This is a genomic window from Roseobacter sp. AzwK-3b, from assembly GCF_000170875.1.
GTDB classification, from domain to species: domain Bacteria; phylum Pseudomonadota; class Alphaproteobacteria; order Rhodobacterales; family Rhodobacteraceae; genus Roseovarius; species Roseovarius litoreus.
Map to the genome: position 1 here is coordinate 166,431 of NZ_ABCR01000005.1, position 55,384 is coordinate 221,814.

The 55,384-nt window shown below is 63.0% G+C and carries 54 protein-coding genes and 1 tRNA gene (2 of these 55 only partly in view); 30 read left to right on the forward strand and 25 right to left on the reverse strand.

What is annotated here, in order from left to right; genetic code table 11:
- On the forward strand, positions 1–344 hold the 3' end of the coding sequence (prmC, locus tag RAZWK3B_RS10750; RefSeq protein WP_007815006.1) for a peptide chain release factor N(5)-glutamine methyltransferase. 493 nt of this gene lie to the left of the window's left edge; the window shows 344 of its 837 coding nt (coding positions 494–837); its start codon lies off the left edge, out of view; the stop codon is at positions 342–344.
- 229 nt (positions 345–573) lie between these two features.
- The gene (locus tag RAZWK3B_RS10755) at positions 574–1,185 is read left to right on the forward strand and encodes a DUF4167 domain-containing protein (RefSeq protein WP_037295595.1); all 612 of its coding nucleotides are present in this window, start codon (positions 574–576) and stop codon (positions 1,183–1,185) included.
- A 187-nt stretch (positions 1,186–1,372) separates the two neighbouring features.
- Here RAZWK3B_RS10755 and rsmA read toward each other — a convergent pair whose 3' ends face one another.
- The 6 genes from rsmA to lptF are packed head-to-tail and all read right to left on the reverse strand — an operon-like array spanning position 1,373 to position 8,852.
- Complete coding sequence (gene rsmA, locus RAZWK3B_RS10760) at positions 1,373–2,212, reverse strand: 16S rRNA (adenine(1518)-N(6)/adenine(1519)-N(6))-dimethyltransferase RsmA (protein ID WP_007815010.1); 840 nt, start codon at positions 2,210–2,212, stop codon at positions 1,373–1,375.
- Positions 2,209–3,189, reverse strand: coding sequence for a 4-hydroxythreonine-4-phosphate dehydrogenase PdxA (gene pdxA, locus RAZWK3B_RS10765; RefSeq protein WP_007815013.1), 981 nt, complete (start codon positions 3,187–3,189; stop codon positions 2,209–2,211). Before pdxA ends, rsmA begins: the two co-directional genes overlap by 4 nt.
- Positions 3,186–4,433, reverse strand: a complete 1,248-nt coding sequence (locus RAZWK3B_RS10770; RefSeq protein WP_037295596.1) for a peptidylprolyl isomerase — start codon at positions 4,431–4,433, stop codon at positions 3,186–3,188. The genes pdxA and RAZWK3B_RS10770 overlap by 4 nt, the downstream gene beginning before the upstream one ends.
- A gap of 5 nt (positions 4,434–4,438) precedes the next feature.
- Complete coding sequence (locus RAZWK3B_RS10775) at positions 4,439–6,625, reverse strand: LPS-assembly protein LptD (RefSeq protein ID WP_007815017.1); 2,187 nt, start codon at positions 6,623–6,625, stop codon at positions 4,439–4,441.
- Entirely contained in the window at positions 6,622–7,713 is a 1,092-nt protein-coding gene (gene lptG, locus RAZWK3B_RS10780; protein WP_007815019.1) for an LPS export ABC transporter permease LptG, read from the reverse strand. Before lptG ends, RAZWK3B_RS10775 begins: the two co-directional genes overlap by 4 nt.
- Entirely contained in the window at positions 7,710–8,852 is a 1,143-nt protein-coding gene (lptF, locus tag RAZWK3B_RS10785) for an LPS export ABC transporter permease LptF (RefSeq protein ID WP_007815020.1), read from the reverse strand. Before lptF ends, lptG begins: the two co-directional genes overlap by 4 nt.
- A 147-nt stretch (positions 8,853–8,999) precedes the next feature.
- On the opposite strand from lptF, the gene RAZWK3B_RS10790 reads away from it, so the two are divergent.
- Complete coding sequence (locus RAZWK3B_RS10790; RefSeq protein WP_007815021.1) at positions 9,000–10,475, forward strand: leucyl aminopeptidase; 1,476 nt, start codon at positions 9,000–9,002, stop codon at positions 10,473–10,475.
- A complete protein-coding gene (locus RAZWK3B_RS10795) occupies positions 10,475–10,933 on the forward strand; it encodes a DNA polymerase III subunit chi (protein ID WP_007815022.1) in 459 nt (152 codons plus the stop codon). The genes RAZWK3B_RS10790 and RAZWK3B_RS10795 overlap by 1 nt, the downstream gene beginning before the upstream one ends.
- An 82-nt stretch (positions 10,934–11,015) precedes the next feature.
- On the opposite strand, the gene RAZWK3B_RS10800 is transcribed toward RAZWK3B_RS10795, so the two are convergent.
- The 3 genes from RAZWK3B_RS10800 to RAZWK3B_RS10810 form a co-directional block, all read right to left on the reverse strand.
- Positions 11,016–11,597: a retropepsin-like aspartic protease family protein gene (locus RAZWK3B_RS10800; RefSeq protein ID WP_037295653.1), complete on the reverse strand. Its 582-nt coding sequence runs from the start codon at positions 11,595–11,597 to the stop codon at positions 11,016–11,018.
- Between the two features lie 37 nt (positions 11,598–11,634).
- The gene (locus RAZWK3B_RS10805) at positions 11,635–12,264 is read right to left on the reverse strand and encodes a MarC family protein (protein WP_007815024.1); all 630 of its coding nucleotides are present in this window, start codon (positions 12,262–12,264) and stop codon (positions 11,635–11,637) included.
- Positions 12,265–12,332: 68 nt separating this feature from the next.
- Positions 12,333–14,186, reverse strand: a complete 1,854-nt coding sequence (locus tag RAZWK3B_RS10810; RefSeq protein WP_007815026.1) for an ABC-F family ATP-binding cassette domain-containing protein — start codon at positions 14,184–14,186, stop codon at positions 12,333–12,335.
- Positions 14,187–14,321: 135 nt separating this feature from the next.
- Here RAZWK3B_RS10810 and ndk point away from each other — a divergent pair, with 135 nt between their 5' ends.
- Positions 14,322–14,744, forward strand: a complete 423-nt coding sequence (gene ndk, locus RAZWK3B_RS10815) for a nucleoside-diphosphate kinase (protein ID WP_007815029.1) — start codon at positions 14,322–14,324, stop codon at positions 14,742–14,744.
- Positions 14,745–14,848: 104 nt separating this feature from the next.
- Here ndk and RAZWK3B_RS21835 read toward each other — a convergent pair whose 3' ends face one another.
- Positions 14,849–14,971 (reverse strand): hypothetical protein, encoded by a 123-nt coding sequence (locus RAZWK3B_RS21835; RefSeq protein ID WP_286131804.1) that lies wholly within the window; start codon positions 14,969–14,971, stop codon positions 14,849–14,851.
- Positions 14,972–15,451: 480 nt separating this feature from the next.
- Here RAZWK3B_RS21835 and RAZWK3B_RS10820 point away from each other — a divergent pair, with 480 nt between their 5' ends.
- From RAZWK3B_RS10820 to glnT, 5 genes are all read left to right on the forward strand, one after another.
- The gene (locus RAZWK3B_RS10820) at positions 15,452–16,084 is read left to right on the forward strand and encodes a helix-turn-helix domain-containing protein (protein WP_007815031.1); all 633 of its coding nucleotides are present in this window, start codon (positions 15,452–15,454) and stop codon (positions 16,082–16,084) included.
- A gap of 146 nt (positions 16,085–16,230) precedes the next feature.
- Positions 16,231–17,124, forward strand: coding sequence for a class II glutamine amidotransferase (locus RAZWK3B_RS10825; protein ID WP_037295654.1), 894 nt, complete (start codon positions 16,231–16,233; stop codon positions 17,122–17,124).
- A gap of 1 nt (position 17,125) precedes the next feature.
- Positions 17,126–17,803: a GltB/FmdC/FwdC-like GXGXG domain-containing protein gene (locus RAZWK3B_RS10830; RefSeq protein ID WP_007815034.1), complete on the forward strand. Its 678-nt coding sequence runs from the start codon at positions 17,126–17,128 to the stop codon at positions 17,801–17,803.
- 11 nt (positions 17,804–17,814) lie between these two features.
- Positions 17,815–19,158: an FMN-binding glutamate synthase family protein gene (locus tag RAZWK3B_RS10835; protein ID WP_007815036.1), complete on the forward strand. Its 1,344-nt coding sequence runs from the start codon at positions 17,815–17,817 to the stop codon at positions 19,156–19,158.
- Positions 19,159–19,227: 69 nt separating this feature from the next.
- Positions 19,228–20,544: a type III glutamate--ammonia ligase gene (gene glnT / locus RAZWK3B_RS10840; protein ID WP_007815039.1), complete on the forward strand. Its 1,317-nt coding sequence runs from the start codon at positions 19,228–19,230 to the stop codon at positions 20,542–20,544.
- 262 nt (positions 20,545–20,806) lie between these two features.
- Here the strand turns inward: glnT and sucD are convergent, their stop codons facing one another.
- The 5 genes from sucD to RAZWK3B_RS10865 all read right to left on the reverse strand — a co-directional run bounded on the left by sucD (position 20,807) and on the right by RAZWK3B_RS10865 (position 26,274).
- Positions 20,807–21,688: a succinate--CoA ligase subunit alpha gene (sucD, locus tag RAZWK3B_RS10845; protein WP_007815041.1), complete on the reverse strand. Its 882-nt coding sequence runs from the start codon at positions 21,686–21,688 to the stop codon at positions 20,807–20,809.
- Positions 21,688–22,872 carry a malate--CoA ligase subunit beta gene (locus RAZWK3B_RS10850; RefSeq protein WP_007815042.1) on the reverse strand — a complete coding sequence of 395 codons (1,185 nt, stop codon included), beginning with the start codon at positions 22,870–22,872 and terminating at the stop codon, positions 21,688–21,690. Before RAZWK3B_RS10850 ends, sucD begins: the two co-directional genes overlap by 1 nt.
- Before the next feature lie 20 nt (positions 22,873–22,892).
- Positions 22,893–23,837: an HpcH/HpaI aldolase/citrate lyase family protein gene (locus RAZWK3B_RS10855; RefSeq protein ID WP_007815043.1), complete on the reverse strand. Its 945-nt coding sequence runs from the start codon at positions 23,835–23,837 to the stop codon at positions 22,893–22,895.
- Positions 23,838–24,089: 252 nt separating this feature from the next.
- Complete coding sequence (locus RAZWK3B_RS10860) at positions 24,090–25,064, reverse strand: 2-hydroxyacid dehydrogenase (RefSeq protein WP_007815044.1); 975 nt, start codon at positions 25,062–25,064, stop codon at positions 24,090–24,092.
- Positions 25,065–25,068: 4 nt separating this feature from the next.
- Entirely contained in the window at positions 25,069–26,274 is a 1,206-nt protein-coding gene (locus tag RAZWK3B_RS10865) for an aminotransferase class V-fold PLP-dependent enzyme (protein ID WP_007815045.1), read from the reverse strand.
- Between the two features lie 264 nt (positions 26,275–26,538).
- Between RAZWK3B_RS10865 and RAZWK3B_RS10870 the strand changes: the two genes are divergently transcribed.
- The 7 genes from RAZWK3B_RS10870 (at position 26,539) to RAZWK3B_RS10900 (ending at position 33,426) form a co-directional block, all read left to right on the forward strand.
- Complete coding sequence (locus tag RAZWK3B_RS10870) at positions 26,539–27,213, forward strand: helix-turn-helix transcriptional regulator (protein ID WP_007815046.1); 675 nt, start codon at positions 26,539–26,541, stop codon at positions 27,211–27,213.
- 280 nt (positions 27,214–27,493) lie between these two features.
- Entirely contained in the window at positions 27,494–30,361 is a 2,868-nt protein-coding gene (locus tag RAZWK3B_RS10875; protein ID WP_007815047.1) for a monovalent cation/H+ antiporter subunit A, read from the forward strand.
- A gap of 1 nt (position 30,362) precedes the next feature.
- Entirely contained in the window at positions 30,363–30,737 is a 375-nt protein-coding gene (locus RAZWK3B_RS10880) for a Na+/H+ antiporter subunit C (protein WP_007815048.1), read from the forward strand.
- A complete protein-coding gene (locus tag RAZWK3B_RS10885) occupies positions 30,734–32,275 on the forward strand; it encodes a monovalent cation/H+ antiporter subunit D (RefSeq protein ID WP_007815049.1) in 1,542 nt (513 codons plus the stop codon). Before RAZWK3B_RS10880 ends, RAZWK3B_RS10885 begins: the two co-directional genes overlap by 4 nt.
- Positions 32,272–32,763, forward strand: coding sequence for a Na+/H+ antiporter subunit E (locus RAZWK3B_RS10890; RefSeq protein WP_007815050.1), 492 nt, complete (start codon positions 32,272–32,274; stop codon positions 32,761–32,763). The genes RAZWK3B_RS10885 and RAZWK3B_RS10890 overlap by 4 nt, the downstream gene beginning before the upstream one ends.
- Positions 32,760–33,029, forward strand: a complete 270-nt coding sequence (locus tag RAZWK3B_RS10895; RefSeq protein ID WP_007815051.1) for a K+/H+ antiporter subunit F — start codon at positions 32,760–32,762, stop codon at positions 33,027–33,029. Before RAZWK3B_RS10890 ends, RAZWK3B_RS10895 begins: the two co-directional genes overlap by 4 nt.
- Before the next feature lie 13 nt (positions 33,030–33,042).
- Positions 33,043–33,426, forward strand: coding sequence for a Na+/H+ antiporter subunit G (locus tag RAZWK3B_RS10900; RefSeq protein WP_007815052.1), 384 nt, complete (start codon positions 33,043–33,045; stop codon positions 33,424–33,426).
- Positions 33,427–33,447: 21 nt separating this feature from the next.
- Here the strand turns inward: RAZWK3B_RS10900 and RAZWK3B_RS10905 are convergent, their stop codons facing one another.
- Both RAZWK3B_RS10905 and RAZWK3B_RS10910 read right to left on the reverse strand, forming a co-directional pair.
- Positions 33,448–35,067, reverse strand: a complete 1,620-nt coding sequence (locus RAZWK3B_RS10905; RefSeq protein WP_037295656.1) for a GMC family oxidoreductase — start codon at positions 35,065–35,067, stop codon at positions 33,448–33,450.
- 249 nt (positions 35,068–35,316) lie between these two features.
- Complete coding sequence (locus RAZWK3B_RS10910; protein ID WP_007815054.1) at positions 35,317–36,159, reverse strand: LysR family transcriptional regulator; 843 nt, start codon at positions 36,157–36,159, stop codon at positions 35,317–35,319.
- A gap of 121 nt (positions 36,160–36,280) precedes the next feature.
- Here RAZWK3B_RS10910 and RAZWK3B_RS10915 point away from each other — a divergent pair, with 121 nt between their 5' ends.
- The 5 genes from RAZWK3B_RS10915 to RAZWK3B_RS10935 are packed head-to-tail and all read left to right on the forward strand — an operon-like array spanning position 36,281 to position 40,759.
- Complete coding sequence (locus RAZWK3B_RS10915; protein WP_007815056.1) at positions 36,281–36,814, forward strand: flavin reductase family protein; 534 nt, start codon at positions 36,281–36,283, stop codon at positions 36,812–36,814.
- A gap of 13 nt (positions 36,815–36,827) precedes the next feature.
- Positions 36,828–38,303 carry an aldehyde dehydrogenase gene (locus tag RAZWK3B_RS10920; RefSeq protein WP_007815058.1) on the forward strand — a complete coding sequence of 492 codons (1,476 nt, stop codon included), beginning with the start codon at positions 36,828–36,830 and terminating at the stop codon, positions 38,301–38,303.
- A gap of 13 nt (positions 38,304–38,316) precedes the next feature.
- Entirely contained in the window at positions 38,317–39,375 is a 1,059-nt protein-coding gene (locus tag RAZWK3B_RS10925; RefSeq protein WP_007815060.1) for an LLM class flavin-dependent oxidoreductase, read from the forward strand.
- Positions 39,365–39,961: an amino acid synthesis family protein gene (locus RAZWK3B_RS10930; protein WP_007815061.1), complete on the forward strand. Its 597-nt coding sequence runs from the start codon at positions 39,365–39,367 to the stop codon at positions 39,959–39,961. The genes RAZWK3B_RS10925 and RAZWK3B_RS10930 overlap by 11 nt, the downstream gene beginning before the upstream one ends.
- A complete protein-coding gene (locus RAZWK3B_RS10935) occupies positions 39,962–40,759 on the forward strand; it encodes an alpha/beta fold hydrolase (protein WP_007815064.1) in 798 nt (265 codons plus the stop codon).
- Between the two features lie 36 nt (positions 40,760–40,795).
- Here RAZWK3B_RS10935 and RAZWK3B_RS20220 read toward each other — a convergent pair whose 3' ends face one another.
- Positions 40,796–41,626 (reverse strand): cobalamin B12-binding domain-containing protein, encoded by an 831-nt coding sequence (locus tag RAZWK3B_RS20220; RefSeq protein WP_007815066.1) that lies wholly within the window; start codon positions 41,624–41,626, stop codon positions 40,796–40,798.
- 211 nt (positions 41,627–41,837) lie between these two features.
- Between RAZWK3B_RS20220 and RAZWK3B_RS10945 the strand changes: the two genes are divergently transcribed.
- From RAZWK3B_RS10945 to RAZWK3B_RS10965, 5 genes are all read left to right on the forward strand, one after another.
- Positions 41,838–43,232, forward strand: coding sequence for an ABC1 kinase family protein (locus RAZWK3B_RS10945; RefSeq protein ID WP_007815067.1), 1,395 nt, complete (start codon positions 41,838–41,840; stop codon positions 43,230–43,232).
- 322 nt (positions 43,233–43,554) lie between these two features.
- Positions 43,555–44,805: a VanZ family protein gene (locus RAZWK3B_RS10950; RefSeq protein ID WP_007815070.1), complete on the forward strand. Its 1,251-nt coding sequence runs from the start codon at positions 43,555–43,557 to the stop codon at positions 44,803–44,805.
- Between the two features lie 8 nt (positions 44,806–44,813).
- Positions 44,814–45,743: a metallophosphoesterase family protein gene (locus RAZWK3B_RS10955; RefSeq protein ID WP_157132226.1), complete on the forward strand. Its 930-nt coding sequence runs from the start codon at positions 44,814–44,816 to the stop codon at positions 45,741–45,743.
- A 273-nt stretch (positions 45,744–46,016) separates the two neighbouring features.
- On the forward strand, positions 46,017–47,282 hold the full coding sequence (locus tag RAZWK3B_RS10960) for a PQQ-dependent sugar dehydrogenase (RefSeq protein WP_007815073.1): 1,266 nt from the start codon (positions 46,017–46,019) through the stop codon (positions 47,280–47,282).
- Positions 47,279–47,854 carry a c-type cytochrome gene (locus tag RAZWK3B_RS10965; RefSeq protein ID WP_037295598.1) on the forward strand — a complete coding sequence of 192 codons (576 nt, stop codon included), beginning with the start codon at positions 47,279–47,281 and terminating at the stop codon, positions 47,852–47,854. The genes RAZWK3B_RS10960 and RAZWK3B_RS10965 overlap by 4 nt, the downstream gene beginning before the upstream one ends.
- Positions 47,855–47,945: 91 nt before the next feature.
- On the opposite strand, the gene pqqE is transcribed toward RAZWK3B_RS10965, so the two are convergent.
- The 5 genes from pqqE to pqqA are packed head-to-tail and all read right to left on the reverse strand — an operon-like array spanning position 47,946 to position 51,051.
- Positions 47,946–49,025, reverse strand: a complete 1,080-nt coding sequence (pqqE, locus tag RAZWK3B_RS10970; RefSeq protein ID WP_007815077.1) for a pyrroloquinoline quinone biosynthesis protein PqqE — start codon at positions 49,023–49,025, stop codon at positions 47,946–47,948.
- Positions 49,022–49,309 (reverse strand): pyrroloquinoline quinone biosynthesis peptide chaperone PqqD, encoded by a 288-nt coding sequence (pqqD, locus tag RAZWK3B_RS10975; protein WP_007815078.1) that lies wholly within the window; start codon positions 49,307–49,309, stop codon positions 49,022–49,024. The genes pqqE and pqqD overlap by 4 nt, the downstream gene beginning before the upstream one ends.
- Complete coding sequence (gene pqqC, locus RAZWK3B_RS10980; protein WP_007815080.1) at positions 49,306–50,034, reverse strand: pyrroloquinoline-quinone synthase PqqC; 729 nt, start codon at positions 50,032–50,034, stop codon at positions 49,306–49,308. The genes pqqD and pqqC overlap by 4 nt, the downstream gene beginning before the upstream one ends.
- Positions 50,031–50,918, reverse strand: a complete 888-nt coding sequence (gene pqqB / locus RAZWK3B_RS10985) for a pyrroloquinoline quinone biosynthesis protein PqqB (protein ID WP_037295599.1) — start codon at positions 50,916–50,918, stop codon at positions 50,031–50,033. Before pqqB ends, pqqC begins: the two co-directional genes overlap by 4 nt.
- A 25-nt stretch (positions 50,919–50,943) precedes the next feature.
- Positions 50,944–51,051 (reverse strand): pyrroloquinoline quinone precursor peptide PqqA, encoded by a 108-nt coding sequence (gene pqqA / locus RAZWK3B_RS20590; RefSeq protein WP_007815084.1) that lies wholly within the window; start codon positions 51,049–51,051, stop codon positions 50,944–50,946.
- A gap of 370 nt (positions 51,052–51,421) precedes the next feature.
- Between pqqA and RAZWK3B_RS10990 the strand changes: the two genes are divergently transcribed.
- Positions 51,422–52,141 (forward strand): lanthanide ABC transporter ATP-binding protein PedB/LutE, encoded by a 720-nt coding sequence (locus tag RAZWK3B_RS10990; RefSeq protein WP_007815085.1) that lies wholly within the window; start codon positions 51,422–51,424, stop codon positions 52,139–52,141.
- The gene (locus RAZWK3B_RS10995) at positions 52,138–52,917 is read left to right on the forward strand and encodes a lanthanide ABC transporter permease protein PedC (RefSeq protein ID WP_007815087.1); all 780 of its coding nucleotides are present in this window, start codon (positions 52,138–52,140) and stop codon (positions 52,915–52,917) included. The genes RAZWK3B_RS10990 and RAZWK3B_RS10995 overlap by 4 nt, the downstream gene beginning before the upstream one ends.
- Before the next feature lie 206 nt (positions 52,918–53,123).
- Here RAZWK3B_RS10995 and RAZWK3B_RS11000 read toward each other — a convergent pair.
- Positions 53,124–53,198, reverse strand: a tRNA-Asn gene (locus tag RAZWK3B_RS11000).
- Between the two features lie 81 nt (positions 53,199–53,279).
- On the reverse strand, positions 53,280–54,191 hold the full coding sequence (locus RAZWK3B_RS11005) for an MBL fold metallo-hydrolase (protein WP_007815089.1): 912 nt from the start codon (positions 54,189–54,191) through the stop codon (positions 53,280–53,282).
- 39 nt (positions 54,192–54,230) lie between these two features.
- On the opposite strand from RAZWK3B_RS11005, the gene RAZWK3B_RS11010 reads away from it, so the two are divergent.
- Positions 54,231–55,384, forward strand: partial view of an ATP-binding protein gene (locus tag RAZWK3B_RS11010; protein WP_007815091.1) — the 5' portion only. It continues 157 nt past the right edge of the window; the window shows 1,154 of its 1,311 coding nt (coding positions 1–1,154); it begins with the start codon at positions 54,231–54,233; its stop codon lies beyond the right edge, outside the window.

Below are 55,384 nucleotides of genomic sequence, written 5' to 3' on the forward strand. Positions count from 1 at the left end.
TCCTTGTCTCGGACTGGTTTGCCGCGGTGCGTGGCACCTTCGATCTGATCGTGTCGAACCCGCCTTACATCGCGGCGGATGAAATGGCTGGTCTGGCGCGAGAGCTGCAGTACGAGCCGCGCATGGCCCTGACCGATGAGGGCTGCGGGCTGAGCGCCTATCGCGCAATCGTGGCGGAGGCCGGGGCGTGCCTTGTCGAGGGCGGACGGCTGATTGTGGAAATCGGCTGGCGGCAGGGGGCGGATGTGGCTGATCTGATGCGGGCGGGGGGATTCGCCGAGGTATGTGTTCGGCCCGATCTGGATGGGCGCGACCGGGTCGTGGAGGCTGTCTGGCCTGGTTGAGCCCTGAAAACACGGGAAAATCCGCTCAATTGCAGATAATTTTCCCGATAGCCCTTGTAACGTGCGCCGCAGCGTGTTTAGTGGAGAGCAGTCAAGATGTATGACACGCTACGAGTGGCGTTGCGCTTGACCCAAGCCAATACATGTCGGATCCGGGCGAATAATATGGCGCACAGGGCGCCAATCGGATCGAGCGACACTTTGAGCACAGGGCTGAACAGCTAAACCAATGAGATCATCCAAGTCACGTTCGCGGAACAAAACCGGCCGCAACCGCTCGATGGGGAACATCGTCAATCGGGTCTTCGAAAGTTCGGGGCCCGAGGGCAAGGTGCGCGGCACCCCGCAACAGATCATCGACAAGTACAACCAGCTGGCACGCGATGCCCAACTGGGAAATGACCGCGTCGCGGCCGAGAATTTCCAGCAGCATGCGGAACATTACCTGAGGATGCTGGGCGCGGCCCAGAAGGATCAGGATTCTCGCCGCGAGCAGCAGGAGCGCGAAAACCGCGACCGTCAGGCTGAGCGCGACCGGGCGGAGCGTCCCGACCGGGCAGAGCGTCCCGACCGGGCAGAGCGTCCTGACCGGCCGAAGCGCCCGGATCACGAGCCAGCCGAGGCGGTCGACATGGCCAACGCGCCGCAGCCCGATCTGGAGCCGGCACAGGACAGCGACGAAAGCAGTCTTGTGGAGACCCCCGAAAGCCAGAAGGCCGAAAAGCCGAAACGGCCCCGCAAGCCCCGGGCCAAGAAAGTCCAGCCCGAGGCCGGTGACGATGGCCAGAAAGCGAGCGCCGCAGCCGAAGGTGGATCGGATGCTGCCGAGGCCGCTGAATAAAGCGTTTCGCGAAAAAACCTGACGCACAGAGTTTCGCGAAATGCAGGGCTCTGTTCAATCCTTGCGCGCGTTTCGCCTTTAGCTGATGCCTCAGGTTAAAGACGAAACGCTTTAGGATCGCGGCAGGATATCGAGTATTTATGGAACGATGAAACGGGGGCTTCGGCCCCTGTTTGTCTGTTTGCGCCTATGATTTGAGGCTGCGGGCCAGCGCGCAGAATTGCTCCAGCCCGACGGTCTCGGCGCGGTCGGTGGGCTGGATGCCGGCGGCGAGCAGCCGGTCTTCGAGATCGGGGGCGAGGCCCTTGAGGGCGGAGCGCAGCATCTTGCGGCGCTGGTTGAAGGCCTTTGCCACCAGCCGCTCGAGAAGGACGGGATCGGCGGGGTAGCGAGGTTCGGGCAGGGCGGTGATATGGACCACGGCGCTCGACACTTTGGGCGGCGGGGTGAAGGCCGAGGGGGGCAGGTGCATCACGATCCGAGCCTCGCAGCGCCATTGTGCCAGAAGGGCGAGCCTGCCATAGGCTTTCGATCCGGGCGTCGCCACGATGCGTTCGGCCACTTCGCGCTGGAACATCAAAGTCAGGCTGTCCCAGACAGGGGGCCAATCTGCGGGGGTGAGCCAGCGGATCAATAGCTCGGTTCCGACATTGTAGGGCAGGTTGGCCACCACCTTGATGGGGGGTGTCAGATGGGCGAGGGGATCGACCTGCAGCGCATCGGCGTTGAGCACGGTCAGCCGCCCGGGATAGGCCTGGGCGATTTCGTCGAGGGCGGGCAGGCAGCGCGCGTCCTTTTCGATGGCGAGCACGTGGCGCGCCCCTTCGGCCAGCAGGCCGCGTGTCAGCCCGCCGGGTCCGGGGCCGATTTCCAGCACGTCGGAGCCTGTCAGATCGCCTGCTGCGCGCGCGATCTTGGAGGTCAGGTTGAGATCGAGCAGGAAGTTCTGGCCAAGCGCCTTGCGCGCACTGAGACCATGCTGGGCGATGACGTCGCGCAGGGGGGGCAGGGTGTCGATGGCGCTCATGGCGTGGCCGCCGCGCGCGCCGCGCCCATGGTATGGGCCATCTTCAGCGCCTCGATCATCGAGGAGGGATTGGCCAGGTCGCGCCCGGCGATGTCCATGGCGGTGCCGTGATCGGGCGAGGTGCGGATGAAGGGCAGTCCGAGGGTGATATTCACGCCGCGGTCGAAATCCAGTGTCTTGATCGGGATCAGCGCCTGATCGTGATACATGCAGACAGCGGCATCATAGGTCGCGCGCGCGCGCTCGTGAAACATCGTGTCCGCCGACATCGGGCCTTGAAGGTCGATGCCCTCGGCGCGCATCCGCTCGAGCAGGGGCGCGATCAGGTCGATCTCTTCGCGGCCCATCGCGCCGCCTTCGCCGGCATGCGGGTTGAGGCCCGCCACGGCGATGCGGGGGTGTGGAATGCCGAAATCGCGGATCAGGGCCTCGTGGGTGATGCGCAGCGTGTCCTGCAGAAGCTCGGCGGTCAGCGCGCGCGGCACCTGAGCCAGCGGGATATGGATGGTCGTTGGCACCACGCGAAGCGCCGGCGAGGCGAGCATCATCACGACACGGGCGGTGCCGGCAAGCGCGGCCAGATATTCGGTATGGCCCGGATAGCGAAAGCCCGCGCCGTCCAGCAATGCCTTCTTGTGAATGGGGGCGGTGCAGAGCGCGCGCGCCTGGCCGGAGCGCACCAGATCGACGCCGCGCGCGATGACGTCGATCACCGCCTGCGCATGGCGCGGCTCGGGGGTGCCGGGTGTGGCCGGGCCGGGAAAGTCGTGGCGCAGCACGGGAACGCCGCGGCGCGCCGCATCCGCGGCGAGGGCCGGGTCGGTGATTTCGGCCACGGGCGTGCCGGGCGGCAGATGCGAGGGGTCGCCGATCAGCACGAAGGGCAGGTCAGGTCCAAGCGCGCGCCAGGCCTTGGCCGCGAGTTCGGGGCCGATCCCGGCCGGCTCGCCGCAGCACAGCGCGACAGGGCCGGTCATTCCAGCTCGATGATGCGCGCTTCGGCGCGCAGCTGCGCGAGATAGCCGTCGGCGAAGGAGTCGATCCGGCGGTTCCGGATCAGGTTGGTCAGTTGCTCTGCCGAGGGCCCTTCGCCTTCGAGGGCGGGGGTCCGGCCGCAGAGCATCAGGAAGACGAGGGTTTGCCCGTTCGAGCGGGTCAGGTTCGTCGAGACCTCGCCGGGATCGAGCTTGGCCAGTTCGATCGCGATGTCCTGAGGCAGCTCGTCGGGGGCGTAGGAGCCACGATCCAGAACCTCGGCGGGTTCGCCCTTGGCGATGCCGTAAAGATCGTCGCAGGTGTCGATATCCGCACGCACCCGCGCGGCACGCGCCAGTGCCTGTTCGCTGCGGCCGCCGGCGATGTAATAGGTCGCGTATTCGATGGCGGCGTAGTCAGGTTCCGGGGTGTCTGTTTCTTCGATGTCACGCAGCTGGAACAGGGCCACGGCTCCTTCGATGGGCAGCGGATCGCTGACATCGCCGGGTCCGAGGGCGAGGATCACGGGACGCAGTTGCGGGGGCAGGTTGGTGATTGACATCCAGTCCAGCCGCCCGCCACGCGCCGCGGTAGCGGATGCGGAATATCGCTCCGCTTCGGCCGAGAACGCGGGGATCGAGTCGAGCTCGGATATGCGGGCGGCGCGATCCTGTACCTCTTCGGCGTCCTGCGGTGTGATTGGCATGATGATCTCGGACAGCAGCACACGCACGCCGCTGTCCTCGGTCAGGGCGGCGCGGGCGCGTTCGAGATCCGCATCGCTGACCGAAACGCGCGGTGCAAAACGGGCGCGCACCAATTCGCGCCATGTCATGCCGGCGCGCACGAATTCACGGTAGCTTTGTTCCGAAACCCCGGCGCCTTCGAGGGCGCCGATGAATTCTTCGGCCGTCATGTTGGCGCGGCTCGCGAATTCCTCCATGCCGACACGAATATCGGCATCTTCGAGGACAAGCCCCGCGGCGCGCGCGGCATCCACCTTGAGGCGTTCTTCGATCAGCTGCTCGCGGGCCAGCTCCACGGGGTTACCGGGCGACCGGAACAGGGTGAGCATGCGTGCGCGTTGCTGGATTTCATAGCCGGTGATGGCCTGATCATTGACCTTGACCACCGGCGCGAACAGGTTCTGCGCAGAGGCAGGCGCGGCGATCCCCCAACTCATGGACGTGGCCATTACGGCGGGGAGGGCAAGTGCTGCGAGAAATTGGCGCATTCTGGGTCTCATACTGCCTAGTTTTTGCATGTTCGCGTGTAGCTGTTTTCTTGGGTCTTGGTTGTAAAGCCCAACAGCGCGACTGTGAACGTGATATTCGTTGTCTCTTGCAGGATAGTGGAAGAGCTGTACCAACGCGAGGCATTAACCGACAGTTCCACACATTCGTTGGTGTAGGTCAGGCCAAGGCCGCTGGACACAGGAATGTCACGGGCCACGTCATAGCGCCAGTTCGCCCGGCCTGTCCAATGGCGCGCGAGCCGGTAGCTGCCGCTGAAGCTCCATTCCGAGACGTTGTCGGGGCGCTGTTCGGCGGGATCGTTGCGCAGCCAGATATACGTGCCCGAGAGGCTGGTGCGGTCCGTGTACCAACTGGCGCGGGCCTCGGCCTTGGTGGCCTTGAGCCCGTCGTCAAACAGTCCGCGGGCGGTGAAGGTCAGGCCGTTTTGCGTCTTGTACTGACCGGCAAACAGCACATCCGAGAACCTGTCCTGCAGGCCGGAACTGTCGGTGAGGGAGGGCACGCCGGTCGCTTCGATCTCGCGCTCATTGCGGAACACCTGACCGAAGGCCAGTGAGGCCTCCCAGCCATCGGGGTCGAAACGTGTCCATTGCACGCCGTAGGCGGCGTTCAGGCCACGTTCACGGCGATCGGGTGCGGAATAGCGCGACAGGCTGAAAAGATTGCCTTCGTCGAACTCGATCTGCGTGCTTTCGTCATTCGGTATCGCCGGGTTGGAACCGCCGACCCAGGACAGCTGCGCCACCGGTTCGATCACCTGCGTCACACCGTTGGCCGAAGACTTGACGAGCGGCCAGCGCAGTTGAACCGAGGTGGAGGGCGTCACTTCGGTCGCCGAGGACAGGCCGATCCCGCCGCCTTGGGTCACGTCGAAATGGTCGATCGCCAGACCTGCCTGAACCTCGGCAAGGACGCCCGAGGGCAAGGCCCAGTTGCGCAGCCAGTCAGCGCTTGCGGTGAACCGCAGCATGTCGCGACCATCGGCCCATATGTCGAGGTCCGCCCCGTCGGTGCGCAGATCGGATGAGCGATAATGGCCATGCGCCTGCGCCCCGAACCGCAATTCCCCGCCGATCCGTTCGGGAAAGAGACGTTTTTCGTATTGGGCATTTCCAACGATGGTGGGGAGGGTCGAATTTGACTGTCCAAGCCGTTGGGAATGATAATATGTCAGCGCGCCCCGGATGAATTCATCGCGCCTCGCGCGTTCGATGGCGATCTCGCTGTCCAGCCAGTCCTTGTAGGAATAGCCGTAATCGAACAGATAGGCGTCGTCGCTGGCGACCTCGACATCGAATGTCAGCTCGAAATCCCGTTTGAGATCGAACCGGCCAATGGCGAACAGATAGCCGCGCGTCGGATCGATTCCGATGTCATCATCGGTGACCGCGCCGCGGATCAACAGATCGCCATTATGGAACGCCTGCCTGTATCTGAATTCCAGTGTGCGGCTCTTGTTAGTGAGAAACGGTGTGAGCGTGAGATCCCGGTGATCGCCGATCTTGATGAAATAGGGCAATTTCAGCCCCGTCCCCAGCAGCGAGGAATTGATGATCGAGGGCAGAAGAAAGCCCGTCGCGCGTTCAAGGGTCGGGTCCGGAAGGCGCAGGCGCGGCAGGTAGAGTACCGGCATGTCCAGCACGCGAAGCTGGGCATCCGAAAAATAGAGCTGCCGCTCTTGCTGGTCATGGACGACCTTTCGCGCGCGGATCTGCCATAGGGGCGGGCGCCCTGTTTCGCAGATCCGGCACGAGGTCACGGCGGTTTTGTAAAGCTGCGAATATCGGCCTTCGACTGTCACCATGGCGTTGGCGGCCAGCTGCACCTGGCTTTCCAGCACGACGCGCGCGCCGGTCAACAGTCCGTTGCGCATCTCGCGGTCCAGCTCTCCGGCATCGGCCAGCACGAGTGTGCTGTCGCCCTGCTGGAGGATGATCGGGCCTTCGATCATCAGAGTGTCGGTCTTCTGATCATAGGTGATGGACTTGGCCTGCAGGCGCTGATTGTCATACATCGCCTCGACATTGCCGGACGCAACCAGCCGGTCATCGGCCATGAGCCGCACGTCATCGGCCAACAGGATCGCGCCTTGCTGCGGTGGGCTTGCGTCTTGTGTCATGCCGGTCGCCGGCCAAAGGCCGAGCGCAAGGCTCAAGGCGAGGGCAGGCAGGCTTCGCGTCATCCTTCCTCCATGTGCAGAAGGATGCCGAGCGCCAGCAGAAATGCGGCGACAGGGGGCGCCCATGCCGCCAACATGATGGGTATCTGTCCGTTTTCCCCAAGGATCTGGGCGAAGTTCCGGATGTAATGCAGACCGAAGCCCAGCATGATTGCGGTCAGCACCGACACGCCGGTGTTATGAAGCCGCGAATGGCGCATCGTGAAGGCCGCCGCCGCCATGACAAGAGCAATCAGGAAGAGCGGGCGCGCCAGTTCTGTCTGCATCCAGACGGCGTAGCGACGCGCGGAAAAGCCTGATTCCTCGAGCTGTCCGATGAATTTCGGAAGATCCCAGATCGAGATGTATTCGGGCTTTCCGAAGCTGTCGATGATCCGGTCCTGGGTGAGGGCGGAGGGAACCGAATAGCTGTCGAGTTCCTGGGCGGTGCTTTCCGGGTTGATGCCGCTGGAAAGATCCCAGAGCTTGGCGTCGGCGAGGCGCCATTCGCCATCGCCAAGCGTGGCGCTTGCGGCGGTGATCCGGCGCTGTGGTGTGCCATCCAGCCCGAAGGCGATGAAAGTGGTGTTGTAAAGCGTGCTGACATCCGAGCTGGCGCGTTCGGCATGAATCACCGTCTGGCCGGTTTCGCTTCCCTGCCGGAGCCACAGCCCTTCGGGGGCGATGGCCATAATGTTGATGCTCCATCCCAGATAGGAGTTCATCAGATCGTTATGCCGCTTGGCGGATGCAGCCACGATCGGGTTGAGCATGGTCACGGACACCACGCCGATCAGCCCCGCCACGACAAGCGGTGCGACCAGCGCGCGGATCGCAGATCGCCCCGAGGCGCGTACGACCACAAGTTCGGAATTGCGAGACATCCGCAGAAACAGCGCTACGGTTGCCAGGATGACGATCAAGGGCAGGATCTCGTAATTGGCGCTCGGCGCCTTGAGTAGCGCGATCTCGAGGATTTCGCTGAAGGGGAATGCCGGGAAATCCTGCATTTCCTTAACGATATCGATCAAGAACAGTAGGATCACGAAGACTGAAAAGATCGCAAGAAACGTGAGCAGAAATCGCCGCGCGAGATATAAATGCAAGGTCATGCGGTGCCGTCCTCGAGCTCGGGAAGTGGGCGGCGCCGGAAACGGTCACGCAACCTGCGGCCAAAGGCAGGACGCGCGGCAAGATGCAGCAAAACGGCAGTGACCAGCGCGCCAAGGGCGGCGGGCAGATACATCAGCGGCCATAGATCCGAATGTGCCAGCACCAGGCCCGACACCCGGCTTTCCACCAGCTTGATCACGATCAGCAACGTGAAGGCCAGCAGGATCTGCCGCCACACGCCGAACCGGCTGAAGCCGCCCAGCAAAAGTGACGCGAAACCGATCACCGCGGCGACGATGCACAAGAGCGGCTGGCTGAACCTGTTGTTCAGCTCGAAGATCACCTGCGACACCGTCGAAAGCGTGCGATCCGCCACGGCCCGAGGGTCGCGCGCGATGTCGAGGGTATGAGCGAAGGTCACCTTGTCGAGGCTTGTCGCCTCGGATGCGATGAGCGCGCTGATATCATAGGAGAAATCGTTGAAATGCGTAGTGAAGAGACGGTTTCCATCGCGGCGCACAGTCTGGGCAAGACCGTCGACCATCAGAAGCTTCGTGCCGCCCTCGGGGTCCTGGATCAGATAGGCGCGATTGGAGGTATAGGTCATCGTGTTTTCGCTGTCGCGCCTGTCGGACATGAAGACATTGTGCAATTCGCCGTCGGGCGTGATGTCGCGGATATAAAATGTGATGCCGGGGGCCGGGTGCAGGAACTCGCCCTCGGTGAGCAGTTTCGCGGTGATATTCTGGCTGACCTCGTCCTGCCTCAGGCGCAATTGACTGAGGCTGGAGGGAATGAGGAAATGCGTAAGCAGGGACATCATCAGCGCAATGAGGATGCCGAACACTATCACCGGACGCATCAGCCGCCAAGGTGAATAGCCGGTCGCCTGCACGACTGTCAGTTCGCTTTCGGTGCTCAGGCGGTTGGTCACATAGACCGTTGCGGCGAAAGCCGCCATGGGCAGGATCACGCCGATCACGCCCGGAAGCGTGAGAGCGGTGAATTCAAGAAACACCCAGGCAGGCTGTCCATCACCGATCAGACGGTCGAACATGCGCACGGCCTTGTTGATCCAGAATATGGACACCAGAACGAGCGCAAAAAAACCGAACAGAACCATGAATTGCGACAGCATGTATCTGTCGAATCTGGTCACGTGTCCCCCCAAAAAGCAGCACTTTGGGGAAACCTACCGGAATTGAACGGGATGGAAAACTGCTAACTGGTCAACCCGGCATGGCCGCGCTAGGACTTGGGGTAGAGCAAAGACAGGAGCTGACAGATGACGACACCCGTGCGCGTGACCTTCGAGGACACCGATATCGAGAAGATCGCCGAAGCCGATGGCCGCGTGGCCGTGATCGTAACACCGGATGGCAAGCTCGATACCGCCGCGCGCCGGGTCAATCGCCTTACCAAGGGAGCGCTGAAGCGGCTGACTGACAGCGACACCTGGGGCAAGGTGAAGTCGGGCGAGCTGCGCACGCTGGCCTGGCCGGTCGGCATGAAGGCCGAGGCGCTGGATGTCCTGTGCCTCGATCGCGGGGCCAAGCAGGCCGAGACGCGCCGCGCAGGTGTGGCGCTGGCGCGCGCGAAATCCGGAAAAGAGCTTCTGGTGCTGGCGGGTTCGGTGCGGCGGCCCGCCGATCTGGCGCTCGGGATGGCGCTGCGCTGCTATCGGTTCACCGAACACAAGACCGACAAGGGCAGGGATGTGGAAGGTGCTGTGCGGGTGATGACCGCCAAACCCGATGAGGCGGAAGCGGCCTTCGCACCGCTGGCCGCTGTCGCCGAAGGGGTGATTTACGCGCGCGATCTGATCACCGAGCCTGCAAACCACCTGACGACGACGGAATTCGCCAATCGCATCAAGGATATGGAGAAGCTGGGCCTGAAGGTGACCGTGCTGGAGGAAGAGGCGATGTGCAAGCTGCGCATGGGCGCTCTTTTGTCGGTGGGTCACGGCAGCGCCAGCCCCTCGAAGCTGGCCATCATGGAATGGCGCGGTGGGGCGGATACGGCGGCGCCGCTGGCTCTGGTCGGCAAGGGCGTGGTGTTCGACACCGGCGGCATCAGCCTCAAGCCTGCGGCCGGCATGGAAGACATGACCATGGATATGGGCGGGGCGGGTGTCGTCTGCGGCGCGATGCACGCGATCGCCAAACGCAAGGCCAAGGCCAATGTGGTGGGCCTTGTCGGGCTGGTGGAGAACATGCCCTCGGATCGCGCGACGCGCCCCGGCGACGTGATCACGTCGATGAAGGGCGACACGATCGAGGTGATCAACACCGATGCCGAGGGGCGGCTGGTACTGGCCGATGTGCTTTGGTACGCGCAGGAGACGTTCAAACCGGCGGGCATTGTCGATCTGGCCACCCTGACCGGTGCGATGATCATCGCGCTCGGGCATGAAAAGGCAGGTGTGTTTTCGAATGACGACACGCTGTGCAATGCGTTTCTCAAGGCAGCCGAGGCCGAGGATGAAGCGGCTTGGCGCATGCCGCTGGCCCAGGCGTATGACGACATGCTGAAATCCGACATCGCGGATATGAAGAATATCGGTGGACGGCCTGCGGGGTCGATCACGGCGGCCCAGTTCATCCAACGTTTCGTCAAGGACGGCGTGCCGTGGATCCATCTCGATATCGCGGGCGTCACCTCGGTCAAGTCCGAGACGCGCTATGCCCCCAAGGGCGCGTCGGGATGGGGCGTCATGGCGCTCAATCGGCTGGTTGCGGACATGTTCGAGAAGGATTGATGGGGGCGGCCTTTTTCTATCACCTGACGCGGCACCCGCTGGAGACGACGCTTCCCATGCTTTTGGGAAAGGCGCATCAGGCGGGCTGGCGCGTGATCGTTCGCGGGCATGATCCGGTGCGGATCGAATGGCTGGACGAGAGGCTGTGGCTTGGCCCGGAGGAGGGGTTTTTGCCGCATGGGCTGGCGGGACGACCCCATGAGGCCGATCAGCCGGTGCTGCTGACCGTATCGGAGGAGATCCCCAATGGCGCGCTGTGCCTGATGGCGGTGGACGGGGCAGAGGTGGCGCCCGATGAGGTGAGCCGGCTGGAGCGGGTCTGTATCCTGTTCGACGGGCATGACGATGCCGCGCTGCAAAAGGCAAGGGGCCAGTGGAAAGCGCTGACATCGGCGGGCTGTGCCGCGCAATACTGGTCCGAAGAATCGGGCCGCTGGGAGAAAAAGGCCGAAGCCTGAACCCGGGCCGGATCGTCGGAATGCGAGGGGCCAGCCCCTCGCGCTCCCCGGGATATTTGGGGCCAGAAGAAACCAGCGGGTCTCAGCGCGTGAGAACCAGCTTGCCGCCTCCGATTTCGACACTGGAAAAGGTTTGCAGGTACTCCATGCCGAGTAGAGAATGGTCCATCGCGCCTTCATTGACCACGGCGCGCACGCGGGTGTCGCGGATCGGGCCGATGGCGATGCTGTCAAGGCGCACGGGGGCGGTGCGCACCGTGCCGTTGGCGGTATTGGCGCGACCGATATAGGCCAGGGCGGCGGTGTCGATCCCGGCACGGGCGGCATCCGATCGGGTAAGCACGATCTGAGAGGCGCCGGTGTCCACGACGAAGCGAACCGGCGTGCCGTTGATCTCGGCGGTAAGGTAGTAATGACCATCCGGCGCGCGGGGCAATTCGATCCGGTTGTCCTGTGCCAGAATGGTCTGGGTGGGGCGCACCGTCTGGCGGATGTCGTCCCAAAGGCCGACGGCGGCGATCACGCCCAAAAAGATCAGCCCCCAGACCAGCGCCTGTTGGGTGAGCTTGCCGAAGGAGGCTCGGTTCTGGGCGAAGAACCACATGAGGATCGCGCCGCCGAGCAGCACGAGATAGATCAGCCTAGCATAGTCGAAATCCGTCATGCGGTGGATATAGGCGCGCGCCGGGGCGTTGGAAAGATCACGCCGCAAAGCCGAAACCGCGCAGACCGTCGAGCACGAATTGCACCGCGAGCGCGGCCAGCAGCATCCCCAGAAGCCGGGTGACCACGTTGATGCCCACGCGCCCGAGCGCGCGTTCGAGCAGGCCGGAGGTGAGGAACAGCACGAACACCATCGCGATCACGCTGAGCATGACGCCGATGACCATCGCCAGCCCTTCGAGGCCCGGGCGCTGGCCGGCCAGCAGGATCACCGAGGCGATCGCGCCGGGGCCGGCGATCAGCGGAATGGCGAGGGGAAAGATCGAGGGGTCGTCGTTGACGTCGTCTTCCTCGGCCTCTTCGGCCTGACCCTGGCGGCGCTTGCTGCGCCGCTCGAAGAGCATGTCGAGAGCGGTGAGGAACAACAGGATGCCGCCGGCGATGCGGAAGGCGGGCATGGAAATGCCGATGAAGCCCAGTACCTGTTCGCCGAAAGCCGCGAAGACGATCAGGATCAGGGCCGATGTCACGCAGGCGCGCAGTGCGATGGCGCGGCGCCGGGCCGGGCTCATGCCTTGGGTCAGCGCCACGAAGAGCGGCGTCATGCCGATCGGGTCGATGATCACGAAGAGTGTGACGAAGGCGGTTATGAGAAAAGCGGCGTCCATACGGATCTTGGTCTAGCCTATTGGGGCGCGTTCGGGAAGATGGGCGCGAGGGCGCGGCCAGCAGGGGGCTAGCCGCCGGCCTGTTCCAGACGTTCCAGCGCGGCGATCCACAGGGTTTCGGCGCGCTCGAGCCCGTCGATGACTTCGGCATATTTCTTCTGCCATTCGGCAGCTTCCTGGATGCGGGTGTCGTGATACATGTCGGGATGCGCCAGTTTCCGCGCGATCCGGTCGCGCATGTCGTTCAGCTTTTCCACGCGCTCTTCGCATTTACGGACCTCGGCACGCAGCGCCAGAAGCGCGTCGCGCGCAGGGCGTTTGGGAGCGGCGGGTTTGGGCGAATCCGAGGGCCGTGGCGGGGCATCGCCCTGCAGCAGCATCGTGCGGTAGCTGTCGAGATCGCCGTCATAAGGCGCCACATGCCCATTCTTGACCAGCCAGAGCCGGTCCGCCACGAGGCTGAGCAGGTGCATGTCGTGGCTGACAAGGATCACTGCGCCACTATAGGCGGTCAGCGCCTCGACCAGAGCCTCGCGGCTTTCGATGTCGAGATGGTTGGTCGGCTCGTCGAGGATCAGCATATGCGGCGCGTCGATCGTGGCCAGCATCAGGCTGAGGCGGGCCTTTTGGCCGCCGGAGAGTTTGCCGACCAGCGTGTCGGCCTGTTCGGCGCCGATGCCGAAGCCGCCAAGGCGGGCGCGCAGCTTGGCGGGCGGTTCGGTCGGGCGCAGGCGGCGGATATGGTCGATCGGTGTCTCATCGAGATGCAACTCTTCGACCTGATGTTGGGCGAAATAGCCCACACGCAGCTTGGAGGAGGCGTGCACTTGTCCGTTCATAGGATCAAGTTTGCCTGCCAAGAGCTTGGAAAGCGTTGATTTTCCTTCACCGTTGCGGCCTAGAAGGGCGATGCGGTCATCTTGGTCTATGCGCAGGTCGAGCCGCGATAGAACAGCTTTGCCGTCATAGCCCACCGAGGCGCCGTCAAGCCGCAGGATGGGGGGCGACAGGGCTTCGGGTTCGGGAAAGGTGAAGCGGCGCAGGGCGGCCTCTTGCGGGCGGGTGATGGGTTGCATCCGGGCCAGCGCCTTGATGCGGGCCTGGGCCTGTTTCGCCTTGTCGGCTTTGTAGCGGAACCGATCGACATAGGATTGCAGATGCGCGCGGCGGGTCTCTTGTTTCTTGGCTTCGGATTCCGCGGCGGCAAGGCGGGCGGCTCGGGTTTCGGCGAAGCGGTCATAGCCGCCCTGATAGAGCGTGAGCTTGCGGTCCTCGAGATGCAGGATCGCGCCAACGGCACGGTTCAACAGCCCGCGATCATGGCTGATGACCAGCACGGTATGGGGATAGCGCGCCAGATATGTTTCGAGCCAGAGCGCGCCTTCGAGATCGAGATAGTTCGTCGGCTCGTCGAGGAGCAGCAGGTCGGGGGCGGAAAACAGCACCGCCGCCAGCGCCACGCGCATCCGCCACCCGCCCGAAAAGGCGCTGCAGGGCTGGGCCTGTTCGTCATCGGTGAAGCCAAGCCCCTTGAGAATCGAGGCGGCACGGGCCTCGGCGGACCAGGCGTCGATATCGGCAAGGCGCATCTGGATCTCGGCGATGCGGGCGCCGTCGGTGGCGGTGTCGGCCTCGGCCAGCAGGGCAGCGCGCTCGGTGTCGGCGGCCAGAACCGTGTCGATGAGCGAGACCGAATTACCCGGCACCTCTTGCGAGACGCCGCCGATACGGGCGCGGGAGGGCAGGCTGATTTGCCCGGTTTCAAGCGCCAGTTCGCCCCGGATCAGGCGGAACAGCGTGGTTTTGCCCGTGCCATTGCGGCCCACGATGCCGACCTTGTGGCCATCGGGGATCGAGACCGAGGCATGCTCGATCAGGGGGCGGCCGGCGACCGAGTAGGAGATATCGTCGATATGCAGCATGGCTGCGGTGTGACGCAAAGCCCGGCGGGCGTCAATCGCGGCTTTTCAATCGTATGACCCCATGCTATCGGGGCCGCGATATTCAATGGGTGCTGGCAGGGGCTTGCACCCCTTTTCCATAAGAAAGAGGCTGAAATGGCTGTCGAACGCACGCTGAGCATCATCAAACCCGACGCAACCAACCGGAACCTGACCGGCAAGATCAACGCCAAGTTCGAGGATGCGGGTCTGCGCATCGTTGCGCAGAAGCGCATCCAGTTGACCAAGGCGCAGGCCGGAGAGTTCTATGCCGTGCACAAGGAGCGTCCGTTCTATGACGAGCTGTGCGAATTCATGGCATCGGCACCGGTCGTGGTGCAGGTTCTGGAAGGCGAAGGCGCCATTGCAAAGAACCGTGACGTGATGGGAGCGACCAACCCTGCGGATGCGGCGCCGGGGACGATCCGGGCGGAATTCGCGGAGTCCGTGGGCGAAAACTCGGTTCACGGGTCGGACGCGCCGGAAACCGCGGCGGTCGAGATCGCGTATTTCTTCTCGGGTCTCGAACTGGTCGGATAAGACCTCCGAGACCTGCGCAGACATTGAAAGAAAGGGCCGTGCCGGTGATCCCGTGCGCGGCCCTGCTTCTGTCGAGCGTCCGATATTAGGCTGTCATTTGCCCATCAGATGCTGGCGAAATCCTTGAAAACACTACTGGAAATCGTTTTCCCCGAAGGCGCTTGCGACGGGGTCGGGGTTTGGTTGGCGCTGCCTGCGCGCGCGGTCTGGTTGGGGGTCTGTGCCATTGTCTGCTCCGGTTTGTGAAGCGGGCGAGACGCGTGGCGCGCGTCTGCCGCCGGGGGTTTTCCCCCAAGGGTGGTGACGAAATGTGGCTGAAATGAGGCGCGGGTCATGCATCCCTGCCGATCATGGCCGTGACGCCACAGCCGAGACCGCCGCAGCGGTGGGCCGGGAGGTGGAGAACACGGGGGTAAGCGACTGAAGTCATAGGGGTTCCGCAAGGTTGCGACGCCCACATATAGGAGTTGCGCCGCGTTACAATGCCGGTTCGCGACAAAATTGCGTCGCACCGGGGGCAATCGGCGGATTTCCGTACAGATCGTACGAAACCTACACGCGATCAGGACGAAATCGGAGCTGCCAGCGGCAAATTGTGTCCATCCCGTACGCAAACCCGCCGATTGCGGCCTGCGGGCTTGAATTCGGGGGCGGGATTTTCCATCCTGCAGCGCCGCCCGGACGCGGTGATCACGACGAGACACGAGATGCCGCAAACCAAGCTGAGCCAAGACCCGCACAAGCTTCGGGAGACGCGAGAGAAGAACCTGGAGACGGCGATCGGGCGCGAGGTGCGCGAGGTGCGCCATGCGCGCGGCATGACCGTGGCCGATCTGGCCGAGGCGACGGGGCTGTCGGTGGGGATGCTGTCGAAGATCGAGAACGGCGTCACCTCGCCGTCGCTGACCACGCTGCAGGCGTTGTCGAGCGCGTTGAGCGTTCCGGTCACGGCCTTCTTCCGGCGCTTCGAGGAGCGGCGCGAAGCGGTGCATGTGAAGGCGGGCGAGGCGCTGGAGATCGAGAGGGCCGGCACACGGGCCGGGCATCAATACAATCTGCTGGGACATCTGGGGGCCAACAATTCGGGTGTGGTGGTGGAGCCGTATCTCATCACGTTGAACGAGGAGTCGGATGTGTTCCCGATCTTCCAGCATGACGGCGTGGAGCTGCTTTATATTCTGGAAGGCGAGGTGGGCTACCGGCATGGCGATCAGAGTTTTCACCTGCGTCCCGGTGACAGCCTGTTCTTCGATGCCGACGCGCCGCACGGGCCGGATGAATTGATCCGGCTGCCGATCCGGTATCTGTCGGTGATCTCGTATCCACAGGGCGGGAGCTGACCGAGACGGGCGCGCAGTGGTCAATAGAGGTTCCTGTGTGGAAAATTACATGGGGCAATTATTCCTCATAGGAAAAATAAATTCTTTATATTGAAATCGCAGCGACTCGGCGCTAGCCTTCTGACTGAAAGATCATGGAGGCGTCGATGTGCGGAATCGTCGGACTGTTTTTGAAGGACAAGTCGCTTGAGCCCAAACTGGGCGAAATGCTGACGGATATGCTGATTACCATGTCGGATCGCGGGCCGGACAGTGCGGGCATAGCGGTCTATGGCACGGACCGGGACGGCTTTGCCAAGCTGACGGTGCAGTCGGATGACCCGGCACGCTTTGCGCGGCTGGATGACGCGCTGTCACAAGCGCTGGGCTGCGCTGTGACGCTGAGGGTCAAGGACACCCATGCGGTGATCGAGCTGCCCGAGGACAAGCTTGCCCCGGCGCGAGAGGCGCTGAAGGAGCTGCGCCCCGAGGCAAGGGTGATGAGCGCGGGCGAGGTGATCGAGATCTACAAGGAGGTGGGTCTGCCGGGGGATGTGGCCAAGCGCTTCGACATCCCGCATCTGCAGGGCACCCATGGCATCGGCCATACGCGGATGGCGACCGAGAGTGCTGTGACCACGCTGGGCGCGCATCCGTTCTCGACCGGGCCGGATCAGTGCCTTGTGCATAACGGGTCGCTGAGCAACCACAACTCACTGCGGCGCAAGCTGGCGCGCGAGGGGGTCGCTGTCGCGACCGAGAACGACACCGAAGTGGCTGCCGCGTATCTTACATGGAAGATGCAGCAGGGCCATTCGCTGGGCGAGGCGCTGGAATCGGGGCTGGAGGATCTGGACGGGTTCTACACTTTCGTGGTGGGCACCAAGGACGGGTTCGGCGTGTTGCGCGATCCCATTGCCTGCAAGCCCGCCGTGATGGCCGAGACCGATCAATACGTGGCTTTCGGCAGCGAATACCGTGCGCTGGTCAACCTGCCGGGTATCGAAGATGCCCGCGTCTGGGAGCCCGAACCCGCAACCGTCTATTTCTGGAAGCACTGACATGCAGACATTCGATCTTGAAGCTCAAGGGCTGCGCGCCCTGAACGAGACGCTGCAGGCCCAGAGCCAGCAGACCAACGAGACCGCCTGGGAGATCGTCAACCCGCGCGGCAGCCATGCCATCGCCGTGGGGCTGGATGCGCCGATCGAGGTGACGGTCAAAGGCTCGACCGGGTATTACTGCGCAGGCATGAACAAGCAGGCCACGGTCCATGTGAAGGGCAGCGCCGGGCCGGGTGTCGCCGAGAACATGATGAGCGGCACCGTCATCGTCGAGGGCGACGCCAGCCAATATGCCGGGGCCACCGGGCATGGCGGACTTCTGGTCATCAAGGGCAATGCCAGCTCGCGCTGCGGGATCTCGATGAAGGGGATCGATATCGTGGTGCAGGGCAATGTGGGGCATATGTCGGCCTTCATGGCGCAGAAGGGCAATCTTGTGGTCTGCGGCGATGCGGGTGACGCGCTGGGCGATTCGATCTACGAGGCGCGGCTTTTCGTGCGCGGCCAGGTCAAAAGCCTTGGCGCGGATTGCATCGAGAAAGAGATGCGCCCCGAGCACCTCGAGACCCTGCGCGATCTGCTGGAGCGGTCGGGCGTGGATGCGAGACCCGAGGAGTTCCGCCGCTATGGCTCGGCCCGGCAGCTTTACACGTTCGATATCGACAACGCCTATTGAGGAGACCTGACATGGCCAAGGACGACAAACATGTGCCGCGCACCATGCCGGTCTATTCCAGCACCTTCACGCCGGAGGTGAATGCCGAGATCCGCCGTGCGGCGGCCACCGGCATCTATGACATTCGCGGCGGTGGCGCCAAGCGCCGGGTGCCGCATTTTGACGATCTGCTGTTTCTGGGCGCCTCGATGAGCCGCTACCCGCTGGAGGGGTATCGGGAACGCTGTGACACGAACGTGGTTCTGGGCACGCGCTTTGCCAAGAAGCCGATCGAGCTTGCGATCCCGATCACCATCGCGGGCATGTCCTTTGGCGCGCTGAGCGCGCAGGCCAAGGAAGCGCTGGGCCGGGGCGCGTCGGCTGCGGGCACATCGACCACCACGGGCGATGGCGGCATGACCCCCGAAGAGCGCGGCCAATCGAAAACGCTGGTCTATCAGTACCTGCCGTCGCGCTACGGGATGAACCCCGACGATCTGCGCAAGGCGGATGCGATCGAGGTGGTCGTGGGGCAGGGCGCCAAGCCCGGCGGCGGCGGCATGCTGCTGGGTCAGAAGATCTCGGACCGGGTGGCGGAAATGCGCGACCTGCCCAAGGGGATCGATCAGCGCAGCGCTTGCCGGCATCCCGATTGGACGGGGCCGGACGATCTTGAGATCAAGATCCTCGAACTGCGCGAGATCACCAACTGGGAGAAGCCGATCTACATCAAGATCGGCGGTGCGCGGCCCTATTTCGACACCACTCTGGCGGTCAAGGCGGGCGCGGATGTGGTCGTGCTGGACGGGATGCAGGGCGGCACGGCGGCGACGCAGGATGTGTTCATCGAGCATGTGGGCCAGCCGACGCTGGCCTGTATCCGCGACGCGGTGCGCGCGCTGCAGGATCTCAACATGCATCGTGAGGTGCAGCTGATCGTGTCGGGTGGCATCCGCTCGGGCGCGGATGTGGCCAAGGCGCTTGCGCTGGGCGCGGATGCGGTCAGCATCGGCACGGCGGCGATGATCGCGATGGGCGACAACGATCCCAAATGGGAGGCCGAATACGAAAAGCTGGGCAGCACGGCGGGCGCCTATGACGACTGGCACGAGGGGCGCGACCCCGCGGGCATCTCGACGCAGGACCCCGAGCTTGCGGCGCGGCTCGATCCGGTCGAGGCCGGGCGGCGCTTGCGCAACTATCTCAAGGTGATGGCGCTGGAATGCCAGACGCTGGCGCGGGCCTGCGGCAAGAACCATGTGCAGCATCTGGAGCCCGAGGATCTGGTGGCGCTCACGCTCGAGGCCGCGGCGATGGCGCAGGTGCCCCTGGCGGGAACCAACTGGTGGCCGGGCAAGCCCGGCGCTACATTCTGAGGATCAAGATATAATCGGGGGCGGGTCAACCGCCCCCTTTCATGCCAACAGGGAAAGGAAAAAAGGACCATGACAAAGGATCTGGCCGCCTATGCCGCCGAAAACGGCGTCAAGTATTTCATGATCTCGTTCACCGACCTCTTCGGGGGGCAGCGCGCCAAGCTGGTGCCGGCACAGGCGATCGCCGACATGCAAACCGATGGCGCAGGCTTTGCGGGCTTTGCCACTTGGCTCGACATGACGCCGGCGCATCCCGACATGCTGGCGGTGCCCGATCCCGACAGCGTGATCCAGCTGCCGTGGAAGCCCGAGGTGGCCTGGGTCGCGGCCAACCCGATCATGGAAGGCGAGGACGTGGCGCAAGCCCCGCGCAACGTGCTGCGGCGGCTGATCGCGGAGGCGGCCGCTGAGGGGATGCATGTCAAGACCGGTGTCGAGGCCGAGTATTTCCTGCTCACCCCCGATGGCAACGCGCTGAGCGATCCCTATGACACGGCCGAAAAGCCCTGCTACGACCAGCAGGCGGTGATGCGCCGCTATGACGTGGTGCGCGAGATCTGCGACTACATGCTGGAGCTGGGCTGGGGCCCCTACCAGAACGACCATGAGGACGCCAATGGCCAGTTCGAGATGAACTGGGAATTCGACGACGTTCTGGTGACCGCCGACCGGCATTCCTTCTTCAAGTTCATGACCAAGTCGATCGCCGAGAAGCACGGCTTCCGCGCCACCTTCATGCCCAAGCCGATCGAGGGTCTGACCGGCAATGGCGCGCATCTGCATATCTCGGTCTGGGATGCGCCGGGGGCGGCGTCGAAGGTGAATGTCTTCGCGGATGACAGCAAGGAGCTGGGCCTGTCGGATCAGGGACGGCACTTCCTTGGCGGGATCATGAAACACGCCACCGGCATGGCGGCAATCACCAACCCCACGGTCAACAGCTACAAGCGGATCAATGCGCCGCGCACCAGTTCGGGGGCGACCTGGGCGCCCAACACGGTGACCTGGACCTCGAACAACCGCACCCATATGGTGCGGGTCCCCGGCCCCGGCCGGTTCGAACTGCGCCTGCCCGATGGCGCGGCCAACCCCTATCTTTTGCAGGCGGTCACGCTGGCGGCGGGGCTCGACGGGGTGCGCACCAAGGCCGATCCCGGCAAGCGCTACGAGATCGACATGTATGCCGAGGGCCACAAGGTGAAGGGCGCGCCGCGCCTGCCGCTCAACATGCTCGATGCGCTGCGCGCCTATGAGAGCGACAAGGTGCTCAAGGCGGCGATGGGCGAGGAGTTCTCGAAAGCCTTCATCAACATGAAGATGAAGGAATGGAATTCCTTCGTGTCGCATTTCAGCCGCTGGGAAAAGGACAATACGCTCGACATCTGACCGGGCGCCGGCGCCTTTCTCCGGGGGCGGATGCCTCCGGCGGGAGTATTTGGGGAACAATGAAAGACGCGCCGCGCCGCGCGCTTCTTCTGGCCGCAAATATCCCGGGGGAGGCGTTGAAAATCATTTGATTTTCAACGTCGGGGGCAGAGCCCCCAACTCCACATCGGCGGAAAAGACCGGCGCGGGGGGGATGAGCCGCCCGCGCCGCAGTCAAGACCCGAGCCGCGCGATCAGGGGCGCGCGGCGCGGCTTGTGCCGATCAGTGCAGCATCTTCGCCACGGTCTCGCCGAAGGCCGACGGGGTGGGCACGATGGTCACGCCCGAGCTTTTGAGGATCTCGACCTTTTCTTGCGCCGATTCCCCGAAGGCCGAGACGATCGCGCCGGCATGGCCCATGCGCCGTCCCTTGGGGGCTGAGAGACCGGCGACATAGGCGGCGACAGGTTTGGTCATGTGGGTTTCGATATATTCGGCGGCTTCGGCCTCTTGCGGGCCGCCGATCTCGCCGACCATCACGACGGCGTCGGTGTCGGGGTCGGCCTCGAAGAGCTCGAGGATGTCGCGAAAGCTCGAGCCGTTGATCGGGTCGCCGCCGATGCCGATGGAGGACGACACGCCGATGCCCTTGGCCTTCATCTGGCTTGCGGCCTCGTAGCCCAAGGTGCCCGAGCGTCCGACGATGCCCACGCGCCCCGGCATGTAGATATGCGGCGGCATCAGGCCTGCGAAGGCCTGACCGGGGGTGATGATCCCGGCGCAGTTGGGGCCGATCAGGCGCATCCGGCGGTCGGCCTTGTAGCGGCGCATGTAGCGTTTGACGCGGATCATGTCGGCCGCCGGGATCCCGTCGGCGATACAGACGCAGGTCTTGATGCCGGCATCGGCCGCTTCCATGATCGAATCGGCGGCGAAGGGCGGGGGGACGAAGCTGATGACCAGCTCGGCGCCGGTTTCGGCCACGGCGCCCTTGACGGTGTTGAACACCGGCAGGCCCAGATGGGTGCTGCCGCCCTTGCCCGGCGTCACGCCGCCCACCACGTTGGTCCCGTGGGTGATCATGTCCTGGGTATGAAAAGTGCCGATCCGCCCGGTGAAGCCGGTCACCAGCACCTTGGTGTCGCTATCGATGAGAATGGCCATTACGAAGCCTCCTTGAATTTGGCGTCTTTCCAGGCGCCCACCACCTTGTCGGCGGCATCGGCCAGTGTTTCGGCGGGGATCACCGCAAGGCCGCTTTCGGCGAGGATCTTGCGGCCTTCCTCGACATTGGTGCCTGACAGGCGCACGACCACGGGCATGTGCAGTTCGAGCTCGCGCATGGCGCGCACCACGCCTTCGGCGATCCAGTCGCAGCGGTTGATGCCCGCGAAGATGTTCACCAGGATCGCCTCGACATTGGGGTCGTTGAGCACCGCCTTGAAGGACATGAGCACCCGGTCGGGGCTGGCGCCGCCGCCCACGTCGAGGAAATTGGCAGGCTCGCCGCCGGCCATCTTGATCATGTCGAGCGTCGCCATCGCGAGGCCCGCGCCGTTGACGATGCAGCCGATCTCGCCATCAAGCCCGATATAGGAGAGACCACGATCCTCGGCGAAGGTTTCGCGGGTGTCTTCCTGGCTCTTGTCCCGCAGTTCCGAGATTTCCGGGCGGCGGAAGAGGGCGTTGTCGTCGAAGCTGATCTTGGCGTCGAGCGCCACGATCTCGCCCGAGCGGGTGACGACCATCGGGTTTACCTCGACCATGTTGGCGTCCATCTCGCTCATCAGGGCGTAGCAGCCGAGGATGGTCTTGACGGCCTGGGCGATCATCGGCGGCTCGAGCCCCAGAGAAAACGCGATTTCGCGGGCCTGGAATGCCTGCATGCCGACGGCGGGATCGACGACGGAGCGGATGATCGAGTCGGGCTCATTGGCGGAAATTTCCTCGATTTCCATGCCGCCCTGGGCCGAGGCCACGACGACCACGCGCTCGAGCTTGCGGTCCATCACGAGGCCGAGATAGATTTCCTGAGCGATATTGGTGGCTTCTTCGACATAGAGCCGACTGACCAGCTTGCCCTGTGGGCCGGTCTGATGGGTGACGAGCTTGCGGCCCAGCATCCATTGCGCGGCGTCGGCGATTTCCTCTTCGGTGGAGCAGATGCGCACGCCGCCTGCCTTGCCACGCGCGCCGGAATGGATCTGGGCCTTGACGACCCAGCGTTCGCCCGACAGTTCGCTGGCGCGGTAGACCGCCTGTTCGGGGCTGTAGGCGATGCCGCCGCGCGGCACCTGAACGCCGAACCGCTTGAGCAGCTCCTTGGCCTGGTATTCGTGGATATCCATGGTGGGTCCTCCCTTGCCGGTTATCCGTGCTGCGCCGCGATGGCGTCGGCCACGGTGATCACGTTGTTGGCCATGCGTTCGCTGGCCGCGTCTATCATCTTGCCGTCGAGGCTGGCGGCGCCCTTGCCCTGAGCCTCGGCCTTCTTGAGTTCCTCGAGAATGCGGCGGGCGCGGGTCACTTCGGCTTCGGGGGGCGAGAACACATCATTGGCCAGCGCGATCTGGCTGGGATGGATCGCCCATTTGCCTTCGATGCCAAGGGCCGCGGCGCGCTTGGCCGACAGGATATAGCCGTCGGGATCGGAGAAATCGCCGAACGGGCCGTCGATCGCCCGCAAGCCATAGGCGCGGCAGGCGACGGTCATACGCGACAGGGCGAAATGCCACTGGTCGCCGGGATAGTCGGGGTTCAGCCCGCCGATCACCACGGTACGCGCGCGGTTGGAGGCGGCATAATCGGCCACGCCGAAATGCAGCGCCTCGAGCCGGCCGGGAGCGGCGGCGATGGCTTCGACATTGGCCATGCCGAGAGCGGTTTCGATCAGCGCCTCGAGCCCGATGCGATGGGGCAGGGCGCAGGCCTCTTCGATCTGGGAGATCATCGTTTCGACCGTGTAGAGATCGGCGGGCACGCCGACCTTGGGCACGAGGATCGTATCGACATGGGATCCTGCCTGTTCCAGCACCTCGACCACATCGCGATACATGTAATGCGTGTCCAGACCGTTGATCCGGATCGAGATGGTCTTGCCCTTGGCCTTCCAGTCGATGTCGTTGAGCGCCTGGATGATATTGGCGCGGGCCTTGATCTTGTCGGGGGGCGCCACGGCGTCTTCGAGATCGAAGAAGATGTAGTCGGCGGCGCTGTCGGCGGCCTTGTCGATCATCGAGGGGTTGGAGCCGGGCACGGCCAGTTCCGAGCGCTGGAGGCGTTGTTTTTTCAGGGGGTGCAGAGTGTAGCTCATGGGGGTCTTCCTTCCGGGCAGGCGCGGTCGGGGTGACGGCGCTGCTTGGGTTCAGCCTCGCCCGGATCGGGGGGCGGGGACACTTTCGCATGGGTGGCAATGTGGTGCGGGGGATGGGTGCCGGGCCTGATCGGGTAGGGCGGCCCTACCCGGTGCGGGGGTGGCGGGATGCCGTGGTGAACCGGGCAGGCGGTGGCGGGGGTGTATCACCTTTGGGTTGCAGAGGGGTGTGGGGCAGGTCATGGGGAGGGCTCAGGCTGAGACAAGATCGGGCGGGGTGTCGCCGCGCAGGACCGCCACGAGATTGTCGATGGCCTTGTGGCCCATGGCGGCGCGGGTGGCGTCGGTGGCGCTGCCCAGATGCGGGGCGAGCACGCAGGTGTCATGGCCGAGAAAGCGCGGATCGAGGGCTGGTTCGTTCTGGAACACATCGAGACCCGCGCCGCCCAGATGGCCACTGTCGAGCGCGGCGAAGAGCGCGTCTTCGTCGATCACGTCGCCGCGCGCGGTATTCACCAGAAGGGCGCCGGGTTTCATCGCCGCGAACACGCCTGCGTCGATCAGGTGGCGTGTCTTGGCGCCGCCGGGGCAATGCAGCGACAGGATGTCGGACCGGGCTGCGACCTCGTGCAATGTGTCGGGCTGGATGGCGTGATAGGCGCGCAAAGTGTCCTGATCGACGGGAGAGCGGTTGTAGACGACGATCTTCATGCCGAAGCCGTGATGGGCGCGGCGCGCCATGGCCTGACCGATGCGGCCGAAGCCGACGATACCCAGGGTGGCGCCCGAGACTTTCTTGCCGATCATGTGGGTGGGGCGCCAGCCGGACCAGTGACCGGTGCGCAGTTCGCGTTCGCCCTCGCCGATGCGGCGGGCTGCGGCCAGCAAAAGCCCCATCGCCAGATCGGCGGTGCAATCGGTCAGCACGCCGGGGGTGTTGGTGACCGCGATGCCCGCGGCGCGGGCGGCGGCGATGTCGATGTGATTGTAGCCCACGCCATAATTGGCCAGCAGTTTCACCCGACCTGCGGCGGCGGGGTAGAAGGCCGCCGGGATCGTATCCGAGACGGTGGGCAGGATCGCGTCATAGGTGGTGGCTGCCGCCATGAACTCGTCCGCGGTCATCGGCGTGTCGGGGTGACGCAATGTCGTCTCGGCCAGTTGGCCGAGACGGGTTTCGGTGTCCGCGGGCCAGGCGCGGGTGACGAGAACCTTGGGTCTGCTCATGCGCTCAGGCGGCCTTGGAGGTGATTTGCTGCATCATGTCCGGCGTGGTGACGCGGAAATGCTCCTGAGCGGCGGCCACGCCCGAGCCGGGCACGATCTGGGCGCCGGCGTCGCGCAGGGACATTTCGGCGGCCGAGATCGCAGAGCAGAGCATCACCGGATTGAGCGAGCCCAGATGCCCGATGCGGAAGGCGCGGCCCGCCAGCTTGTTGAGACCCGAGCCGAGCGAGGTCTGGTATTTGTAATAGGCGGTCGAGATCACGTCGCGCGCGTCGATGCCGGGCGGCGCATAGATCGCCGAGACGGTATCGGAGTGCCATTCGGGGCCACGCGCGACCAGCTCGCAGCCGTCCCAGGCGGCGACGGCGGCGCGCACGCCTTGCGCGAGGCGCTTGTGGCGCGCCCAGACGGTTTCCATGCCCGCCTCGAGCAGAAGATCCAGAGAACAGCGCAGCCCGCGCAGAAGCTGGGTTGCGGGGGTATAGGGGAAATAGCCGGTGTCGTTGAGCTTTATCATGTCCGCGAAGCTGAAATAGCAGCGCGGCATGGTGGCCTTTGCATGGGCGGCCAGAGCCTTGTCGGAGACGCCGAGGATGCCGAGGCCCGCGGGCAGCATGAAGCCTTTCTGAGAGCCGGAGACGGCGAGATCGACGCCCCAGGCTTCCATCTCGAATTCGATCGAGGCGATGGAGCTGACGCCGTCGACGAAGAGCATGGCGGGGTGGCCCGCGTCGTCGAGGGCGCGGCGGATGGCGGCGATATCCGAGGTCACGCCGGTCGCGGTTTCGTTCTGGGTGGCGAAGACGGCCTTGATCTGATGGGTTTTGTCGGCGCGCAGCTTGGCGGCATAGTCTTCGACCGGGACGCCCTTGCCCCATTCCACGTCACAGACATCGACATCGAGGCCGAGCCGTTCGGCCATGTCGACCCAGAGAAGCGAGAACTGTCCGAAACGCGACATCAGAACCTTGTCGCCGGTATTGAGCGTGTTGGAAATGGCCGATTCCCAAGCGCCGGTGCCCGAGGCAGGGAACACGAAGACGCGGCCATTTTGCAGGCGGTAGACTTTCTTGAGGTCGCTCAGAAGGCTACTCACGAAATCGCCGAAATCGGGCGCGCGCATGTCTTCCATGGGAATGTTCATCGACTGGCGGACGGGTTCGGGCACATTGGTCGGCCCGGGGATGAAAAGGTGCTGATAGCCGTTCATGGGGTCTCTCCGAATGATGATTGACCCATGTATCGGCGCAGGATCCCTGCCGCGATATGCCCGAAGGAATGGTCAAGCGGACCGAAGGCGGAGCCGCGCCACCGAACGGGTAGGGGGCGGCCACCCGATTGGGTGACACGGGGAAAGAATTCAGGAGGGTATGCCTCGGTATGCAGAAATTTCCTTTAAAATCATCGGTTTCTGGCGGTGAAATGTCGCAATTCAATGCATGGGATTTTGTCGAACCTGGTGTAAGATCGTTAAATGGAGGAGACCCAGCCCATAGCGGAAGCGCCCTTGGAGGAGGGGGTGGACGCAGGCGGCGCGCCGGAGGCGCCCAACGTCATCGTGGCCGACCGGCAGGTGATCGTTTGTCAGGGTATCGGCTCGCTCGTGGCGCAGATCCCCGAGGTCAAGCTCGGGGCGTTCGCGACCGACAAGGCCAGTCTCAAGAAGCTGTTGTCGGCGGCGCAGGGCAAGACGATCCTGATCCTCGGCGTGCGGCTGGCGGATGGCGATCTGACGCAAATTCTGGAGCAGGTGCGCAAGGATTACCCCGATGTGATGGTCGTGGTGGTGGCTGACGAGACCGAGTTCGCCTTTATCCGCACCGCGATCAAACAGGGCGCCAATTCGGTCTGCATGATGAGCCAGATCCTGACCAGCCTGCCGAAGATCCTTGGCAAGCTGGTGGAGGGGCATTCGATCGTGCCGTCGGATATCCTCAAGCGGCTGACTTCGGACAATACGGACACGCTGTCGCGGCGTGAGCATGAAATCCTCGCGCTGCTGGTGGACGGTCTGACCAATTTCCAGATCTCCGCCCGGCTTGGGCTGAGCGAGAATACGGTCAAGTATTACCTCAAGGCGATCTATCAGAAGCTGGACGTGAATTCGCGCGGCGCCGCCATCGCGAAATACGTGGCTGGCAATTATTGAAAAGCTGCCATGCGGTGCGGGCGTGGGCCGTTGCGGATCGAGAAGATCGCCGGTCTGTGCCGGCCCATGCGGGGGCAGAGGTATCTTTTGACGCAGCATAAACTTCAGCCGCCGCCTTGACTTGACGCCAATCTGACAAAATCTATAAGAAACGCCGGCGTATGGGTCATTTCGATGGCGCAGCACGACCGGACCAACAGGGGCAGGTATGAGACATGGCTCAGATCATGTGGCGACCTTGCTTTCAGAACGCGCGACGAACGTTTAGAACGGGGCAGACATGAGCAACGGCGGCAGTCTTTTACCTATCATTGCGCTTTTGCCCTTTCTGGGGGCGCTTATTCCGGGCCTGATGATCCGTGCGGGGCGCACGGCCTGTGCCAGTTTCACTGCCGTGCCGACCATCGCGGCGATCGTCATGCTGGGCACGCTGACGCCTGCGGTGCTGCGCGGTGAGGTGCTGACCGCCGAGATCGCGTGGCTGCCGCAACTGGGCCTGACGGCGAGTTTCTTTCTGGACGGTCTGGGCCTGCTGTTTGCGATGATGATCCTTGGTGTGGGCTTGCTCATCACGCTTTATGCGCGGTTTTACCTCGCCAGCGAAGACCCGATGGGGCAGTTCTATACGTACCTCTTGCTGTTCCAGGGTGCGATGCTGGGTATTGTTCTGTCCGATAACATCCTGCTTTTGCTGATCTTCTGGGAGTTGACGAGCCTCTCGTCCTTCCTGCTGATCGGCTATTGGAAGCATCTGCCCGAAGGCCGTCAGGGCGCGCGGATGGCGCTTGCGGTGACCGGCGCGGGCGGCTTGGCGATGATCGGGGGGATGCTGATCCTTGGCAATATCGCGGGCAGCTATAACCTGACGGATATTTTGCAGCAGGGCGATGCGATCCGCGCGTCGGAATGGTATCTGCCGGCGCTGATCCTGATCCTCTTGGGCGCGTTCACCAAGTCGGCGCAGTTCCCGTTCCATTTCTGGTTGCCGCATGCAATGGCCGCGCCGACGCCGGTTTCGGCCTATCTGCATTCGGCCACCATGGTAAAGGCGGGCGTGTTCCTGATGGCGCGCATGTGGCCGGTGCTGTCGGGGACCGATGCATGGTTCTATATCGTGACCACCACGGGGCTTATCACGATGGTGCTTGGCGCGCTGATCGCGCTCTTCAAGGATGATCTGAAGGCGCTGCTGGCGTTTTCAACGGTCAGTCATCTGGGCCTCTTGACCATGCTTCTGGGGTTCGGGACGAAATTCGCCGCGGTGGTGGCGGTGTTTCACATCATCAATCACCTGACCTTCAAGGCGGCGCTGTTCATGACCGCCGGGATCGTCGATCATGAGACGCATACCCGCGATATCAAGCGGCTTGGCGGGTTGCGGCATCTGATGCCGATCACCGCGCTGATCGGCACGGTGGCGGCGCTGTCGATGGCGGGTATTCCGTTCTTCAACGGGTTCCTGTCGAAGGAAATGATGCTCGACGCGGCCTCGGACACGGCATGGGCCGGGAGCGAGTGGGCGGTGCCCGCGCTGGCCACGCTTGGGGCGCTCTTGTCGGTGGCCTATTCCTTGCGGTTCATCGTGCATGTCTTTTTCGGACCCAAACGCGACGATTACCCCGCCAAGCCGCATGACCCGCCCTTCGGCATGTGGGCCGCGCCCGCGCTGCTGGTGGTGATGGTCGTGCTGATCGGCATCTATCCCAAGCTGGTGGGGCCGGTCGTGGCGATGGCGGGGGCTGCCGTGACGGGGGGCGAGTTGCCGTATTATTCGCTCAAGATCTGGCATGGCGTGAACATGGCGTTGATCATGTCGGTGATCGCGGTGATTGGCGGCCTGATCCTGCTGGCGCTGCACCGTCCGCTGGACCGGGCATGGCTGGCGACACCGCGCCCCGAGGCCAAGGCGATCTTCGATGCGCTGGTGGACAGTCTGGTGGGGCTGTCCCGCCGGGTGACCGAAGGGCTGCATAACGGGTCGATGAACCGGTATCTGGCGATTTTCGTGGCGGCGACGCTGGCGCTTGGCTATGCGGCGTTCTCGGGGGGGCGGATGAGCCCGCCCACGCGCGAGCTGTTGCCGATTCCGCCTGTGGCGGCTGCGGGGTGGCTCTTGCTGATCGTGGCGACGGCGCTCGTGGTCATCAACCATCGCAACCGGTTCCGGGCGCTGGTGCTGATCGGGGTGATCGGTCTGATGGTGGCGAGCGGATTCGTGTATCTTTCCGCGCCGGATCTGGCGCTGACGCAGATCTCGGTCGAGACGGTGACGATCATGCTGCTGCTTTTGGCGCTGTATTTCCTGCCCAAGACCACGCCCAAGGAAAGCACCGTGCGGCACCGGCTGCGCGACGGGGTGATCGCGGTGGCGGCGGGCGGCGGGGTCGCGGCGCTGGCGATGACGTTCCTGATGCGCGATTTCTCGTCGATCTCGACCTTCCATCTGGACAATTCCTATACCGGCGGTGGCGGCACCAATGTGGTCAACGTGATCCTTGTGGATTTCCGGGGCTATGACACGTATGGCGAGATCATCGTGCTGGGGATCGCGGGTCTGACGATCTATGCGCTGATGGAGGCGCTGCTCAACGGGCCTGCGGGGCGCAAGCTGAAGGCCGCCCCGGTGCCGCCGGACCGCTCACGCGACCGGCACCCGCTGATGATGGTGGTGGCGACGCGGGCCATGTTGCCGATCGCGGTGATGGTGGGCGTCTATATCTTCCTGCGTGGCCATAATCAGCCGGGTGGCGGCTTTGTGGCGGGGCTTGTGATCTCGATCGCGCTTTTGATGCAGTACATGGCGTCGGGCTTTGCCTGGACCCAAGGGCGGCAGAGGATCGAGTATCATTCGATGATCGGCTGGGGCGCGTTGATCGCGGGTCTGACGGGTGTGGGCGCATGGCTGGGTGGCGCGCCCTTCCTGACCAGCATCTATGGCTATATCCAGCTGCCGCTGATCGAGAAGTTCGGGCTTGGATCGGCCTTTGCCTTCGATCTGGGCGTGTTCCTGACGGTGCTCGGGTCCGTGATGCTGATGCTCTACAGCCTGTCGCGGATCGCGCGCCATGCGGGCGAGACGGTGAATGTCGAGCCCATGGATTACGACCCATCCTTGCGGGTCCAAGACAAAAAGCCGGAGGCGGAATAAGATGGAACTTGTCGTGGCGAGTTCGGTGGGCGTGCTGACGGCGGGCGGGGTCTATCTGATCCTGCGGCTGCGCGCCTTTCCGGTGATCCTTGGGCTGGCGCTGCTGTCTTATGCGGTGAACGTGTTCCTGTTCGCGACGGGGCGGCTTGCGATCAACATGCCACCCGTGCTGCAGCTTTATGGCGAGGCGAGCTATACCGATCCGCTGCCGCAGGCTTTGGTGCTGACGGCGATCGTGATCTCGTTCGGGATGACCGCCGTTCTGGTGATGGTGGCGCTTGGTGCCTTCCTTGAGGCCGATGACGACCGGATCGACCTTGAGCCCGACGACGAGGCGCAGGCGGAGACGACAGCGAAGAAGGAAACCGGAGCATGACGCATTGGATCATCGCGCCGGTCATCCTGCCGGCGCTGCTTGCCCCGATCATCGGTTTTGTCATGCGCCACGACATCGGTCTGGCGCGGGCGGCCTCGTTCGCGGGGACCATCGCGCTTTTGGCGATCTCGGTCGGTCTGACGGTGATGGCCGCGGGCGGCGAGACCTATGTGTATGAGCTTGGCAATTGGCCCGCGCCCTTCGGGATCGTGCTGGTGCTGGACCGTCTGGCGGCGGTGATGCTGCTTCTGACGGCGCTTCTGGCGATCGTGGTGCTGCTGCATGCCAGCGCGACGGGGTGGGACGCGCGGGGGCGGCATTTCCATGCGCTCTTCCAGTTCCAGCTGATGGGGGTGATGGGTGCGTTCCTGACGGGGGATGCGTTCAACCTCTTCGTGTTCTTCGAGGTTCTGCTGATCGCCTCGTATGGCCTGATGATCCATAGCGGTGGCCGGGTGAGGATGAAGGCGGGGCTGCAATATGTCGTGATGAACCTTGCCGGCTCGACCCTTTTCCTGTTCGCGCTTGGCACGGTCTATGCGGCCACCGGCACGCTGAACATCGCCGATCTGGCGGAGAAGGTCCGCGCGCTGCCGGTGGAGGATGCCGCGTTGGTGCGGGTTGCCGCCGTGCTGCTGATGATGGTCTTCGCGATCAAGGCCGCACTTTTCCCGGTGCAGTTCTGGCTGCCTGCGACCTATTCCAACGCGCCCGCGCCGGTGGCGGCGCTGTTTGCGATCATGACCAAGGTGGGCGCTTATGCGATCATCCGGGTGCATACGGTCGTCTTTGGTCCCGATGTGGCGGTGACGGACGGGCTGACCGCCACATGGCTGATGCCTGCTGCCGTGATCACGCTGGCGGTGGGGGCCGTGGGGGTTTTGGGCGCGCGGCGCCTGATGCCGCTCTTGTCCTTTGCGGTTGTGGGGTCGATGGGCACGATGATGATCGCGGTGGCGGCGTTCACGCCCTATGCGATGACCTCGGCGCTCTATTACCTGGTGCATTCCACCTTTTCGGCGGCGGCGCTGTTCCTGCTGGCGGATCTGGTGGTGTCGCGGCGAAAGGGCGGCGATCTGCTGAGGGCCGAGCCGCCCACGGTGCAGAACGGGCTTTTCGCGGCGCTGTTCTTTGCTGGCGCGATTGCAATGGCCGGGATGCCGCCGCTGAGCGGGTTTCTGGGCAAGCTGATGATCCTTGACGCGATGAAGACCACGCCCGAGATGGTGACCGCATGGGTCGCGATCCTTGTGGGGTCGCTCGTGACCATCGTGGGGTTTGCGCGGGCGGGCAGCATCCTGTTCTGGAAGGCCACGGCCATGGCGCCGGATGATGCCGCGCCCGAAGATGGCGAGGCGATACGCCCCGCAGGCGCGCTGGAGGTGGCACCGACGGTGCTGGCGCTGGCGATGCTGGTGGTTCTGGCGGCGGGGGCGGGGCCTGTGGCGCAGTATCTCGAGGGGGCATCGGGACAGTTGTTCGATCCGACGGGCTATGTTTCGGCTGTGCTTGGCGGCCAAGGGGAGGCAGGGCAATGATCCGGTTCATCTTTCCGCATCCTCTGCTGAGCGTGGCGCTGGCCCTGATCTGGCTGGCGCTGGTCAACAAGGTGACGCCGGGCAATGTGCTGCTTGGTGCGATCCTTGGCGTGGTCGTCCCGATCCTGACCGCGCCTTACTGGCCGCACCGCGCCAAGGTGGCGAACCCCCTGAAGATCATCGAATATATCCTGATCGTGCTGTGGGACATCGTCGTGGCCAATGTCGAGGTGGCGCTGATCATCCTGTTCAAGCGCAACCGCGATCTGCGGTCGCAATGGATCATGGTGCCGCTCGAGCTGACGTCGCCCGAGGCGATCACGGTGCTGGCGGGTACTATCACCATGACGCCGGGGACCGTGTCTGCGATGTTGTCGGCGGATAGCGGCAGTCTGCTGGTGCATTGCCTGCATACCGATGACCCCGACGGCGTGCGCGACCAGATCAAGAGCCGCTATGAACGCCGTCTGATGGAGATTTTCCAATGATTACCATGGCGCTTACCTTTGCCTTCGCCTGTTTCGGCCTTGGCCTTGTGTTGAACCTGTGGCGCATCGCGACGGGGCCGGATTCGGCGGATCGGATCCTGGCGCTGGATACGATGGTCATCAACATCATCGCGCTGTTGATCCTCTATGGCATCTGGCAGGGCACGGCGGTCTATTACGAGGCGTCGATGCTGGTGGCGATGGTGGGGTTTGTGTCGACCGTCGCCTATTGCCGCTTCGTGCTGCGCGGCGACATCATCGAGTGAGGGGGGCAGGACCATGGAAACAAGCATCATCATCGAGGGTGTGATCGCCTTTTTCCTCGTGATCGCGGGGATTTTCGGGATCGTCGGATCCTTCGGCATGATCAAGCTCACGGAGACCATGCAGCGGCTGCACGCGCCGACCAAGGCGACCACGCTTGGGGTGGGGGGCGTGTTGATCGCGTCGATGCTGTATTTCTTTCTCGTGAAGGGGGATTTCTCGTTTCACGAGCTGATGATCACGCTGTTCTTGTTCCTGACGGCGCCGATCAGCGCGCATTTCATCGCCAAGACCTACATGCAGGCCAATACGCGCCCCACGGACCTGCCCGAGACGGGCGGGGACTATGGCTGGTCGATCTATGACGACCCGCCGGTGCGCAGCGACACGCCCGAGTGATCGGTTAAGGTGCGCGCCTGCTCAGGGCGCGCGGGCCTCTTCCAGGATCAGGTCGGCGGCGCGGTGGGCCAGCATCATGGTGGGCGCGTTGGTGTTGGCGGAGGTCAGGTTGGGAAAGACCGAGGCATCCACCACCCGTAGCCCTGCGATCCCATGCACCCGCAGGCGCGGATCCACCACCGATTGCGCGGCATGCCGGCCCATCCGGCAGGTGCCCACCGGATGAAAGACAGTCCCGCATCGCGCGCGGAAATCGGCAAGGATCGCGGCATCATCCATCTCGCGCAGGTCAGCTCCCATGGCCGAGGCGACCAGCCCGCGCAGCGCAGAGGTGGCAAGCAATGACTGACAGAGCCTGCCGCCGGCGATGACCAGTGCGCGGTCCTCGTCCGTGGCCAGAGAGTTGGGGCGGATCAGAGGGGGGGCGGACGGGTCTGGCGCGCTGATGTCGATCCGGCCACGGCTGGTGGGGCGGGTGGGCTGGAAGCCGAGGATGAAGCCCGGAAAGGGATCGGGGCGGATCACGGTGCGGGTGCCCTCGGGGGCGGTGGTATAGGTGACCGGGTTGAAATAAAGCTGCTGGTCGGGGCGATCGAGGCCGCTTTGCGAGCGGAAATACCCGCCGCATTGATTGACCGACAGCGCCAGAGGCCCGCGCCGCGTCAGCGCATAGCGCAGCGCTGCCAGAACCTTGCCGTGGAACGGGGCGAGCTGGTTGTTGAGCGTCGGTTCCGTGGCCTTGAAATAATAGCTGATGCCCAGATGGTCCTGCAGGTTGGCGCCCACATGCGGCGCGTCGATCAGCGGGGTGATGTCGTGCTGGCCGAGGATCTCTGAAGGTCCGATGCCCGAGAGTTGCAGGATGCGGGGCGAGGTGACGCTGCCCGCGCTGAGCAGGATCTCGGCGCCGACGCGCAGCGTATGGGAGCGGTCGCCCTGTCGGTAGGTGACGCTGATGGCACGTTTTCCGTCAAAGCCGATCCGTTCGACCAGCGCGCCGGTCACGAGCCGCAGGTTGGGCGGCCGCAGCGCAGGTGTCAGGCAGGCGCGCGCTGAGGAATGGCGCATCCCGCCCGAGGTGTTGATCCGGTAGGCGGCGGCGCCTTCGGGCAAGGGGCCGTTCAGATCGTCGGTGCGCGGCAGGCCAAGCTGGGCGGTGGCGTCGAAGAAATGGCGATTGACCGGGTGGATCTGGTCGGACACGTCCTGCACATGGATCGGGCCTGAGCCTTGGCGGGAGCCGTCATGGGAGACTTGGGTCTCGAGTGCCTCATAGACCGGGGCGACGCTGTCCCAGCCCCAGCCCGTCGCGCCCGCCGCTTCCCAGTCGTCGAAATCATGGGGCAGGCCGCGCGCATAGACCATCGCGTTGATCGCGCCCGATCCGCCAACGCATTTGCCGCGCGGCCAGTAGCCTGCGCGCCCGTCAAGTGCGTCGTCCGGCTGGGTCTGGTATTTCCAGTTCACCCGTGGGTCATAGAAGCTTTTGCCATAGCCCAAAGGCAGCGCGATCCAGGGGCTGCGTCCGCGCCCCCCGGCTTCGAGCAGCAGGACCTTGTGGCGACCCGAGGCGCTGAGACGGTCGGCCAGAACGCAACCGGCCGAGCCTGCGCCGATGATGATGTAATCGTATTCCGCCAAGATCACCTGCCTGATGCGACCGGGTTGCACGTAGGGGTTTTACAATAGTGTTACAAACCCATCTCGCACCTCTAAAGCGTTTCGCGAAAAACTTGAATCACAGATTTTCGCGAAATGCAGTGCTCTGTTCAATCGTTGCACGCGTTCCGCCTTTCGCTGATGCCTCAGGTTAAAGGCGGAACGCTTTAGAAGAAAAACGACCGATGCAACCGGAAAAGTCATCCGGTTGGGGACCGATGGGCGTCGCCGTCAGGCAGGTTGGGACAGCTGTGCGACCAGCGGCGCGAACCAGTCCCAGCTCAATGCGGCGGTGTCGTTGACGATCAGGTATTTCTTGCGGGTGTAGACCGGCGCCTCGGTGAGTTCATGAAGTCGACCCTCGGCCACATGCGGCAACGCCAGGGCGCGCGGCAGATAGGCCGAGCCGCCCCGGTCCAGCAGAAATTGCAGCGCCCACCAGGAGCTGTCGAAGCTGATCCGCGCGATGCCGGCGTCGTGATAGCTTTCACCATGGCTGCGGCGATAGTCTTCGCCGTGATCGACAAAGACATACTGAGGATCAGCCTTGATCGAGCTGCCGGGCCGGTCGGAGTAGAGCACGAGTTCTTCGGGCGGCAGGGCATGCACGGTCTGAGGGCCGCGCGCGACCGAATCGTAGGTCAGGATCACATCGACCAGCCCCGAGGCCAGCCATTCCTCGAGATCGCGGGCCGATCCCTGTTGCACCGAGACGGCCATTTCAGGATGGCCCGACACGACCCCGTCGAAAAACGCCCGGCCCGGCCCGTGCCACAGCTCGCGGTCGCAGCCGAAGGTGCAGACCGAACTGAGCCCGGCGGGCAGGCCGGTTTCATAGCGCGCCTGACGCCACAGCCCGGTGATGATGCGCGCATAGCGCAGCAGCTTGGTGCCGGCAGGTGTGAGCGTGGCGCCGGATTTCTGCCGGTTCAGGAGTTGCTGGCCCAACTCTTCTTCCAGCGTGCGCAAGCGCGCGGTGACGGTGGATTGCGTGACGTTGAGCTGTTGCGAGGCCCGGACAAGACTGCCGGTATCGACGATGGCCAGAAAGGTGCGCAGGGAGGTGATATTCATGGGGCCCTCAATTCGAATATTTTGCATTTGTAGAGCAAAACAATTCATTTTGAACAAGTGAACTTCTGTGTCAGCTTCGCGCATGCCTTCCAGGGCTTTGGAAATGCGGAAGGGGTGAGGAATGCAGGACATGAAAAACGATCTGGTGCCGCGCACGCGGTTCATCGAGGCGATGCGCGGGGTTGCGGCCTCGGTCACGGTGGTGACGACGGATGGGCTGGCGGGGCGCCATGGGGCTACGGTGAGTGCTTTTTCATCGGTTTCAGCCGATCCGCCCACGGTTCTGGTCTGTCTGCATGCCGACAGCCGGATCGCGCGCGCGGTCACCACGAATGGACGGTTCTGCGTCAATGTGCTGCCCGAGACGAGCGCCGAGATCGCGGATCGTTTCGCGGGTCGGCACGATGCCTGGATCGGGGACCGGTTTTCGGGGATCGAGTGTCACGGCAAGCCGGGTTCTGCGCCTCTGATCGATGGGGCGACGGGATTTTCCTGCGATGTGCAGCACTGGCTGCGCTCGGGCACGCATCTGATCGTGATCGGCCATGTCGGTGACGTGATCGAGGGCGGTGCCAAGCCGCTGGCATGGCGCGAGGGCAGCTATCACCGGGTGGTGCCGCAGGCCGCCGAGGCCGCATGCCAGCCGGCGCGATAAGGGGGCAGGCAGGATGACCAAGACCTATGACATGCTGATCGATGGCGCCTGGGTTCCGGCGTCGGACGGGGCGACGTTCGAGACGCGCAACCCGGCCACCGGAGAGGTCTGGGCGAGGGTGCCCGAGGCCACGGCCGAAGATGTGGACCGCGCTGTGCGCGCGGCACACCGGGCCTGCTATGAGGGGCCATGGTCCAGCATGACGCCAAGCCAGAGGGGGCATTGCCTGCGCCGTCTGGCCGATCTGCTGGCCGAACGGTCCGAGGCGTTGGGCGAGACCGAGACGCGCGACACCGGCAAGATGTTCCGCGAAACCCGGTGGCAGGCGAAATATATCAGCGAGTTCCTGCATTTCTATGCAGGGGCCGCCGACAAGATCAGTGGCGAGACGCTGCCCATCGACAAGCCGGATATGTTCGTGTTCACGCAGCGCGAACCTTTGGGTGTGGTGGCGGCGGTGGTGCCGTGGAACAGCCAGCTGTTTCTGACGGCGGTCAAGATCGGGCCGGCGCTGGCGGCGGGCAATACGGTGGTTCTGAAAACCTCGGAACATGCGCCGGCGGTGATCCTCGAGTTCGGCGCGCTGATCGCCGAGGCGGGCATTCCCGATGGGGTGGTCAATATCGTGACCGGCCATGGCGATCCTTGCGGCAAGGCGCTGACGGAGCATCCGCTGGTGGCGCGGATCTCGTTCACCGGAGGGCCGGTGGCGGCGCGGAATGTGCTGATGAATTCGACCCGAAATTTTGCGGAGGTCAGTCTGGAACTTGGGGGCAAGTCACCGGTCATCGTGTTCGAGGACGCCGATCTGGAAAGCGCGGTCAATGGCGCGGTGGCCGGCATTTTCGGAGCCTCGGGGCAAAGCTGCGTCGCGGGGTCGCGGCTGATCGTGCATGAGGATGTGGCGGATGCCTTTCTCGAGCGGATGATCCGGCTTGCGACGGGGATCCGCATCGGGGATCCGATGTCGGAAGAGACCGAAATGGGTCCGCTCTGCACCAGGGGGCAGATCGAGACGATCGAGGCGCAGATCGCCCGTGCGGTGGAAGAGGGCGGCAGGGTGCTCTGCGGCGGACAGCGCGCCGAGGGCGCGGGCGGGCAGTTCTTTCAGCCCACCATCATCGAGTGCCCGCGTCCCGACATGGAGATCGTGGATACCGAGCTGTTCGGCCCGGTTCTGTGCGTGCTGCGGTTTCGCACCGAAGCCGAGGCGCTGGCGCTGGCCAATGACACCGAACACGGGCTTGCGGCGGGTATTTTCACCCGTGACGGCGCCCGCGCCCTGCGTATGAGCCGTGCCGTGCGCGCGGGCATCGTCTGGGTGAATACCTATCGCGCCATCTCGCCGGTGGCCGAGTTCGGGGGGATGAAAGCCTCGGGCTATGGTCGCGAAAGTGGCTTCCAGGCGGTTTACGATTACACCCGGCCCAAGACCGTCTGGATGAACAGCTCGGACGATCCTGTGGCCAACCCGTTCCAGATGCGATGAGGAGCAAATCGACATGAAGTTTCATCTTGCCATCAATCTCGAGCGGATGACGCCCGAGACCGACATGATCGCGGTGCGCGATCACACGCTCGATATGGTCCGCATGGCCGACGCCGCCGGCTTCGAGATCGTCTGGGCCGCAGAGCATCACGCGCTGGAGATGACCATCGCGCCCAACCCGTTCCAGATCCTGACATGGTGGGGCGAGCATGCGCCCAATATCCGGCTGGGTGTGGGCGTGGTGAACGCGGCCTACTGGCATCCGATCAATCTTGCCGGTGAGGCGGCGTTTCTGGACCTGACCAGCAACGGGCGGCTGGAATTCGGTATCGGATCGGGCGCGTATCAGCGCGAATTCGACCGGATGAAGCCGGGGCTCGATCAGCGCGACAGCTGGCGTTACATGCAGGAAATGCTGCCGGTGGTGCAAAAGCTGTGGGCGGGCGATTATGCCCATGATGGCGAGTTCTGGCAGTTTCCGACGGCCACCTCCTGTCCCAAGCCGCTGCAGGCACAGGTGCCGGTCTGGGTGGCTGCCCGCGCGCCGATCACCTTCGATTACGCGGTCGAGCATGGCTGCAATATCCTGAGTTGGCCGCTGACCATGCCGTTTTCCGAGGCTGAAGCGTATCGCGCGCGGCTGGATGCGTCGATCGAGCGCAATGGCGGGCGTTATGACGGGTCATGGGCGATGATGCGCCATGCGGCGGTCTATGAGACCGAGGAAGACCGGGAGGGCGCCATCGCATCGGTGCGGGGTGTGCTGGGCCAGTTCGGCAATCTGATGATGCAGAAGGGCGAGGTCATCAACGGCTTCCCCGAGCCTGTGCCGCTGGAGGAGCTGGATGGCAATGTGCGGGTCGATCCTGAGATGCTGGAGGAAAACCTGATGTTCGGGCGTCCCGAAGAGGTGGCCCGAAAGCTGCGCATGTATGAGCAGATCGGGGTGGATGCCTTTGTCTATTATGCCTCGATGGGTATGGACATGGCGCAGCAGAAACGCTCGCTGGCGCTGTTCATTGACCGGGTGATGCCCGAATTCGCACAAAAGGAGCTGGTGGATGCCGGTTGAAATCAGACGCACCCTGACGCTGACGCAGACGACCTATCTGGAAGGGTGGAAAAAGGTGGCCGAGCCGACACGGTTGGTGACGGCGATGGCGATCATCCGCAATCCGTGGTTCGGGCGCGGCCATGTCGAGGATCTTGGCCCCGAGGTGCGCGAGCATGGCCCCGAACTAGGCCGATTGCTCACCGATATGCTGCTGAAAGAGACGGGTGAGGCGCTGGAAGGCTGCGGCAAGGCCAGCGTCGTCGGCATGGGTGGCGAGATCGAGCACGCGCAGGCGTTGACCCATACGCTGTGGTTCGGCAATCAGCTGCGCGAGGCGATCAAGGCGAAAAGCTATCTGGCGTTTTCGAATACCCGGGGGGCGGCGGGTTGTGCGCTGATGATCCCGCTGATGGACAAGGATGATGGCGGGCGGCGTTCGCATTACCAGACGATCCATACCTGTGTGCCCGACGCGCCCGCCGATGACGAGATCATCGTGGCGCTTGGCGGGTCGGTCGGCGGGCATCCCAACCACCGGATCGGCGACCGCTATGCCGATCTGCGCGAGATGGGGCATGATGTCGACAATCCGGCGGGGGTCTGAATGGCGGTGACGGCGCAGGGCACGGCTTATGACCTGACCGGTCCCGAGGACGCGCCGGTGGTGGTGCTGATCCATGGGCTTGGCCTTGCGCGGGGGGTGACATGGCGGGCGATCGCGCCGGTTCTGGCCAATCGCTACCGGGTGCTGAGTTATGATTTACCGGGACATGGCGAGACGGCCCCGCCGGAGGGGCCGGTGAGTCTCAGCGCGCTGAGTGCGCAGGTGATCGGGCTGATGGACGCGCTCGGCATTGCGCGCGCGGCATTGGTGGGCTTTTCGCTTGGCGGCATGATCAACCGGCGCTGCGCGATGGATCATCCCGAGCGGGTGGCGGGGTTGGCGATCCTCAACTCGCCGCATGAGCGCGACCGCCAAGCGCAGAAAATGGTCGAGGCCAGCGCCCGCGACAGCAGCGCAGGCGGGCCGGCGGCAACGATAGAGGCCGCGATCGAGCGTTGGTTTACGCCAGACTTCAAAAGTGATTCCAGTGACTTGGTAGATGAAGTTCGCGCAACGGTTCTGGCCAGCGATCCTGTCAGCTATGCCGCGCATCGCCGGGTGCTGGCGGAAGGCGTGACGGAGTTGATCCGCCCCCAACCGCTCATCACCCATCCGACGCTCGTGATGACCTGCGAGCAGGACAGCGGATCGACCCCGGCCATGAGCCATGCCATCGCCTCGGAGATCGAAGGCGCCGAGACGGTGATCGTGCCGGGGCTGCGCCATCTGGGGCTGCTCGAGCAACCGGGGCGTTTCACGCCGCCGGTTCTGGATTTTCTGGACCGCTGCCTGGGCTAGGGTTCATCGACCCGGCGCCGTGGAGCGCCGGGGCTGTCAATCGCGTCCGCGCATATGCATCAGCCGTGCAAGTTGCTGTTCGGCCTCGTCCACATCGGTGAACACCAAATCCACATCGGTCACCTGCTGCAGTTGGTCCGCATCGACCACCGCGGGCCCGGCCACCACGATCAGCGTATGGGGCAGCGACAGTCGGATCGAGACACAAAGCTGCGTCAGATCGCTGAGCCGTTCGGGGTTGCTGAAGGACAGGCCCACGATTTCAGGCTTGCCGACAGCGATCTGATCCAGCAATTCGTTATGGCTGAGGCCGAGTTTCAGATCGATATCCCAGCCCTGCCGCCGGAAGAGATCGGCCGCCATGCTGACGCCGAGGCTGTGATTCTCGCCGGGAACGGTGCAGAACAACGCATGTTTGCGACCCGGTGCGCCGGGTGTGGCATCCCGCCCCACGGGGCGCAGCGCACGCATCAGCGCATAGAGATAGCCCGAGGCGCTGGTGACTTGGGAAAAGGACGCTTCGTCTTCTTCCCACATCCTGCCCAGCTTTTGCGCCGAACCCGAGATATATCCGAAATAGATGTCGCGCGCGCTCAGACCGTCGCGGCGCTCTTTCTGGATCATGGAAAGTGCTGCGTCCGGATCGTCATTGAGCAGATGGGTGCAGAACATCTCGAGGCGGTCGGCCGGAGCGATGTATTTGCCGCCGACCGGTGTGGATGCGGTCAGGCTGACAGCTTTGCTGATGACGCTATGTGCGAGCCCTTGCAGAACCTCTGCCGCGAAACTGCTCTTCTTGCGCTCGAAGAGTTCAGTTGTTTGCGCGAAAAGGTCCAAATCAAGGATGACGTTCCCGTGATCATCCATGTCTTCCTCCCTCGCCAGCATACGGTGGTACACTCGCTGTGCGTTCGACAACATAGCCCGGTTATGGGGAAAAATCATCGTAGAAAACGACCTTTTTGTGAAATTGCCAGTCTGGCCGAGCGCATCCCATTGAAGCGTCAAAGAAATTGCCTCTGGGCAAAAGACCAGACGCGCCTATCTTCCGGGTCATGAGAAAACCGCGCGGCCCAAATTGCCTTATGGGTGTCTGCCCAAGGATGATCCTGTGAACGAACGTCCCGACCCGCCTGCGACACAGTCTGCCGATCCCGTCGGTTCCGACGCCGGGCGCGGTTTGCCCGTGCCATCGGGCCGTGTGGCGCGGCTGTTGCGGATGGGGGGCATGGCTGGGGGTATCGCGGGTGGGATGCTGGTCAGTGGTGTGCAGCACATGGCCGCCGGGCGCCGCCCGCGCGCCGCCGATCTCTTGATGACCCCGGCCAATGCCAGGCGCGTCGCGCAGGAGCTGTCGCGGATGCGCGGGGCGGCGATGAAGGTGGGCCAGCTTTTGTCGATGGATGCAGGCGATGTGCTGCCGCCCGAGATCGCTGCGATCCTTGACCGGCTGCGTGAAGACGCCGATCCGATGCCGCCCAAGCAGTTGCGCTGCGTGCTGGATGCGGAATGGGGCCGCGATTGGCTGCGTGGGTTCGAGCGGTTCGATGTGCGCCCGATCGCGGCGGCGTCGATCGGGCAGGTGCACCGGGCGCGCACCCGCGAGGGGCAGGACCTGGCCATCAAGGTGCAGTATCCCGGTATCCGTGCGGCGATTGACAGCGACGTGGACAATGTCAGTGCGTTGATGCGCTATTTGGGGGCTTTGCCGCGCGGGCTGGATCTGCGCCCGCTGATGGAGGATGCCAAGCGCCAGCTGCATGAAGAGGCGGATTATCTGCGCGAGGCCGATGCGCTGGAGGCGTTCGGCGGGTTTCTGTCTGGTTCCACTGATTTTCTGGTGCCGCGTCGGCACGAGGCGTTGTGCACGCCCAATGTGCTGGCGATGGACTATATGGACAGCCGCCCCATTGCCGGATTGACCGAGGCGCCGCAAGAGTTGCGGGACCGGGTGGCGGGTCTGCTGATCGATCTGGTGCTGCGCGAGCTGTTCGAGTTCGGCGCGATGCAGACCGATCCGAATTTCGCCAATTACCGCTATGATGCGCGCACGGGGCAGGTGGTGTTGCTGGATTTTGGCGCGGCGCGCTGGTTTTCGCCGGAGTTGCGCGGGGCGTTCCACCGGTTGATGACCGGAGGGCTGGCACGCGATCGCGCGCGCGCCGAGGCCGCCGCGTTGGAGCTGTGTCTTTTCGATGCGGGCACGCCTGCGCATCATCGGGATGTGATCTTCGCGATGATGGATACCGGCATGGAGGCGCTGCGCCACGACGCGCCCTTTGATTTCGGAACCAGCGATCTAGCGATCCGGCTGCGTGACATGGGGCTTGAGATCGGCACCGAGCGGGAGTTCTGGCATGTGCCGGCCACGGACACGCTTTTGGTGCAGCGCAAGGTCGCGGGCACCTATCTTCTGGCAGCGCGGTTGCGTGCGCGGGTCAACCTGACACGGATCGTGGCGCGTTATCGGTGATGTATACCGCGCTCCGGTGCGCCGCGGCATAAGATGACGCAAAGCGAACAAGGGCTGAGCCGGGTGGCCGCAAGACCATGATCCGCTGTCGGGATGTCACCCATTGGCCGCCGATGCGCGTGGCCTCGCGGGACCGGTTTCCCTTGCCACACCTGGTTTGGCTGGGTACGCTTTTGCCATATCAAAGACGACATTCGAAAACCGGAAAGGGCGGCATCCGACGACACGCCTTTCCTGATCTGAGACAATTTCAGGCTGGACTATGCTCCGGCATCTATTTTGACTGACCTTTTCCTTATGTGAGTTCGACCTTCAGTCCATTATGTTAGACCATCCCCCCAAAGAACGCGCCGCCCTGTCCTGGGGCTATGTAGTGCTCTGGTCTGCGCTGACATTCGTGACCATTCCCTTCGTGCGTTACGGGGTTACGTTCGTGAAGCAGCGATGGGGAAGCGAGGTCTTTACCTATGTCGTTGCCGCTTGCGTCCTTTTGGCGGCGGTATCGGCGCTTTACGCCACGCGCAGGCGGTGGTCACTTTCGTCATTTGTCTGGCTTTTCGGCATCGCGGGTCTGGTGATCTACCTCACGTTCGGCCTTGCGGAGGGCAACCCGGAAGAAGCGATACACTATGTTCAATACGGTGTTCTGTCGCTTCTGCTTTTCCGGGCCTTCAGTCATCGGGTCCGTGATTACAGCATCTATCTGGCCGCCGCGATCGTGGGGACGCTGGTGGGGATGATGGACGAAACCCTGCAGTGGCTGGTGCCCGGGCGTTACTTCGACCTGAGAGATATCGTGCTGAACATGAAGGCCGTGGTGCTGGTGCAGATCGGCATCGCGGCGGGCGTTCGGCCAGGGATGATTTCAGGCTGGCCCGGTTTGGTGAGTGTGAGACGCCTTTGCTATCTCAGCGCGGTCATGCTGGGTTATCTGGGCCTTTGCCTGCAAAACACCCCGGATCGTATCGCTTGGTACGCGTCCAATGTGCCAGGGCTTGGGGGGATCGATCCGGATCGCAGCATCATGGTCGAGTACGGGTATCTGCATGGCGATGCGGCCAATGGTTTTTTTCGCTCGAGGCTGCAAGTTGAAGATCTGCGCCGCGCGTCAATGGAGCGCGCAGACGAGGGCAGGCGGATCCTTGACCAGTATCGCGAGCGGGAAAGGTATCAGGAATTTCTGGCGCTCTATTCGCCTCTGGCGGATCCGTTTCTGCACGAGGCAAGGGTTCATCTGGTCAGGCGAGACAGCCATATGAGGCGGGCCGCGAACACCGAGCAACGCGACAGGCAAGCGCGTTATTTCGCGACGGCATACTGGGAAAATCGCATCCTTCAGGACTATTTCGGCGGGGTCATCCGTGGGTCTAGTTACGAATGGTCCGCCCAGAACGAAGCCGATGTGAAGGTGGCCGCCGACCTCTCGAAGCCTTACCACAGCGCAGTCAGCAAACACCTGATCGTCCGGTTCAGCCCAGTGCAGATGGCGTTGCTGTTCACAGGAGTTGTGGGTGCCTTCCTCTTGGGGGGATACGCCTGCACACGGGCCTTGCGCCAGCGTGGGGTTGGATGATGTCGGGAATGTCACGACGCAGTTTTATGAAGGCGATCGCTGCAAGTGGCAGCCTGATCGGGTCGCCAGGCCTTGCGGGCACGTCATGGCGCATTCGGGGCTCTGACAGGGGGGACCTTCGGCTGGTTTTTTACACGGACATTCATGCTGACGGGACAGCCCAGACATCCCAAGCCCTGGCCATGGCTGCCATGGCGATCAATGCGCAAAGAGCGGATTTGGTCCTGTGCGGTGGTGATATGATCGGGGGCGGTGCCAGCTTAACTCCGGATCAGGCGGCACCGCGATGGGACGCCTATATGGACATGGTGCGCGCCATCAAGGCCGAGCATCACGCGGTGATCGGGAACCACGATCTCGTGGGGGTGCGGCCCTCAGACGGTTCTGAGGCGCTGTCCGACCCGCGCCGGGACTTCAAACAGCGCCTCGGCCTGCGGCAAAGTCATGGCACATTCGACGCGCTTGGCTATCGCTTCATCATGCTTGATTCCCTGCGCGTGTCCGAGGACGCGCACCGATACCACGGCTGGGTATCATCCGAGCAAATCGCATGGCTCCGGGAGTTGCTGTCGTCCATAGCCGCGGCCACGCCGATCGTACTGGTCCTCCATATGCCGCTTCTGACGACGTTCTTCAGCGCAACCCGGGGCGCCACCTTTGAGGCGCCGCCCAACCGTGTCGTGATCAACAATACCGAGGTTCTGAAGCTTTTCGCGGGTCACAATCTGATTCTCGTGCTTCAGGGGCATCTTCATGTCACCGAGGCCTTGCATTGGCGTGGCACCACCTTCCTGACCGGTGGGGCCGTGTGCGGAAATTGGTGGAAGGGCGCGTATTTCGAAACGGCGGAAGGGTTCAACTCGATCACCCTGAGGGGGGACCGGATCGACTGGGGCTATGTCGATTACGGTTGGACTGCGCGGGGTGAGGATCGCTAGCGTCGTGCAGATCGCAATCCACCCCCCGGGGTCGTGGGTCGCCTGATTGACAGAAACAGAGTGCGCGCGGCGCTGGCGCGGCGGTGATATCACTCAACCGCCCAACGCGCAGATGCCGAAGCTGTGCCCGGATGCGGCCAAGCCAAAAGTGGCGCATCCCTCCAAATTGGTCAAAAAAGTTGACAGGTGGTCAAAACTCAAGTGATGATTGCTGATCACGGGGTGGACGGCGCAAGATCGTTAAACGCTCCCGTGAAGATCAAGGGAGGAAATATGATGCACCAGAAGATGCTTACGAGCCTTCTGCTTGGAACGATGCTGGTTGGACCGGCAATGGCCCAAGACAATATGGATAAACTGACAAATATGCAAAAGACGGACGCGACGTTCACGTTCGTCGATCAGGAGGGGGATAGGGCAGAGTCGCTCAAGAAAATCGCCGAGCAAATCAATCTGCCTGACGGATTCGAAGCCAGTCTCTATGCCGTTGTGCCGGATGCGCGTTCGATGGCCATGGCGCCGCAGGGAACGGTTCTTTTTGCAGGGACGCGCAAGGACAAGGTGTGGTCGATTGTCGATCGCGACCGTGACCGGGTGGCCGATCAGGTCAAGGATTTCGCACCTTCGATCACCTTCGACATCCCGAACGGCCCCTGTTTTTCGCCTGACGGCTTTCTCTACATCGCCGAGCGCAACCGAGTGCTCGTGTTCCCTGCGGCCGAGTTCTTTTTCGAAGGGCCGGACCCGGCAGTCGGTGTCGTCGTCGCGCAGGGTGAATTGGTTCCGGAAGCGGAAGAAAGCTTCAACCACACGGCGCGTGTGTGTGATATCGGTCCAGACGGAAAGCTCTATATCTCGCTCGGCCAGCCCTACAATGTGCAGCCTATCGAGAAGATCGAGATGTATGATGAAATCGGCATCGGTGGCATCATCCGCATCAATACCGATGGTACGGGCCGCGAGGTCTATACACGCGGCGTGCGGAACTCGGTTGGACAAGACTTCAACCCCGCAACAGGTGAGCTTTGGTGGACCGACAACCAGGTCGACGGCATGGGAGACGATATCCCCCCTGGCGAGTTGAACCGTCAAACCGCTGCCGGGCAGCATTTCGGGTTCCCGTGGACGAATTCACGAGTCGAGATCGTCTCGGAGGCAGATGCACCGCGCCCAGAGGGGGTGGAGTTCGTCGAGCCTCAGCTTGAATTGACCGCGCACGCGGCCGATCTTGGCATGCGGTTCTATCACGATAAGAGCTTCCCCGAGGAGTATCATGGCGGCATCTTCTGGGCGCAGCACGGGTCGTGGAACCGCACAACTCCGGTTGGCGCGCGCGTGATGTTCACCGCGCTTGATCCGGAAACGGGCGACGCGATGGGCGCGCATGTGTTCGCAGACGGATGGCTTGACGAAAGCACGGGCGAATATCGCGGCCGTCCAATGGACATCGAGTTCCTGCCGGATGGATCGATGCTGGTCTCTGACGATTTTGCCGGTGCGATCTGGCGGATCGCCTACAATCCCAAGCCTGCGGAATGAAGTCTGCGGTAATAACAATCCTCGGCGGGCTTTTGCTCGCCGGGGGTGCCCATGCAGAAGACTTGGGTGATCGGGATGAAGGCCGTAAACTGGCAAGTCAATGCCGGACCTGTCATGGTCTTGACGGGTATGCCCAGATCCCGATCGCGCCCCATATCGGTGGCGAGCCTGCCAGCTATATTCGCGCACAGCTGACCGCTTTTCGGGATGGCACGCGTGAGCACGAGATGATGTCGATCGTGGCCAAAATGCTCAGTGATCAGCAAATCGCGGATTTGGCGGCATGGTATTCAGGACACCGGGTTCAGGTCGCCCTGACGCAGGACCCCTCGGCTGCGCCCGAACAATGCGTGGCCTGTCACGGTGCCGATGGGCTGCATGTCGCAGAAGATGTGCCCAACCTAGCAGGCGAGGCAAACATCTATATCGACACGCAACTCAAGGCGTTTCGTAACGGCAAACGTCAGCACGACATCATGACGCCCATGGCGCAGTCGTTGTCCGATAGCGAAATTCGCGAAATTGCGGATTGGTATGCTGATATCGGTCTCGAAATCGAGCTGGTGGAATAACCGAGCATCAATAGGGCTGGCCGATACTGTCGGCCAGTCACGCTTTTCGTCTTGATGGTCATCGGCGGTCTTGCTGCCGGTCACAATCGGATCAGGGGTTCACCCGGTAGGACAGGGGCTCTTCGCGTTCGGTTGCATCATCGAGAAGTTGGCGCACCTTGTCGTGGTCTTTGGATTTCACGCAGACCGGATCTGTCGCAGCGGCATCGCCGGCAATTGCCAAGGCCTGACAGCGGCACCCTCCAAAATCGATGGTTTTTCGTTCGCAGCTGCGGCAGGGTTCGGGCATCCAATCCGTGCCACGATAGGCATTGAATGCCGGGCTCTTGTACCAGATGTCCGACAGCGAGCGGTCCAGCACTGTCTCGAAGGTCAGATGCGGGATGCTTTGGGCCGCGTGACATGGCAACACGGTGCCGTCCGGGATCACGTTCAGCCCTGCTGATCCCCAGCCTCCCATGCAGGCCTTCGGGTAATCGGCATGGTAATCGGGCGGAACGAAGTCGAACGCCAGAATGCCGCTCAGGCGCCGGGCGGCGGTGGCAACCGTGTGCTTGACCGCTTCGGTCTGCTCGCGCGTGGGCATCAGGGCTGCGCGATTTTTCGTGGCCCAGCCGTGGAACTGGACACAGGCGACTTCAAGTCGCCGTGCTCCCATCTCGACGGCCATCTCGATCGTGCGGTCCAGATCGTCGAGGTTCTGGCGATGCATCACCGCGTTCAATGTGAGGGGAAGGCCTCGTTCCTTGATGTCTCTTGCGATTGCCAGCTTGCGTTCAAAGCCGCCTTTATATCCGCCGATCCTGTCGGCCAGCTCGGCATTCGCCCCCTGAAGCGATAGCTGAACATGGTCGAGCCCCGCCGCTTCCAGCGCATCGAGCCGACGTGGCGTCAGCCCGATCCCGGATGTGATGAGGTTGGTATAAAGCCCGGCATTCGACGCCGCGCGCGTCAAGTCTTCAAGATCGCGCCGTGATGCTGGCTCTCCTCCCGAGAGATGCAGTTGCAAGACGCCCATGTCCGCGGCTTGCAAGAACACATCAATCCACGTTCCCGTATCCAGTTCGGTGCTCTTGCGGACCATTTCCAGCGGGTTCGAGCAGTAGGGGCAACTCAGCGGACAGCGATGTGTCAGCTCGGCCAGCAGAGCGATCGGGGCGGGAATGGTCATGTCCGGACCATCACGTAAACCCGCGCGCGTAACCCTGTCAGGAACTGCTGCACGTCTTCTTCTATGCGCTCTGCAGGTGCGTCATAGGCTGCGGCAAGCGACGCGATGATCTGATCGAACGTGGCGTCACCATCGACCCGCGACAGAATTGCCAAACCGATCTCGTCCAATTCGATCGCCTTTTCAGGTGCCAGAAGAACGTTCTGACCGCGTACGCGATCGTGGTGAATTCGGACACCGCGCGGCAAATAGGGTATGTCATGGCGACCGAATGCCAAAGTCATCGCAAGCCCTCGCCAGGCTGCCATGCGCCGGGAGGAATGCGGCCCGGCTCCACATAGGCCGACCAGATTGCATCGAGCTGGGCCCACAATACTTCGGTTTTGAATATCAGGGCCGCACAGGCCATGTCTTCTTTCTCAGCGGTATCTGCATGATCCAGGACCCATTGAAGCCCGAAGGTGACATCGCGCGGGGCCTGATCCAAGCGGTTTTTGAAATAGGACAGGCTTTCCGTATTGGCGAAGGCGTAGTGTTCAAGCAGGCCTTCGATCCTGCGCTCGTGAATCTTGGGCGCGAAAAGCTCGGTCAAGGATGAGGCAACGGCCTGAAGGAGCGGCATGGTCTGCACGTATCGGACATACGCCTCCACTGCGAAACGCGTGGCCGGCAATACACCTTGGCCCGACGCCACATAATCGGCGTCGAGACCCACGGCCTCGGCCAGTTTCAACCAGCGGCGTATGCCTCCGCCTTCGTCAATTCCTCCGTCATGATCTTCGATCCGAGACCGCCACGCACGGCGCATGTCGGGATCCGTGCAGCGCGATATGAACCCGGCATCCTTCATCGGGATCGCCGCCTGATAGGCCCAGCGGTTGATTACCCAGGCGCGCACTTCATCCGGGCTGCAGTGCCCACCGTGCAGGCGGTCGTGAAAAGGGTGCTTGTCGTGATATCGCTCCTCGCCGATCTTTCGAAGGCGCGCTTCGAGTGTCTCACTGGTCATGCTGATATCTCCTGTCCGTCATGGGCGATGTCCCATCCGGACTGTTCGACGAAAGCGCGCTCTGGACTATCGGGCTGAAGGATCGGGTTCGTATTGTTGATATGAATGAAGGTCTTTGCCGCGCGCAGACCTTGGAGCCGGACAATCGATCCATCTGGTCCGCTGATCGGAATATGCCCCATGCGGCGGCCGGTCTTGATCCCGGTGCCCGACCGGATCATCTCGTCATCGTCCCACAAAGTGCCGTCGAAGAATATCAGGTCGGCGTCGGAAAGTTGTTCGAGGACGGCATCGGTCACATCGGCGCAGCCGGGGACGTAATAGGCGACTTTGCCGTTGCCGGTCAGGCGCACGCCCACTGTCTGTTCACCGATCAAGTCCGTCTGAACATCCTTGCCTTCCATGAAAAGCGGGACTTTTCCGGGAACCGCGAACAACCGCGCGGAAAGCCCGGATTGCAAGTCGAAATCCTGTGTCAACGCCACCGGGTGACGGGTGACCTTTTCCCGGTTTACAGCGTCGAATATCCGGTTTTCGGACAGCACCTCCAATATCTCACTTGTGGCGAAAAGCGAGAATGGTGTCTGTTCACGCAAGCTGAGAAGGCCGGCGATATGGTCGATATCACCATTGGTCAGAAGAACGGAGGTCACTGGCGTGTCGCGCAAGGACCGCGGGTGCATCTGTGGATTGTCCAGCATCTGCTGACGAATGTCAGGCGAGGCGTTGAGAATGCTCCAGGTTGTTCCATCCAGCGAAACCGCCAAAGAGGATTGCCCGGAACATGGAATTTTCCTGTTCCGGGCATCGACGCAGTTCCGGCATCCGCAATTCCATTGAGGCAAGCCGCCTCCAGCGGATGCGCCCAAGATTAGAAACCTCATCCCGGGCACCCCGAGTCGTCAGTTTTCAGAACAGGTCGGGCTCGTGTCCGCGGCGTTCATCTTCGGCTGGAGCGTACATGTTGATTTCCATGCCGCAGTTGATCTCTTTAAGCTTGGGTGCATTCCAAGTCATTCGGTGTGTCCTCCCATCAGGTCCTTTGTTTTCCGAGGTAGCTTTTGGCCGTCGCGAGATAGTATCGCTTCGATTAGACCCCTCATTTCGGAGTGTGGCGGATTATTTCGGCTTGTGTCAACAGACACTGCATGCGTTGAGGCAACCGTGAATGCCCCGACCGCCTCCGTTACGGCAGGTGACGAGCCTTGGCGTGCCAAGACGCGATGCGCGACCTTGGCTGCAAAACCTGCCGCATGGGTATAAGGACATGTCCCAAGCCCTGTGAACGGTGGGGCACGTTGAATGTGTTTGCCAGTTTTGCATCGTATCAATATCGTCGCGGGCAGATCGGCATTCGCCGGCTGCATCAGATCGAGATTGGTATTCCGTGACAGGGCTTTCCGTCCGAAACCTAAGTTACGCATATGGCGCGAAGCGTGCTCTGAACGACATCAGCTTCAATGTCGAGCAGGGGGCCTTCTGCGCGCTTATCGGCCCCAATGGTGCGGGCAAGTCCACATTGTTCGCTCTGCTGACGCGCCTGATCACTAGTCGGACGGGCACGATCGAGATTGCCGGACATGATCTAGGGTCTCATCCCGAAAAAGCGCTTGGCAAAATAGGAATAGTCTTTCAACAACCAAGTCTCGATCTCGACCTGACGGTTTGGCGCAACCTGAGCTATTTTGCCGGGTTGCATGGCCTTTCAGGTCAGGCCGCTGAAGCATCGATCAGATCCGCGCTGGACAGACTTGATATGGCAGAGCGCACCCATGAGCGTGTACGCAACCTCAATGGCGGTCATCGCAGGCGGCTGGAAATCGCGCGAGCCTTGGTGCATTCCCCGACCGTTCTGCTGTTGGACGAACCTTCTGTCGGCCTTGATGCCGCCGCGCGACGGGCGATCACGGAACACGCTCACGATCTGTGTAAAACCCATGGCATGACCGTTCTCTGGGCGACCCATCTGACCGATGAAATATCGGCCGAAGATCAAGTCGTGATCCTGCACAAGGGGCAGGTTCTCAGGAACTGCCCGTGCCATGAACTGACCCGGGAAAAGCCCCTGCAGGAGGCCTTTCTCGACCTTACGGATCATTGCACATGACAGCATCGTTGCTGGCCTTGCGTGCCATCGTGATACGCGATGTTCTACGCTTTGTTCATCAGCGAAGCCGGTTTGTGGCGGCCTTGGTGCGCCCCTTGATCTGGCTTGTCGTTTTTGCCGCCGGGTTTCGCGGAGCGTTCGGGCCTTTGACGCCTCCGCCGCATGTGACGCCGATCAGCTACGAGATGTATATTCTGCCCGGCCTGTGCGGGATGATCCTGCTGTTCAATGGCATGCAGAGTGCCCTGAGCCTTGTTTATGATCGCGAAATGGGGTCGATGCGGATATTGCTCACCAGCCCATTGCCGCGGTGGTGGCTGCTGGTCTGTAGGCTGCTGTCCAGCACTGCAATCTCGCTGCTGCAGGTCTACGCCTTCCTGCTTGTTGCCATGGCCTTCGGGATCCACATTCCGTTGGCTGGATATGTCAGTGCTTTACCGGCGTTATTTCTGGCGGGCTTGATGCTGGGTGCATTCGGACTGGCCATGTCGTCCAGCATCCACCAACTCGAGAATTTCGCCGGTGTGATGAATTTCGTGATTTTCCCGACATTCTTCCTGTCGTCTGCGTTGTATCCTCTGGCGCAAATGGGGGGAAGTTCGGCCCTGCTGCTTGCCCTGTGTGAACTGAACCCTTTCACGCATGCCGTAGAGCTGATCCGCTTCGCGTTTGCCGGACAGGTCAATTGGCCTGCACTGGCATGGGTCCTTGCGACCGGCGCGGTCTTTTTGGGGATTACGTTTCGGCAATACACTCCGGTGCGTGGCTTGCGTTGAGCCAAGCAATCCTTGAACGAGGCGGTGTGATGTCGGTCTCTTCAAGACAGGTCATCGGTGGACGTTGGGCGGGCAGGGGAGCAGCCATCAGGGTAAGGCACCATGCGTGGCGCAGAGCACGGATCCACGCTGGCAGCGCGCGGACACAGAACCCACAACTGCAAACCGGGCATTCCCGGTGGATATGCAGACCAAAGTTGGGATTTTGGCTCCGGCGGTAGGGATCGAACCTACGACCAATTGATTAACAGTCAACTGCTCTACCGCTGAGCTACGCCGGAACACGAAGCGCGGTATAGCAACAGCCTATGGGGACGTCCAGAGGGATTGTCACAAAAATTCCGACATTGTGCTGCGACCCATCAGGGCCGCCGGAAGCGCGCCTGAGGGGAGAGGTCATCAAGCGGCAGAGCCATGCTTTTTCCATGCAGATCAATGAGATGCGCCAGAACGTTGCGCGTTGCGGCGGGCAGGAGAGCGGGCGGTGTGTCGGTGTAGATCTGCCGTGCAAGCGTTTCGGCATCGGCGGGGCCGTGCGCCAGATGCTCGAGGATCGCCGCCTCGCGCGAGCGGCGGTGTGCGATCAGCCAATCAAGCCGCGCGAGAGGTGCCTCGATCGGGGCGCCATGGCCGGAATGATACACCTCGGCAGGCAGGGCGCGCAGCTTGGCGCAGGAGGCCATGAAATCGCTCAGGTCTCCGTCCGGGGGCGACACCAGGGAACTGGCCCAGCCCATCACCAGATCACCGGTAAAGATCGCGCCGCGCGCGGTAAAGCACATATGATTGCCCAGATGTCCCGGTGTCCAGTGGGCGGTCAGGCTCCAGCCTTGGGCATGCACGGTCTCGCCGTCCTGCAGGCAGTGATCGGGCTGGAAGGCCAGGTCGACGCCCTCGCCACCATCTCCGAGACCTGCCGCCGCGAGCTGCTGCATCGCCGCGCTGCGCCCGGCGCGGGCAGTGCCATAGGCCAGCACCGGTGCGCCTGTCCGAAGCGCCAGCGCCCGCGCCAGCGGTGCGTGATCCAGATGCGCATGGGTCACGAAGATATGGCTGATGCGCTGGCCGGGGCCGACTGCCTGGAGGATGGCCTCCAGATGCGCCGCATCGTCAGGGCCGGGATCGATGACCGCGAGATCGGTTTCGCCCAGCAGATAGGTATTCGTCCCACGAAACGTCATCGCTGAGGGGTTGGGCGCCAGAATGCGCCGGATGCCGCGGCCCAGATCCTCGGGATGGCCCACGGGCGGATTGAACTCGGTTTGGGGCGTCATGGGTCTTCCTTCTGCGGCGGGCTGGGTCTAGTTTAGCGCATGACCTTCGACTGGCTCAAATCATATACGCCACGCAGTCTTTATGGCAGGGCTGCTCTGATCCTGCTTTTGCCTGTTGTCAGCCTGTTTCTGGTGGTGGCTGTGGTGTTCATCCAGCGTCATTTCGAGGGGGTGACCGAACAGATGACCCGCACCGCCAGCCGCGAGGTGCGGGCACTGCTCGACAGTGGCGAGAGCGCGCGCGAGGCGGGGGCGTCCCGACTGGCCCGGTCGCTGCAGATCGCGGTTCAGCCGGTGCCCACGGATGAGTTGCCCCGCGCCAACCTGCGCCGCTGGTTCGATTTCACCGGCATCATCGTGATCCGCGAGCTGGAAGCGCTTTTGCCGGCGCTGCGGGTGATCGAACTGCCTGACGATCACAGGGTGATCCTTTACATGGAGCAGCATGACGGGATCTGGCAGTTGCAATTTGACCGTCGCCGGGTCTCGGCTTCGAATGCGCATCAGCTGTTCGTCAACATGGTGTTCTTCGGCGTTCTGATGACGGTGATCGCCTATCTTTATCTGCGCAATCAATTGCGCCCGATCACCCGGCTTGCCCGCGCCGCGGAGGCCTTCGGGCGGGGCCGCCACGAGCCCTATCGCCCGGCAGGCGCTGTCGAGGTGCGCGCGGCGGGGCACGCCTTTCTGGACATGCGGGCCCGGATCGAGCGTCAAATCGAGCAACGAACCCTGATGCTGTCGGGGGTGAGCCACGACATGCGCACGCCGCTGACGCGGCTCAAGCTGGGGCTGTCCATGCTGGAGGATGAAGACCGCATCCCCATGCAACAGGATGTGGCCGACATGGAACGTCTGCTGGACGAGTTCCTTGCCTTCGCCCGGGGTGCGCAGGAGGGACAGCCCGAACCGGTCGATCCGGTGGCGCTGGTGCGCCGGATCGTCGAGGATTGCGCCCGCGCCAATATTCCTGCTTCGCTGGTCGAGGTGAAGGGCGATGGCACCGGCGAGGTGGCGCTCAGGGCGGGCGCAATCCGGCGGGCGATCGAAAACCTCATCAACAACGCGGTGCGCTATGGCAGCAAGGCCGAACTGTCGGTGCTGCTGACCGATCGGTCGCTGCGCATCCGGGTCGAGGATGATGGCCCCGGTATTCCGCCTGAAAGCCGCGCGGAGGCGATGAAACCCTTTGC

Excerpts from the sequence above, each read along its gene's own strand:
- pdxA (WP_007815013.1), bottom strand. The coding sequence starts at position 3,189 with ATGACCGGCCCTGTCGCGCTGTGCTGCGGCGAGCCGGCCGGGATCGGC.
- RAZWK3B_RS10935 (WP_007815064.1), top strand. The coding sequence starts at position 39,962 with ATGGCGGTGACGGCGCAGGGCACGGCTTATGACCTGACCGGTCCCGAG.
- RAZWK3B_RS10910 (WP_007815054.1), bottom strand. The coding sequence starts at position 36,159 with ATGAATATCACCTCCCTGCGCACCTTTCTGGCCATCGTCGATACCGGC.
- RAZWK3B_RS11005 (WP_007815089.1), bottom strand. The coding sequence starts at position 54,191 with ATGACGCCCCAAACCGAGTTCAATCCGCCCGTGGGCCATCCCGAGGAT.
- RAZWK3B_RS10890 (WP_007815050.1), top strand. The coding sequence starts at position 32,272 with ATGATCCGGTTCATCTTTCCGCATCCTCTGCTGAGCGTGGCGCTGGCC.
- RAZWK3B_RS10790 (WP_007815021.1), top strand. The coding sequence starts at position 9,000 with ATGACGACACCCGTGCGCGTGACCTTCGAGGACACCGATATCGAGAAG.
- RAZWK3B_RS10830 (WP_007815034.1), top strand. The coding sequence starts at position 17,126 with ATGCAGACATTCGATCTTGAAGCTCAAGGGCTGCGCGCCCTGAACGAG.
- RAZWK3B_RS10835 (WP_007815036.1), top strand. The coding sequence starts at position 17,815 with ATGGCCAAGGACGACAAACATGTGCCGCGCACCATGCCGGTCTATTCC.
- sucD (WP_007815041.1), bottom strand. The coding sequence starts at position 21,688 with ATGGCCATTCTCATCGATAGCGACACCAAGGTGCTGGTGACCGGCTTC.
- RAZWK3B_RS10855 (WP_007815043.1), bottom strand. The coding sequence starts at position 23,837 with ATGAGCTACACTCTGCACCCCCTGAAAAAACAACGCCTCCAGCGCTCG.
- RAZWK3B_RS10770 (WP_037295596.1), bottom strand. The coding sequence starts at position 4,433 with ATGAGACCCAGAATGCGCCAATTTCTCGCAGCACTTGCCCTCCCCGCC.
- RAZWK3B_RS10810 (WP_007815026.1), bottom strand. The coding sequence starts at position 14,186 with ATGCTGCATATCGACGATATCTCCTACTCGGTCGCCGGCCGCCCCCTG.
- RAZWK3B_RS10885 (WP_007815049.1), top strand. The coding sequence starts at position 30,734 with ATGACGCATTGGATCATCGCGCCGGTCATCCTGCCGGCGCTGCTTGCC.
- RAZWK3B_RS10880 (WP_007815048.1), top strand. The coding sequence starts at position 30,363 with ATGGAACTTGTCGTGGCGAGTTCGGTGGGCGTGCTGACGGCGGGCGGG.
- ndk (WP_007815029.1), top strand. The coding sequence starts at position 14,322 with ATGGCTGTCGAACGCACGCTGAGCATCATCAAACCCGACGCAACCAAC.
- RAZWK3B_RS10800 (WP_037295653.1), bottom strand. The coding sequence starts at position 11,597 with ATGACGGATTTCGACTATGCTAGGCTGATCTATCTCGTGCTGCTCGGC.
- RAZWK3B_RS10850 (WP_007815042.1), bottom strand. The coding sequence starts at position 22,872 with ATGGATATCCACGAATACCAGGCCAAGGAGCTGCTCAAGCGGTTCGGC.
- RAZWK3B_RS21835 (WP_286131804.1), bottom strand. The coding sequence starts at position 14,971 with ATGGCACAGACCCCCAACCAGACCGCGCGCGCAGGCAGCGCCAACCAA.
- RAZWK3B_RS10795 (WP_007815022.1), top strand. The coding sequence starts at position 10,475 with ATGGGGGCGGCCTTTTTCTATCACCTGACGCGGCACCCGCTGGAGACG.
- RAZWK3B_RS10995 (WP_007815087.1), top strand. The coding sequence starts at position 52,138 with ATGACAGCATCGTTGCTGGCCTTGCGTGCCATCGTGATACGCGATGTT.
- RAZWK3B_RS10860 (WP_007815044.1), bottom strand. The coding sequence starts at position 25,064 with ATGAGCAGACCCAAGGTTCTCGTCACCCGCGCCTGGCCCGCGGACACC.
- RAZWK3B_RS10820 (WP_007815031.1), top strand. The coding sequence starts at position 15,452 with ATGCCGCAAACCAAGCTGAGCCAAGACCCGCACAAGCTTCGGGAGACG.
- RAZWK3B_RS10950 (WP_007815070.1), top strand. The coding sequence starts at position 43,555 with ATGTTAGACCATCCCCCCAAAGAACGCGCCGCCCTGTCCTGGGGCTAT.
- RAZWK3B_RS10825 (WP_037295654.1), top strand. The coding sequence starts at position 16,231 with ATGTGCGGAATCGTCGGACTGTTTTTGAAGGACAAGTCGCTTGAGCCC.
- pqqC (WP_007815080.1), bottom strand. The coding sequence starts at position 50,034 with ATGACCAGTGAGACACTCGAAGCGCGCCTTCGAAAGATCGGCGAGGAG.
- RAZWK3B_RS10805 (WP_007815024.1), bottom strand. The coding sequence starts at position 12,264 with ATGGACGCCGCTTTTCTCATAACCGCCTTCGTCACACTCTTCGTGATC.
- lptF (WP_007815020.1), bottom strand. The coding sequence starts at position 8,852 with ATGCTGTCGCAATTCATGGTTCTGTTCGGTTTTTTTGCGCTCGTTCTG.
- pqqD (WP_007815078.1), bottom strand. The coding sequence starts at position 49,309 with ATGACTTTGGCATTCGGTCGCCATGACATACCCTATTTGCCGCGCGGT.
- RAZWK3B_RS10895 (WP_007815051.1), top strand. The coding sequence starts at position 32,760 with ATGATTACCATGGCGCTTACCTTTGCCTTCGCCTGTTTCGGCCTTGGC.
- RAZWK3B_RS10925 (WP_007815060.1), top strand. The coding sequence starts at position 38,317 with ATGAAGTTTCATCTTGCCATCAATCTCGAGCGGATGACGCCCGAGACC.
- RAZWK3B_RS10865 (WP_007815045.1), bottom strand. The coding sequence starts at position 26,274 with ATGAACGGCTATCAGCACCTTTTCATCCCCGGGCCGACCAATGTGCCC.
- RAZWK3B_RS10755 (WP_037295595.1), top strand. The coding sequence starts at position 574 with ATGAGATCATCCAAGTCACGTTCGCGGAACAAAACCGGCCGCAACCGC.
- RAZWK3B_RS10900 (WP_007815052.1), top strand. The coding sequence starts at position 33,043 with ATGGAAACAAGCATCATCATCGAGGGTGTGATCGCCTTTTTCCTCGTG.
- RAZWK3B_RS10965 (WP_037295598.1), top strand. The coding sequence starts at position 47,279 with ATGAAGTCTGCGGTAATAACAATCCTCGGCGGGCTTTTGCTCGCCGGG.
- pqqE (WP_007815077.1), bottom strand. The coding sequence starts at position 49,025 with ATGACCATTCCCGCCCCGATCGCTCTGCTGGCCGAGCTGACACATCGC.
- RAZWK3B_RS10870 (WP_007815046.1), top strand. The coding sequence starts at position 26,539 with ATGGAGGAGACCCAGCCCATAGCGGAAGCGCCCTTGGAGGAGGGGGTG.
- pqqB (WP_037295599.1), bottom strand. The coding sequence starts at position 50,918 with ATGAGGTTTCTAATCTTGGGCGCATCCGCTGGAGGCGGCTTGCCTCAA.
- rsmA (WP_007815010.1), bottom strand. The coding sequence starts at position 2,212 with ATGAGCGCCATCGACACCCTGCCCCCCCTGCGCGACGTCATCGCCCAG.
- lptG (WP_007815019.1), bottom strand. The coding sequence starts at position 7,713 with ATGACCTTGCATTTATATCTCGCGCGGCGATTTCTGCTCACGTTTCTT.
- RAZWK3B_RS10775 (WP_007815017.1), bottom strand. The coding sequence starts at position 6,625 with ATGACGCGAAGCCTGCCTGCCCTCGCCTTGAGCCTTGCGCTCGGCCTT.
- RAZWK3B_RS10875 (WP_007815047.1), top strand. The coding sequence starts at position 27,494 with ATGAGCAACGGCGGCAGTCTTTTACCTATCATTGCGCTTTTGCCCTTT.
- glnT (WP_007815039.1), top strand. The coding sequence starts at position 19,228 with ATGACAAAGGATCTGGCCGCCTATGCCGCCGAAAACGGCGTCAAGTAT.
- pqqA (WP_007815084.1), bottom strand. The coding sequence starts at position 51,051 with ATGACTTGGAATGCACCCAAGCTTAAAGAGATCAACTGCGGCATGGAA.
- RAZWK3B_RS20220 (WP_007815066.1), bottom strand. The coding sequence starts at position 41,626 with ATGGATGATCACGGGAACGTCATCCTTGATTTGGACCTTTTCGCGCAA.
- RAZWK3B_RS10955 (WP_157132226.1), top strand. The coding sequence starts at position 44,814 with ATGTCACGACGCAGTTTTATGAAGGCGATCGCTGCAAGTGGCAGCCTG.
- RAZWK3B_RS10930 (WP_007815061.1), top strand. The coding sequence starts at position 39,365 with ATGCCGGTTGAAATCAGACGCACCCTGACGCTGACGCAGACGACCTAT.
- RAZWK3B_RS10920 (WP_007815058.1), top strand. The coding sequence starts at position 36,828 with ATGACCAAGACCTATGACATGCTGATCGATGGCGCCTGGGTTCCGGCG.
- RAZWK3B_RS10960 (WP_007815073.1), top strand. The coding sequence starts at position 46,017 with ATGATGCACCAGAAGATGCTTACGAGCCTTCTGCTTGGAACGATGCTG.
- RAZWK3B_RS10915 (WP_007815056.1), top strand. The coding sequence starts at position 36,281 with ATGCAGGACATGAAAAACGATCTGGTGCCGCGCACGCGGTTCATCGAG.